This is a genomic window from Streptomyces wuyuanensis (assembly GCF_900103455.1).
GTDB lineage: Bacteria > Actinomycetota > Actinomycetes > Streptomycetales > Streptomycetaceae > Streptomyces > Streptomyces wuyuanensis.
On the sequence record NZ_FNHI01000008.1, the window covers coordinates 55,841 to 110,813 of the forward strand.

55 protein-coding genes, 3 pseudogenes and 1 riboswitch (1 of these 59 only partly in view) are annotated in these 54,973 nt (G+C 72.7%); of the genes and pseudogenes, 28 read left to right on the forward strand and 30 right to left on the reverse strand.

The features are described from left to right. The first annotated feature begins 131 nt into the window (after positions 1–131). Positions 132–293 carry a hypothetical protein gene (locus tag BLT82_RS37130; RefSeq protein WP_167746005.1) on the forward strand — a complete coding sequence of 54 codons (162 nt, stop codon included), beginning with the start codon at positions 132–134 and terminating at the stop codon, positions 291–293. 111 nt (positions 294–404) lie between these two features. Beyond that, positions 405–578, forward strand: a complete 174-nt coding sequence (locus tag BLT82_RS13635; protein WP_093654400.1) for a CsbD family protein — start codon at positions 405–407, stop codon at positions 576–578. Between the two features lie 110 nt (positions 579–688). Here the strand turns inward: BLT82_RS13635 and BLT82_RS13640 are convergent, their stop codons facing one another. Further along, a complete protein-coding gene (locus tag BLT82_RS13640; RefSeq protein WP_093654402.1) occupies positions 689–1,906 on the reverse strand; it encodes an FUSC family protein in 1,218 nt (405 codons plus the stop codon). A 161-nt stretch (positions 1,907–2,067) separates the two neighbouring features. On the opposite strand from BLT82_RS13640, the gene BLT82_RS13645 reads away from it, so the two are divergent. Then, complete coding sequence (locus tag BLT82_RS13645; RefSeq protein WP_244291954.1) at positions 2,068–2,889, forward strand: acyltransferase; 822 nt, start codon at positions 2,068–2,070, stop codon at positions 2,887–2,889. 104 nt (positions 2,890–2,993) lie between these two features. On the opposite strand, the gene BLT82_RS13650 is transcribed toward BLT82_RS13645, so the two are convergent. Continuing rightward, the gene (locus BLT82_RS13650) at positions 2,994–3,860 is read right to left on the reverse strand and encodes a DMT family transporter (protein WP_093654741.1); all 867 of its coding nucleotides are present in this window, start codon (positions 3,858–3,860) and stop codon (positions 2,994–2,996) included. Between the two features lie 92 nt (positions 3,861–3,952). Between BLT82_RS13650 and BLT82_RS13655 the strand changes: the two genes are divergently transcribed. Together BLT82_RS13655 and BLT82_RS13660 are read left to right on the forward strand one after the other, a co-directional pair. Then, positions 3,953–4,525: a helix-turn-helix domain-containing protein gene (locus BLT82_RS13655; RefSeq protein WP_093654404.1), complete on the forward strand. Its 573-nt coding sequence runs from the start codon at positions 3,953–3,955 to the stop codon at positions 4,523–4,525. Between the two features lie 43 nt (positions 4,526–4,568). After that, a complete protein-coding gene (locus BLT82_RS13660) occupies positions 4,569–5,126 on the forward strand; it encodes a YbaK/EbsC family protein (protein WP_093654406.1) in 558 nt (185 codons plus the stop codon). 39 nt (positions 5,127–5,165) lie between these two features. On the opposite strand, the gene BLT82_RS13665 is transcribed toward BLT82_RS13660, so the two are convergent. Next, positions 5,166–5,573, reverse strand: coding sequence for a CoA-binding protein (locus tag BLT82_RS13665; protein ID WP_093654408.1), 408 nt, complete (start codon positions 5,571–5,573; stop codon positions 5,166–5,168). Positions 5,574–5,652: 79 nt separating this feature from the next. On the opposite strand from BLT82_RS13665, the gene BLT82_RS13670 reads away from it, so the two are divergent. From BLT82_RS13670 to BLT82_RS13680, 3 genes are all read left to right on the forward strand, one after another. Continuing rightward, a complete protein-coding gene (locus BLT82_RS13670) occupies positions 5,653–6,297 on the forward strand; it encodes a YigZ family protein (protein WP_093654410.1) in 645 nt (214 codons plus the stop codon). A gap of 179 nt (positions 6,298–6,476) precedes the next feature. Beyond that, the gene (locus BLT82_RS13675) at positions 6,477–7,643 is read left to right on the forward strand and encodes an exonuclease SbcCD subunit D (RefSeq protein ID WP_093654413.1); all 1,167 of its coding nucleotides are present in this window, start codon (positions 6,477–6,479) and stop codon (positions 7,641–7,643) included. Further along, positions 7,640–10,966, forward strand: coding sequence for an AAA family ATPase (locus BLT82_RS13680; RefSeq protein ID WP_093654415.1), 3,327 nt, complete (start codon positions 7,640–7,642; stop codon positions 10,964–10,966). Before BLT82_RS13675 ends, BLT82_RS13680 begins: the two co-directional genes overlap by 4 nt. Here the strand turns inward: BLT82_RS13680 and BLT82_RS13685 are convergent. Then, positions 10,956–11,402 carry an Lrp/AsnC family transcriptional regulator gene (locus BLT82_RS13685; RefSeq protein WP_093654743.1) on the reverse strand — a complete coding sequence of 149 codons (447 nt, stop codon included), beginning with the start codon at positions 11,400–11,402 and terminating at the stop codon, positions 10,956–10,958. The two genes, BLT82_RS13680 and BLT82_RS13685, sit on opposite strands and share 11 nt — an antisense overlap. 94 nt (positions 11,403–11,496) lie before the next feature. Here BLT82_RS13685 and BLT82_RS13690 point away from each other — a divergent pair, with 94 nt between their 5' ends. Together BLT82_RS13690 and BLT82_RS13695 are read left to right on the forward strand one after the other, a co-directional pair. Beyond that, a complete protein-coding gene (locus BLT82_RS13690; RefSeq protein WP_208867888.1) occupies positions 11,497–11,979 on the forward strand; it encodes a rhodanese-like domain-containing protein in 483 nt (160 codons plus the stop codon). Between the two features lie 124 nt (positions 11,980–12,103). After that, entirely contained in the window at positions 12,104–12,958 is an 855-nt protein-coding gene (locus tag BLT82_RS13695) for an SDR family oxidoreductase (protein ID WP_093654419.1), read from the forward strand. Between the two features lie 101 nt (positions 12,959–13,059). Here the strand turns inward: BLT82_RS13695 and BLT82_RS13700 are convergent, their stop codons facing one another. Continuing rightward, positions 13,060–14,748, reverse strand: a complete 1,689-nt coding sequence (locus tag BLT82_RS13700) for a DUF885 domain-containing protein (RefSeq protein ID WP_093654421.1) — start codon at positions 14,746–14,748, stop codon at positions 13,060–13,062. A 4-nt stretch (positions 14,749–14,752) separates the two neighbouring features. Then, positions 14,753–15,316 carry an Lrp/AsnC family transcriptional regulator gene (locus BLT82_RS13705; RefSeq protein WP_093654423.1) on the reverse strand — a complete coding sequence of 188 codons (564 nt, stop codon included), beginning with the start codon at positions 15,314–15,316 and terminating at the stop codon, positions 14,753–14,755. A 60-nt stretch (positions 15,317–15,376) separates the two neighbouring features. Between BLT82_RS13705 and BLT82_RS13710 the strand changes: the two genes are divergently transcribed. Continuing rightward, the gene (locus BLT82_RS13710; protein WP_093654745.1) at positions 15,377–16,636 is read left to right on the forward strand and encodes a trans-sulfuration enzyme family protein; all 1,260 of its coding nucleotides are present in this window, start codon (positions 15,377–15,379) and stop codon (positions 16,634–16,636) included. Here the strand turns inward: BLT82_RS13710 and BLT82_RS13715 are convergent. After that, positions 16,623–17,984 (reverse strand): annotated as a pseudogene (locus BLT82_RS13715) (GNAT family N-acetyltransferase); the annotation flags it as partial. The gene BLT82_RS13710 and the pseudogene BLT82_RS13715 sit on opposite strands and share 14 nt — an antisense overlap. Positions 17,985–19,313: 1,329 nt before the next feature. Continuing rightward, positions 19,314–20,144, reverse strand: coding sequence for an alpha/beta fold hydrolase (locus BLT82_RS13725; protein ID WP_093654427.1), 831 nt, complete (start codon positions 20,142–20,144; stop codon positions 19,314–19,316). 256 nt (positions 20,145–20,400) lie between these two features. On the opposite strand from BLT82_RS13725, the gene BLT82_RS13730 reads away from it, so the two are divergent. Then, positions 20,401–21,282 carry an RNA polymerase sigma-70 factor gene (locus tag BLT82_RS13730; protein WP_093654747.1) on the forward strand — a complete coding sequence of 294 codons (882 nt, stop codon included), beginning with the start codon at positions 20,401–20,403 and terminating at the stop codon, positions 21,280–21,282. 300 nt (positions 21,283–21,582) lie between these two features. Beyond that, complete coding sequence (locus BLT82_RS13735) at positions 21,583–22,344, forward strand: GntR family transcriptional regulator (protein WP_093654429.1); 762 nt, start codon at positions 21,583–21,585, stop codon at positions 22,342–22,344. 31 nt (positions 22,345–22,375) lie between these two features. Here the strand turns inward: BLT82_RS13735 and BLT82_RS13740 are convergent, their stop codons facing one another. Continuing rightward, the gene (locus tag BLT82_RS13740; protein WP_093654431.1) at positions 22,376–23,533 is read right to left on the reverse strand and encodes an ROK family transcriptional regulator; all 1,158 of its coding nucleotides are present in this window, start codon (positions 23,531–23,533) and stop codon (positions 22,376–22,378) included. Positions 23,534–24,171: 638 nt separating this feature from the next. Between BLT82_RS13740 and BLT82_RS13745 the strand changes: the two genes are divergently transcribed. Then, positions 24,172–24,603, forward strand: a complete 432-nt coding sequence (locus BLT82_RS13745; protein ID WP_093654433.1) for a hypothetical protein — start codon at positions 24,172–24,174, stop codon at positions 24,601–24,603. A gap of 172 nt (positions 24,604–24,775) precedes the next feature. Here BLT82_RS13745 and mug read toward each other — a convergent pair whose 3' ends face one another. The 6 genes and pseudogenes from mug to BLT82_RS38815 all read right to left on the reverse strand — a co-directional run bounded on the left by mug (position 24,776) and on the right by BLT82_RS38815 (position 31,710). Next, entirely contained in the window at positions 24,776–25,414 is a 639-nt protein-coding gene (mug, locus tag BLT82_RS13750) for a G/U mismatch-specific DNA glycosylase (protein ID WP_244291955.1), read from the reverse strand. 13 nt (positions 25,415–25,427) lie between these two features. Next, complete coding sequence (gene purB / locus BLT82_RS13755) at positions 25,428–26,861, reverse strand: adenylosuccinate lyase (RefSeq protein ID WP_093654435.1); 1,434 nt, start codon at positions 26,859–26,861, stop codon at positions 25,428–25,430. 59 nt (positions 26,862–26,920) lie between these two features. After that, positions 26,921–27,730: an SGNH/GDSL hydrolase family protein gene (locus tag BLT82_RS13760; RefSeq protein ID WP_093654437.1), complete on the reverse strand. Its 810-nt coding sequence runs from the start codon at positions 27,728–27,730 to the stop codon at positions 26,921–26,923. A 70-nt stretch (positions 27,731–27,800) separates the two neighbouring features. Beyond that, positions 27,801–28,823 (reverse strand): hemolysin family protein, encoded by a 1,023-nt coding sequence (locus BLT82_RS13765; protein ID WP_093654440.1) that lies wholly within the window; start codon positions 28,821–28,823, stop codon positions 27,801–27,803. 398 nt (positions 28,824–29,221) lie between these two features. Continuing rightward, positions 29,222–30,550: pseudogene (locus BLT82_RS13770) on the reverse strand (hemolysin family protein); the annotation flags it as partial. Positions 30,551–30,813: 263 nt separating this feature from the next. Beyond that, complete coding sequence (locus tag BLT82_RS38815; RefSeq protein ID WP_404203982.1) at positions 30,814–31,710, reverse strand: GNAT family N-acetyltransferase; 897 nt, start codon at positions 31,708–31,710, stop codon at positions 30,814–30,816. A 356-nt stretch (positions 31,711–32,066) separates the two neighbouring features. Here BLT82_RS38815 and BLT82_RS13780 point away from each other — a divergent pair, with 356 nt between their 5' ends. Further along, positions 32,067–32,381: a hypothetical protein gene (locus tag BLT82_RS13780; protein WP_244291957.1), complete on the forward strand. Its 315-nt coding sequence runs from the start codon at positions 32,067–32,069 to the stop codon at positions 32,379–32,381. After that, positions 32,378–32,749, forward strand: a complete 372-nt coding sequence (locus tag BLT82_RS13785) for a fic family toxin-antitoxin system, toxin component (protein WP_093654443.1) — start codon at positions 32,378–32,380, stop codon at positions 32,747–32,749. The genes BLT82_RS13780 and BLT82_RS13785 overlap by 4 nt, the downstream gene beginning before the upstream one ends. A gap of 198 nt (positions 32,750–32,947) precedes the next feature. Here the strand turns inward: BLT82_RS13785 and BLT82_RS13790 are convergent, their stop codons facing one another. From BLT82_RS13790 to bioB, 5 genes are all read right to left on the reverse strand, one after another. Next, a complete protein-coding gene (locus BLT82_RS13790; RefSeq protein WP_093654445.1) occupies positions 32,948–33,628 on the reverse strand; it encodes a class I SAM-dependent methyltransferase in 681 nt (226 codons plus the stop codon). Positions 33,629–33,931: 303 nt separating this feature from the next. Then, a complete protein-coding gene (locus BLT82_RS13795) occupies positions 33,932–34,276 on the reverse strand; it encodes a VOC family protein (RefSeq protein WP_093654447.1) in 345 nt (114 codons plus the stop codon). A 5-nt stretch (positions 34,277–34,281) separates the two neighbouring features. Continuing rightward, entirely contained in the window at positions 34,282–35,007 is a 726-nt protein-coding gene (bioD, locus tag BLT82_RS13800) for a dethiobiotin synthase (protein WP_093654449.1), read from the reverse strand. 59 nt (positions 35,008–35,066) lie between these two features. Beyond that, positions 35,067–36,368 carry an adenosylmethionine--8-amino-7-oxononanoate transaminase gene (locus BLT82_RS13805; protein ID WP_167746006.1) on the reverse strand — a complete coding sequence of 434 codons (1,302 nt, stop codon included), beginning with the start codon at positions 36,366–36,368 and terminating at the stop codon, positions 35,067–35,069. Beyond that, positions 36,361–37,542, reverse strand: coding sequence for a biotin synthase BioB (bioB, locus tag BLT82_RS13810; RefSeq protein ID WP_093654451.1), 1,182 nt, complete (start codon positions 37,540–37,542; stop codon positions 36,361–36,363). Before bioB ends, BLT82_RS13805 begins: the two co-directional genes overlap by 8 nt. A gap of 142 nt (positions 37,543–37,684) precedes the next feature. Here bioB and BLT82_RS13815 point away from each other — a divergent pair, with 142 nt between their 5' ends. After that, a complete protein-coding gene (locus BLT82_RS13815) occupies positions 37,685–38,839 on the forward strand; it encodes an 8-amino-7-oxononanoate synthase (RefSeq protein WP_244291958.1) in 1,155 nt (384 codons plus the stop codon). 56 nt (positions 38,840–38,895) lie between these two features. Here the strand turns inward: BLT82_RS13815 and BLT82_RS13820 are convergent, their stop codons facing one another. Both BLT82_RS13820 and BLT82_RS13825 read right to left on the reverse strand, forming a co-directional pair. Continuing rightward, positions 38,896–39,111, reverse strand: a complete 216-nt coding sequence (locus tag BLT82_RS13820; protein WP_093654453.1) for a DUF397 domain-containing protein — start codon at positions 39,109–39,111, stop codon at positions 38,896–38,898. A gap of 15 nt (positions 39,112–39,126) precedes the next feature. Continuing rightward, positions 39,127–39,984 carry a helix-turn-helix domain-containing protein gene (locus BLT82_RS13825; RefSeq protein ID WP_093654455.1) on the reverse strand — a complete coding sequence of 286 codons (858 nt, stop codon included), beginning with the start codon at positions 39,982–39,984 and terminating at the stop codon, positions 39,127–39,129. A gap of 297 nt (positions 39,985–40,281) precedes the next feature. Between BLT82_RS13825 and BLT82_RS13830 the strand changes: the two genes are divergently transcribed. After that, positions 40,282–40,722: an ATP-binding protein gene (locus BLT82_RS13830; RefSeq protein WP_093654457.1), complete on the forward strand. Its 441-nt coding sequence runs from the start codon at positions 40,282–40,284 to the stop codon at positions 40,720–40,722. 84 nt (positions 40,723–40,806) lie between these two features. After that, positions 40,807–41,019 (forward strand): annotated as a pseudogene (locus BLT82_RS13835) (LysE family translocator); the annotation flags it as partial. Between the two features lie 77 nt (positions 41,020–41,096). Here the strand turns inward: BLT82_RS13835 and BLT82_RS13840 are convergent. The 3 genes from BLT82_RS13840 to BLT82_RS13850 form a co-directional block, all read right to left on the reverse strand. Then, on the reverse strand, positions 41,097–41,573 hold the full coding sequence (locus tag BLT82_RS13840; RefSeq protein WP_093654459.1) for a C40 family peptidase: 477 nt from the start codon (positions 41,571–41,573) through the stop codon (positions 41,097–41,099). Between the two features lie 3 nt (positions 41,574–41,576). Further along, a riboswitch (cyclic di-AMP (ydaO/yuaA leader) is annotated at positions 41,577–41,749 on the reverse strand. Between the two features lie 347 nt (positions 41,750–42,096). Further along, positions 42,097–42,405, reverse strand: a complete 309-nt coding sequence (locus BLT82_RS13845) for a hypothetical protein (protein ID WP_093654461.1) — start codon at positions 42,403–42,405, stop codon at positions 42,097–42,099. Positions 42,406–42,412: 7 nt separating this feature from the next. Continuing rightward, entirely contained in the window at positions 42,413–43,048 is a 636-nt protein-coding gene (locus BLT82_RS13850) for an ATP-dependent Clp protease proteolytic subunit (RefSeq protein ID WP_093654463.1), read from the reverse strand. Positions 43,049–43,142: 94 nt separating this feature from the next. On the opposite strand from BLT82_RS13850, the gene BLT82_RS13855 reads away from it, so the two are divergent. Then, positions 43,143–43,433 (forward strand): type II toxin-antitoxin system Phd/YefM family antitoxin, encoded by a 291-nt coding sequence (locus tag BLT82_RS13855; RefSeq protein WP_093654755.1) that lies wholly within the window; start codon positions 43,143–43,145, stop codon positions 43,431–43,433. Between the two features lie 237 nt (positions 43,434–43,670). Here BLT82_RS13855 and BLT82_RS13860 read toward each other — a convergent pair whose 3' ends face one another. After that, entirely contained in the window at positions 43,671–44,663 is a 993-nt protein-coding gene (locus BLT82_RS13860; protein ID WP_093654465.1) for an ABC transporter permease, read from the reverse strand. A gap of 126 nt (positions 44,664–44,789) precedes the next feature. Between BLT82_RS13860 and BLT82_RS13865 the strand changes: the two genes are divergently transcribed. The 7 genes from BLT82_RS13865 to BLT82_RS13895 all read left to right on the forward strand — a co-directional run bounded on the left by BLT82_RS13865 (position 44,790) and on the right by BLT82_RS13895 (position 50,362). After that, complete coding sequence (locus BLT82_RS13865; RefSeq protein ID WP_093654467.1) at positions 44,790–45,410, forward strand: TetR/AcrR family transcriptional regulator; 621 nt, start codon at positions 44,790–44,792, stop codon at positions 45,408–45,410. A gap of 136 nt (positions 45,411–45,546) precedes the next feature. Then, positions 45,547–45,849, forward strand: coding sequence for an urease subunit gamma (locus BLT82_RS13870; RefSeq protein ID WP_093654757.1), 303 nt, complete (start codon positions 45,547–45,549; stop codon positions 45,847–45,849). 13 nt (positions 45,850–45,862) lie between these two features. Further along, a complete protein-coding gene (locus tag BLT82_RS13875) occupies positions 45,863–46,210 on the forward strand; it encodes an urease subunit beta (RefSeq protein ID WP_093654469.1) in 348 nt (115 codons plus the stop codon). Then, positions 46,203–47,924 carry an urease subunit alpha gene (locus tag BLT82_RS13880; RefSeq protein ID WP_093654471.1) on the forward strand — a complete coding sequence of 574 codons (1,722 nt, stop codon included), beginning with the start codon at positions 46,203–46,205 and terminating at the stop codon, positions 47,922–47,924. The genes BLT82_RS13875 and BLT82_RS13880 overlap by 8 nt, the downstream gene beginning before the upstream one ends. A gap of 2 nt (positions 47,925–47,926) precedes the next feature. Continuing rightward, the gene (locus tag BLT82_RS13885; protein ID WP_093654473.1) at positions 47,927–48,757 is read left to right on the forward strand and encodes an urease accessory protein UreF; all 831 of its coding nucleotides are present in this window, start codon (positions 47,927–47,929) and stop codon (positions 48,755–48,757) included. Positions 48,758–48,927: 170 nt separating this feature from the next. Beyond that, entirely contained in the window at positions 48,928–49,614 is a 687-nt protein-coding gene (gene ureG / locus BLT82_RS13890; protein WP_093654475.1) for an urease accessory protein UreG, read from the forward strand. Between the two features lie 7 nt (positions 49,615–49,621). Continuing rightward, entirely contained in the window at positions 49,622–50,362 is a 741-nt protein-coding gene (locus BLT82_RS13895) for an urease accessory protein UreD (RefSeq protein ID WP_093654477.1), read from the forward strand. 107 nt (positions 50,363–50,469) lie between these two features. Here BLT82_RS13895 and BLT82_RS13900 read toward each other — a convergent pair whose 3' ends face one another. Then, positions 50,470–51,186: a lysophospholipid acyltransferase family protein gene (locus BLT82_RS13900; protein WP_093654479.1), complete on the reverse strand. Its 717-nt coding sequence runs from the start codon at positions 51,184–51,186 to the stop codon at positions 50,470–50,472. A 419-nt stretch (positions 51,187–51,605) separates the two neighbouring features. Here BLT82_RS13900 and BLT82_RS13905 point away from each other — a divergent pair, with 419 nt between their 5' ends. Then, a complete protein-coding gene (locus BLT82_RS13905) occupies positions 51,606–52,532 on the forward strand; it encodes a 2-dehydropantoate 2-reductase (RefSeq protein ID WP_093654481.1) in 927 nt (308 codons plus the stop codon). Between the two features lie 62 nt (positions 52,533–52,594). On the opposite strand, the gene BLT82_RS37135 is transcribed toward BLT82_RS13905, so the two are convergent. The 3 genes from BLT82_RS37135 to BLT82_RS13915 all read right to left on the reverse strand — a co-directional run. Then, positions 52,595–52,753 (reverse strand): hypothetical protein, encoded by a 159-nt coding sequence (locus BLT82_RS37135; protein WP_167746007.1) that lies wholly within the window; start codon positions 52,751–52,753, stop codon positions 52,595–52,597. A 164-nt stretch (positions 52,754–52,917) separates the two neighbouring features. After that, positions 52,918–53,877, reverse strand: coding sequence for a cytochrome c oxidase assembly protein (locus BLT82_RS13910; protein WP_093654482.1), 960 nt, complete (start codon positions 53,875–53,877; stop codon positions 52,918–52,920). A 107-nt stretch (positions 53,878–53,984) separates the two neighbouring features. Further along, positions 53,985–54,973: the 3' portion of a 6-phosphofructokinase gene (locus BLT82_RS13915; RefSeq protein ID WP_093654485.1), read on the reverse strand. 37 nt of this gene lie beyond the right edge of the window; the window shows 989 of its 1,026 coding nt (coding positions 38–1,026); its start codon lies beyond the right edge, outside the window — the gene reads right to left on this strand; the stop codon is at positions 53,985–53,987.

The following is a 54,973-nucleotide window of genomic DNA, read 5'->3' on the forward strand; positions in this document are numbered from 1 at the left end:
CCGGCGCCGGTGCCGGGTGTTCCCCGCCTGCGGGCGGGTACGCGCACCGGCGGAAGACCCGGAAGACCCCGGCAGCTTTCGTAAGACCCGGAAGCCCCCGGGGACCTGCGAACGACCCGGAAGGCGCAGTCATGACCACCCCGAAGGAACCGCCCCCGGACGGGCCCGAACCGGTGCCCAGCGGTCCCGACCCCGTACCGCGCGATCCCCAGCCGGCCCAGCCCTCACCGGACCCCGCCCCTCCCGCCGACCCCGAGCCGGGCAGCCGCCCGACGCCCGAGCCGCCGGACTGAAGTCCGGTCCACCCGTCTGCCCGCGTGCTCCCCGTCACCGATTGCGGACCCTGAGTGAGCGGCGCAAGGTGGACGTGCCAGTCCACCCCCCACGCTGAAGGGACAACCGACATGGGCAAGGCAAAGGCCAAGGCGAAGCAGGCCAAGGGCAAGATGAAGGAAACCGCCGGCAAGGCCATGGGCGACCGCGAGATGCAGGTCGAGGGCCGTGGCGAGCAGATGGCGGGCAAGGCCCAGGAGGCCGCGCACGACGCCGGTGAGCGGATGGGGAAGTCCGGCCGCTGAGCCGAGCCGACGCCGCTCATGCCCGGGGCGGCCGCACCGCACTCCGTGCCGGTGCGGCCGCCCCGGTGCGTCCGCGGGGCCTCGGCGCGGCGGCGCCCCCGCTCCCTGCCTCAGTCCCCGTTCCGTCCCACGCTTCGGCGGATGCGGACCTTCACGTCGTCGAGCCACTTGCGGCTCGACAGGCGCTCGCGGGCGTGGCGGTCGAGTTCCTCGATCAGACGTTCGGAGCGCTTCTCGACGTCCAGTTCGTCGAGGATCCGGTCCGCCTCCGCGAGCAGCGCCCCGTGCAACTGCCAGTTCCGCTGGTCCTTGCGGAGGTCTTCGAGCATCATCGCGGCGACCCGGTCCCGGCAGGCACGGCCCTGGGCGAGCTCCTCCGAGAGCCGGGTCTCGGCGTCCGCGCCGGTGACCGACATCTGGGTGGTGATCAGTGAGGTGAAGGCCCCGATGGCATCGGACAGATGACCGAACAGATCCTGGAGCCCCGTGGTCACGGCCGGCGGGAAGATGGTCCCGTCCGGCTGGGTCTTCGCCAGGTCGGTGAGCGTACGGCAGGACACGCGGAGGATCACCGCGCAGATCTCCAGCGCGTCCAGCCCGGTTCGGAGGACGACCCGCGAGAGCACCGGCTCCTTGACCCGCGGGTTGAGCCTCAGGCTGTCCTCCGCCTGCCGCAGCGCGGCGTCCACCTGCACGATGTCGTGGTCGAGGCGGCGTGCCTCGTGCAGTCTGGCCGCCGCCTGTGCCACCGGTGTGTGCTCGCCCAGTTCCTCGGCGATGTGCACCAGCAGCCCGCGCATCCGCCCCGACAGGTCGGTGATCGCCGCGCTGGCATCGCTCACCCAGACGGGCGGCACGAAGAGCACGTTGAAGAGCAGGCCCACCACGGCGCCGATCAAGGTCTCCAGTACCCGGTCCCAGCCCGTCTCGGTCACCTGCGTCACGCCGAGGACGAGCATGGCGCTGATCGCCACTTCGGGCACGAACTCGCCGACCTTCACGAACCGCCCGATCACGAGCGAGGCGAGGATCACCAGCCCCAGACTCCACCAGCTCAGCCCCACCAGGGCGCTGAAGCCGATCGCGATCAGCACGCCCGCCACGACCGAGTTCACCCTCCGGATGCCGGTGGTGAGCGTCGAGTAGAGGGTCACCTGGACGACGAGGAGCGCTGTGAGCGGCGCGGTCAGGGGCAGGGCCTCGCCGCTCAGCTGGAGGGCGATGACGTAGGAGACGACCGCGGCGGCGGTGGATCGCACCGTCTGGACGACCGCAGGTTCCCGATGACGCCGTACCAGATCACGGAGCGGTTCGCTGGTCGCTGCCACCCTTTTCCTTTCCCCTCGTCCCTCGGCGCGGACAGGCATGTCCTCCCACCCCAGACTGCCGTCTGCGTCGTTCCTCGCAATTCCGCGCTCCGCACGGCGTGGGGCGAAGATCACAGCGCACGTCCCGCGTTGCCCCCGCCATGGCCCACTAACGTGTTCTGGTGCCGAAAAACCGAAACACGTTCTCCTCGCCTGCTGTGTGGTGGCGGTGCCTGCTCTCGCGGGCCGTGCACTCCGGCTGGCGCTGGGCACGGGAAGCGGGCGCGGTGACGGCGGAGCGGCCCGGCCCGCTGCGTTTCCGCAGGATCGGCACCGGGACCCGGCTGGCGTTCCCGCAGGGAACGGTGTTCGGAGAGGCGTGGATCGAGCTCGGCGAACACTGCATCATCGCGGAGCAGGTGACGCTGACCGCGGGCATGATGCCCGGCCTCGACCTCGGGTCCGACCCGATCCTCACCCTCGGCAACGGCGTGGTGCTCGGCCGCGGCAGCCACGTCATCGCCGACTCGACGGTGACCATCGGCTCCGACACCTACTGCGGCCCGTACGTCTACATCACCTCGACCAACCACAGTTACGACGACCCGCACACCCCGGTCGGCAAGCAGTGGCCGCGCGCCGAGCCCGTGGAGATCGGGCCGGGCTGCTGGCTGGGCACGGGTGCGGTGATCCTGCCCGGCGCCCGTCTCGGCCGCAACGTCGTCGTCGCGGCCGGGGCCGTCGTCCGCGGCGAGGTGCCCGACCACGCGGTGGTCGCCGGGGCGCCCGCCAAGGTGGTTCGCAGCTGGGACCCGGTCGAGGGCTGGCAGCCGCCGCTCAGGACGCCCGCGCCCCTGCCGATCCCGGAGGGGGTGACACCGGAGCAGCTGGTTGCGCTCGCCGAGCTCGAGGAGGCCGAAGGGGCGCGTGGGCGTCGAAAGGGAGAGCGCGCGGAGGACCCGAGGTACGAGGGGCCGAGCACGTCGACCGTCGATGCGCGCTGAGGCGCCCCGGAGGCGAGCGAGCCCGGGAAAGCCGAACCGTCCCTCGCCGGGCGGGGCCCCGCCCGGCGGGACATTCCCCCGTGACCGTGCCGGAGGGCGCCGGATCAGCCGGTCGCCAGGAGGACGGTGCCGACGAGCGCCAGACCGGCGCCGGCGGCCTGCACCGCCCGCAGCCGCTCTTTGAGCACGCCGCGTGCCGCCAGGGCCGTGACCACGGGATACAGCGAGGCGAGCACCGCCGCGACCGCCACCGGCCCCTGCTGCGCGGCGATCGAGTACGTGCCGTTCGCGGCGACGTCCGCCAGGCCGACGAAGGCGAGGGCCGGCAGCGAGCGGACGATCAGGCCCGTCCCGCCGTCCTCCGGCAGCGCGCGGCCGCCCCGCCTCACCGACACGTACAGCGCCGCGCCGCCCACCAGTACGTTGGTGACGCGCTGGACGAACAGCGCCAGGAAGAGACCGGTGATCGTGGTCGACGCCTCCGCGATGAGTGCCATCACCGAGCCGAAGCCGAACGCGGCGAGCAGGGTCAGCAGGATCGCCTGGCGCTGAACGGGCGCGCCCCTCAGCTCCGGGCCGCCCGCGAGCAGCACGCCCACGACGGCCACGCCGATCCCGGCGAACTGCAGGAGCCCGGGCCGCTCGCCGAGGAGCAGGCCCACCGAGACGGGCACGACGACCCCGAGCGATCCCAGCGGGGAGACGACGCCCATGGGGCCGAGTGCCAGCGCCTTGTAGAAGCTCAGCATCGCCACCGGTCCGACCACGCCGGCCGCCACCGCGCACCAGAGCTGGGGGCCGGCCTCGGTCCAGGCGCCGGTCGCCACGACGATCGCGCCGAGAACGGCCACGGCGATCGTCTGCGAGACCACCACGACCGTCAGTGCGGGGACACGTCGCGTCAGCAGTCCGCCGCCGAAGTCGGCCAGCCCCCACAGGAGGCTGGTGGCCAGGGCGAACAGTGCTGTCATGGGTGCCTCGCAGTACAGTTCGGTGAACGATCGGGTGCACCACACCGTAGTGCAATGCATTGAACTAATCCATTTAATATATTGGACGGAACGTGTCGGACCTCGACCAGCTCACGCAGTCGCTCGCCCGCAACCTCAAGCGCTGGCGCGGCGAGCGGGGCTTCACGCTCGACGCTCTCGCCGCCCGCTCGGGGGTCAGCCGCGGCATGATCATCCAGATCGAGCAGGCGCGCACCAACCCGAGCGTGGGGACGACGGTCAAACTCGCCGACGCCCTCGGGGTCAGCATCACCACGCTCCTCGACTACGAGAAGGGCCCGCAGGTCCAGCTCGTACCGCGGGAGCAGGCCGTACGGATGTGGTCCACCCCCGGCGGCAGTTCGACCACGCTCCTCGTCGGCACCGAGGCCCGCGGACCACTGGAACTGTGGGCGTGGACGCTGATGCCGGGCGAGGAGAGCGCCTCGGATCCCCATCCGGACGGCACCGTCGAACTCCTGCACGTCACGTCCGGGGAGCTCACCCTCGTCGTCGACGGGCAGCCGTACTCCGTGCCCGCCGGAACCTCGGCCACCTACGAGGCGAACGTGCCGCACGTCTACCGCAACGCCGGCACCGGGACGGTCGAGATGACCATGGCCGTCTCCATCCCGCCCGTCCGCTGAGACGCCCGGCCGCGCGACCGCGGTCCGCTGTTAGCGTGCCGGTATGCGCGCACCCATCGGAGACTTCGACGACGCCAGGCCCGCCCCCGACTGCCTCGACCTGCTCGTCGCGCCGGTCGCCGACGCCGTGCGGGCCTGGGACGGCGACGTTCCGGCCGGTCGGCTGCTTTACGTCGACACCGACCCGGCCATCGCCGACACCGCGGTGTTCGTCGAGCACCACGGCGCCGACCTCCTCGACACCTCGGCCAACTGCGTGGTCGTGGCCGGCAAGCGCGGCGGCGACTCGACCCTCGCGGCGTGCCTGGTCCTGTCCCGCACCCGGGTCGACGTCAACGGAGTCGTGCGCAGGCAACTCGGCGCCCGCAAGGCGTCGTTCGCCTCCACCGAGACCGCGACGGGAGAGACGGGCATGGAGTACGGCGGGATCACCCCGATCGGCCTGCCCGCCGGCTGGCCGCTGCTCGTCGACTCCGCGGTCGTCGACACGGAGTGGGTGCTCATCGGCAGCGGCGGCCGCCGCGGCAAGCTGATCGTGCCCGGGAAGACCTTCGCCGGGCTCCCCGGCGCCGTGGTGCTGGACGGACTCGGCACCGCCTGACATCCCGGAGGGGCCCTCCCGGCTCCGGACCGGACGGCGTCAGCCGAGCAGCGGGATCTCGATCGCGGGGCAGCGGTCCATGACCATGTCGAGGCCGGCGGCGCGGGTCCGCCCGTACGCCTCCTCGTCGATGACGCCCAGCTGGAACCAGACGGCGCCGGCGCCCTTGGCGACGGCCTCGTCGGCGACCCCGCCCGCGAGATCGCTGTTCACGAAGACGTCCACGACATCGACGTCGAACGGAACGTCGGCCAGTGACGCGTACCCCCGCTCGCCGTGGACCGTCTCGGCCTTCGGGTGCACGGGCACGATGCGCTTGCCGTAGCGCTGGAGCACCGCGGCCACCCCGTAGGCGGCACGTGACGTGTTGTTCGACAGTCCCACCACGGCCCAGGTGTCGCCCGTCCGAGTGAGGATCTTCCGGATCGTCTCGTCGTCTGCGTACATGCCCGGGACAACCGGCCGCCCGCGCCCGCCATTCCCGGCCGCGGAGAGAGCGGGCGGGGGAGCGGCATAGGGTGGCGGGATGCAGGAGCAGTACCGGACGGTCGCCCGTGAGGGCGTGCACGAGACCGAGATCAACCGATCGCGCTTCATCTGCGCGCTCGCCCCGGCCGCGACCGAGCGGGAGGCGCAGGACTTCGTCGCACGCATCCGCAAGGAGCACCCGACCGCCACCCACAACTGCTTCGCCTACGTCATCGGCGCCGACGCGGCCGTCCAGAAGGCGAGCGACGACGGGGAGCCCGGCGGCACGGCAGGCGTGCCGATGCTGCAGATGCTGCTCCGTCGCGACATCCGCTACGCCGTGGCCGTGGTGACGCGCTACTACGGCGGAGTGAAGCTCGGCGCCGGCGGGCTCATCCGTGCCTACGGCGGAGCGGTCGGCGAGGCCCTGGACGCGCTCGGCACCGTGACCCGGCAGCGCTTCCGGCTCGCCACCGTCACCGTCGACCACCAGCGCGCGGGCAAGGTCGAGAACGATCTGCGCGCGACCGGCCGGGAGGTCCGGGACGTGCGGTACGGGGAGGCGGTCACGATCGAGATCGGCCTGCCGGACTCCGATGTGGACGCCTTCCGTGCCTGGCTCGCGGACGCGACCTCGGGGACGGCGGAACTGGAGCTCGGCGAAGAGGCGTACGGAGACGTCCGAACACAACGAGACGTCTGAAGCCGGGCAGCATAGCCCGGATCGAGGGGATCGCTCCCGGAAACGGGTGAAACCCGAGCCCAGCGGCGGAGCGGCCGACCACCGGCGCTAACGTGGTCGTTGCCGTCCGGCGGGCCTCGCCCCGCCGGGGGCCGGCTTCCGGGCCGGGGAGGGGACACGATCAGGTCGGAGCCGTTTTCTTGAGATTTCTGCACACGTCGGACTGGCATCTGGGGCGTTCGTTCCACCGGGTGAACCTGCTCGGCGCACAGGAGGCGTTCCTCGACCATCTGGTGACGACGGCGCGCGAACACGACGTGGACGCCGTGCTCGTGGCGGGGGACGTCTACGACAGGGCCGTACCGCCCCTGGCCGCCGTGCAGCTGTTCGACGACGTGCTGCACCGGCTCGCCGACGCGGGCGTACCCACCGTGATGATCTCCGGCAACCACGACTCGGCCCGCCGGCTCGGAGTCGCCTCCGGACTGATCGCGCGGGCCGGGATCCATCTGCGCACCGACCCGGCGGGCTGCGCCACCCCGGTGGTGCTGCGCGACCGGCACGGCGACGTCGCGTTCTACGGGCTGCCGTACCTTGAACCGGCCCTCGTGCGCGACGAGTTCCGCACGGCGACCGCAGGCCACGAAGCCGTCCTGGGCGCGGCCATGGAGCGGGTGCGGGCCGATCTCGCGGAACGGGCGCCGGGCACCCGCTCCGTCGTCCTCGCGCACGCCTTCGTCGCGGGTGGCGAACCGAGCGACAGCGAGCGCGACATCACCGTCGGAGGCGTCGCGGCCGTCCCCTCCGGACTCTTCGAGGGCGTCGACTACACGGCCCTCGGCCACCTGCACGGCTGCCAGACCGTCAACGAGCGGGTGCGGTACTCCGGTTCCCCGCTCGCCTACTCCTTCTCCGAGACCGACCACCGCAAGACCATGTGGCTCGTCGAACTCGGCCCGGCCGGGGAGATCGCCGCGGAGCGCCTGGACTGCCCGGTGCCGCGCCCCCTCGCACGCATCGAGGGCAGGCTCGAGCACCTGCTGGAGGATCCGGCGCTGGCACGCCACGAGGGGGCCTGGGTCGAAGCAACCCTCACGGACCCGGTGCGGCCCGCCGAACCCATGGCGCGGCTCGCCGAACGCTTCCCGCACACCCTGAGCCTCGTCTTCGCTCCCGAGCGCGGCGACGAGGACGAGGCCGCCTCCTACGCGGAGCGGCTGCGCGACCGTGACGACCACCAGATCGCGGAGGACTTCGTGACCCATGTCCGCGGGGGCAGCGGCCCCGACGACCGCGAACGGGCCGTGCTCCGCGGCGCCTTCGACGACGTACGGGTGGACTCGGCCGTCCGCGAGGTGGCCGGGTGAGACTGCACCGGCTGGAGATCACCGCCTTCGGGCCCTTCGGCGCACGGCAGCAGGTCGACTTCGACACGCTGTCCGCCGCCGGCCTCTTCCTGCTGCACGGACCGACCGGGGCGGGAAAGACGTCCGTCCTGGACGCCGTCTGCTACGCCCTGTACGGCGCGGCGCCCGGCGCCCGGCAGAACCCCCGTACCTCGCTGCGCAGCGACCACGCTCCCGTCGGCACCTACACCGAGGTGTGCCTGGACCTGACCGTCGGAGGCCGCCGGCTGGAGATCACCCGGCGGCCCGCGCAGCCCCGCCCCAAGAAGAAGGGCGCCGGCGTCACCACCGAGAAGGCCCAGAGCCGGCTGCGCGAGTACGACGCGGAGCGCGGCGAATGGAAGGCGCTCAGCCGCTCCCACCAGGAGATCGGCGAGGAGATCACCCAGCTCGTCGGCATGAGCCGCGACCAGTTCTGCCAGGTCGTCCTGCTGCCGCAGGGCGATTTCGCGCGTTTCCTGAGGTCGGACGCCGAAGCGCGCGGAAAGCTGCTCGGCAGGCTGTTCGACACCCGCCGCTTCGCTCTCGTCGAGGAGCGCCTCAGCGAACTAAGACGTGCCGCCGAGCAGCAGGTGAGGGACGGCGACGAACGGCTGCTGGCCCTCGTCCACCGGATGGGCCAGGCGGCCGGGAACACGGCCGGCGACTGGCCCGCCCCCGCGCACCGGCCGGGGGAGCCCGGTCTGGCCGACGCGGTGCTGCAGTGGGCGGCCGTGGCCCGGGCGGGCGCCCGGGAGTCCCTCGCGATCGCCGCTTCGTCCCGGTCCGCGGCCGAGGCCCGCCAGTCCGCCGCCCGGCGCTCCCTGGACGCCGAACGGGAGCTGGCCGCGCTTCAGCGGCGCCACGCCGACGCCGTGCGCCGGGCCGGGGAACTGGAGCTCCGGCGGCCCGGGCTGGACGGCGTGCGGGCGCGTCTCGAAAAGGCCCGCAGGGCCGAACTGGTCGCCCCCGCACTCCGGTTGCGCGAGGACGCCGAAAGGGAGCAGCGGACCGCGGACGCCGCCTGGCAAGGTGCCCGGACCGCCCTGCCCGCGTCCCTCGCGGACGCGGGCGCGGAACGGCTCTCCGAGCTGGAGCACGAACTCCGCCAGGAACTCGGCGGCCTGGACGCCGCGCGGCGCGCGGAACGGCGCAGCGCCGACATCGTCCGGGAACGCGAGGAACTCGACCGCCAGGCCCGGCACGACGACGGACTCCTCCAGGACGCCGAGGGATGGCTCGCCGACTGGGACACGGTGCGCCGCGCGCTCCAGGACCGGATCGAGGCCGCGCAGGAGGCCGCCACCCGCGCGGAGCACCTCGCGGGACGGCTGGAGCCGGCCCGCCGCCGGGTGACCGCCGCCCGCGACCGCGACCGGCTCGCCGCCCGGACCGAGGCCGTCGAGGACGACCTCCGCGGCGCGCGGGAGCGGGCCAACTCCGCCCACGAGACCTGGCTCGACCTCAAGGAGCGCCGGCTGCGCGGCATCGCCGCCGAACTCGCCGCCGGGCTCACCGCCGGCGAACCCTGCGCCGTCTGCGGCTCCGCCGAGCACCCGGAGCCGGCGGAGGCCGGGGAGGCCCATGTCGACCGCGCGGGCGAGGACGCGGCGTACGAGGCGTACGCCGCCGCCGACCGGGACCGTGCCGAGGCCGAGCGGCAACTGGCCGTGCTGCGGGGGGCGTTCACGGCCGCGAGGGACGCGGCGCGTGAGGCGGACCCCGGGGACGCGCGTGACGGCCAAGGTCTGCGCACGGCGCCGTCCTCCTCGGAGCCGGGGATTCCGTCACCGTCCGCGGCGCCCGACGATCTGGGCGACGGAGCCGCGCCGCACGGCTCCGGTGAGCGGCCCGGGTCCGGGGCGGCCGCGCAGGCGCCGGCCGGCCGCGCCGCGGAGGCCCGACGGGTCACCGCGGCCGCCCCGGACCGGGCCGCGGTGGACGGGCCCCTCCACGCCGTGGCCGTCGCCGAACACGAGAGCGGGGTCCGCGCGGACCCCGCTCGGGCCGCGGACGGCGCCGCGCCCGCCGACCCCGCCGTCGCGGACCTGGAGGCCGTCGTCGCCCGGCTGGAGCGCGAGCACCGGGACGCCCACGCGCTGGCGGCCGGTTTGCACGGCGCCCGAGAGGAACTGGACCGGGCCGGGCGGGAGTACGAGGAACGGCTCGCGGCGCGGCAGGAGGCCGAGCGGCGCGCGGTCGCGCGGACGTCGCGGCGCGAGGTGCTGGAGAGCGAACGGAGCGCGCTGGACGCGGAGGTGGCGCGTGCCGTCGGCGGCTCCGGGACCGTCGCCGACCGGACCGCGCTGCTGGAGCGCCGCATCGCCCTGCTCTCCGGGGCCGCCGAGGCCGTCCGCGCGGCGGACACGGCGGCCCGCCGCATGAAGGAGGCCGACGACCGGCTCTCCGACGCGGCGTTCCGGGCCGGCTACGACACCCCTGCCGACGCGGCCGCCGCGCTCCTGGACGAAGGGGAACGTCGCGATCTCCAGGAGCGGCTCGACGCCTGGCAGGCCGAGGAGGCCGCGGTGGCCGACCGCCTCGCAGAACCGGAGACCCGCTCCGCGGCAGCGCGGCCGCCGGCCGAACCGGAGGCCGCGCTGCGCGCGTCCGACGCCGCCGAGAGAGCACTGCGCGACGCCGTCTCGGCCCTCGACTCCGCCCGGGAACGCTGCACGGAACTCGACCGGCTCTCCCGCCTGGCCGCGGCGGAGGCGCGCAGGCTCGGCCCGCTGCGCGACGAGTACGAGCGCGTCGCCCGGCTCGCCGGCCTCGCCGCGGGCACGTCCGCCGACAACGAACGCAAGATGCGTTTGGAGTCCTACGTGCTGGCGGCCAGGCTGGAGCAGGTCGCGGCGGCGGCCACCGTACGGCTGCGGCGCATGTCCGCGGGCCGCTACACGCTGGTGCACTCGGACGCCAGGGCCGGCGGCAGGCGCTCCGGACTCGGCCTGCACGTCGTCGACGCGTGGACCGGCAGGGAGCGGGACACGGCGACGCTCTCCGGCGGCGAGACGTTCTTCGCCTCACTGGCCCTCGCCCTCGGCCTCGCCGACGTCGTCACGGAGGAGGCCGGAGGCGTGCGCCTGGACACGCTGTTCATCGACGAGGGCTTCGGCAGCCTCGACGACCAGACCCTCGACGAGGTCCTCGACGTCCTCGACTCGCTGCGCGAACGCGACCGCAGCGTGGGCATCGTCAGCCACGTCGGCGATCTGCGCCGCAGGATCCCCGCCCGGCTGGAGGTCGTCAAGGAGCGCGACGGGTCGGCGGTGCGGCTGCACTCGGCCCCGGTCAGCGGCTGAGCGGCCGCCGGGGGAGGGGCGAGGAGTAGACGACGCTCGTCGTCACCGAGCCGAGCGCGCCGATCCGGCCCGAGACCTCCTCGAGATGGGTCATGGAACGGGCGGCGACCTTCAGGACGAAACAGTCGTCCCCCGTGACATGGTGCGCCTCGACGATCTCGGGAGTGGTGCCGAGCAGATCGTGGAACGGCTTGTAGTTGCCGTTCGGGTAGCGGAGCCGGACGAAGGCGAGGATCGGCAGTCCGAGGCGCTCCTGGTCCACGACGGCCGTGTAGCCGGAGATCACCCCCGCCTCCTCGAGCCTGCGCACGCGCTCCGTCACCGCGCTCGGCGACATGGACACCGTCCTGGCGAGCTCCGCGAAACTGGCGCGTCCGTCGGTCTGCAGGGCGTCGAGGATGCGCCAGTCGGTGGCGTCCGGTGAATATCCCGTCATGCTCGACAGGTAGCAGGGCGATCCCCGGCCGATCAAGGGATCCGCCGGGGAATCCTCCTTCAGGCGCGGAGCCGATGACCATAGATTCGTGGCCATGACAACGACACGGTCCGTCTCGAACCCCGTCCTCCGTGTGCCGCCGGCCTCTCCGGCCGCGGCCGTCGCCCACTTCTCGGCGAGCCTCGCCTTCCACGCCGACGTCTCCGACGTGGCCGCCGCGCTGGCCGCGGACGGCGACCCCGGATTCGTCGTGCTCGACTCCCGCTCCACACAGGCCTGGGACCAGGGCCGAGTCCCGGGCGCCGTGCATCTGCCCACCGCCCTCGTGCACGACGGGGCCGAACGGCTCCTGGACAGATCGGTGCCCGTGGTCACCTACTGCTGGGGCCCGGGCTGCAACGGGGCCACGCGCGCCGCGCTGGCGCTCGCCGAACTCGGCTTCCGGGTCAAGGAGATGCTGGGCGGCTTCGAGTACTGGGTGCGCGAGGGCTTTCCGTACGAGACGCGGCAGGGTGCGGGGCGCCGCGACCCGGACCCGCTCACGGCACCCGTCGGTGCGGAGGACTGCGGCTGCTGAAACGGACGGACGGCACGGCAGCGGGGGACGGAGCCCCTCGACGGCCCACGGCACTGTCGCTGCGGCGGCATCCCGCCGGAAACACGGATGACAGCCCGGGCGGCCCCCTCCATGATGGGCTGCCATGCCCCGGTTTCCTCATCCCACCGCGGCGGCACTCCGCCGTGACCCCGTCCCGCTGCGCGGCCGAACGGTGCTGGTCACGGGTGCCAGCCGACGCGGCGGCATCGGATTCGCCGTCGCCCGCAGGCTCGCCGCACTCGGTGCGAGCGTCTATCTGCACCACCACGTCCCGCACGACGACACCCAGCCCTGGGGCGCCGAACCGGGCGGTCCGGAGGCGGTCGCCGACGCCGTGCGCGAGGCGCTCGCCGACCCCGCGGCACGGGTGTTCCACGGGCCCGGCGATCTCTCGGACCCGGCCGCACCCGCGCGACTGCTCGCGCGCGCGGCCGACGCGATGGGTGGCCGGGTCGACATCCTCGTCGCCAACCACGCGCTCAGCGGCCGTGACGGCACCCTCGACACCGTCGACGCGGCGATGCTCGACGCCCACTGGGCCGTCGACACCCGGTCGGTGGTCCTGCTGGTCCAGGCGTACGCCCGGCTGCGCGCGGCCCTTCCGTCCCGCACACCCGGTGGCCGCGTCGTGATGATGACCTCGGGCCAGGACATCGCCGACGGAATGCCGCACGAGGTGGCGTACGCCCTCGCCAAGGGAGCCCTCGCCTCCGTGACCAGGACCCTCGCAACGGCACTCGCGGAGCACTCCGTGACCGTGAACACCGTCAATCCCGGGCCCGTCGACACGGACTACCTCACCGGCGAGGCGTACGAGGCGGTCGCCGCGTGCTTCCCGGCCGGCCGCTGGGGCATGCCGGACGACCCCGCACGGCTCATCGCCTGGCTGGCGACGGACGAGGCCGAGTGGATCACGGGGCAGGTCATCGACTCGGAAGGCGGTTTCCGCCGCTCATGAGCGATGCGGCGGCGCCCGTCGGCCGCCGCCGCACCACGGAGTCCCGCTCGGTCCTGCCGTACGGGCGGACCGCCCGGCGGCCCGTACGGCAGGACCCGCCGTCAGAGCTTCGACAGCTCGTCCACCAGGTCGTCCAGCCCCAGCGGGCCCTGCGACAGCGCCGCCATGTGCCATGCCTTCGCGTCGAAGGCGTCCCCGTGCGCCGCCCGGGCGCGCTCCCTCCCGAGCAGCCAGGCCCGCTCTCCCAACTTGTAGCCGATGGCCTGCGCGGGCATCGAGAGATAGCGCGTCAGCTCGCTGGCGACGAAGTCGGCGGGCCGTCCGCTGTGACGGCCGAAGAACTCCTCGGCCAGCTCCGGCGTCCAGCGCTCACCGGGGTGGAACGGCGAATCCCCGGGGATCTCCAGCTCCAGGTGCATGCCGATGTCGACGATGACCCGGCAGGCCCGCATCATCTGGGCGTCCAGGTAGCCCAGTCTGCGTTCGGCGTCCGGCAGGAAGCCCAGTTCGTCCATGAGGCGCTCGGCGTACAGCGCCCAGCCCTCCGCGTTCGCGCTCACCCCGCCGATGGTCGCCTGGTAGCGGGACAGCCGGTCCGCGACGTGGACCCACTGCGCGATCTGCAGGTGATGACCCGGCACGCCCTCGTGGTACCAGGTGGAGACGAGGTCGTAGACGGGGAAGCGGGTTTCGCCCATGGTCGGCAGCCAGGTCCGGCCGGGGCGCGAGAAGTCCTCCGACGGTCCCGTGTAGTAGGGAGCGGCCGCGCTGCCCGGAGGCGCGATCCGGGACTCCACGACCCGTACCCGCTCGGCGAGTTCGAAGTGCGTGCCGTCCAGGGCCTCGATGGCCTCGTCCATGAGCTTCTGCAGCCACTCGCGGACTTCCTCGACACCCTCGATGTGGGTGCCGTGCACGTCGAGGTGGGCCAGCGCCTCCCAGGGGCCCGCGCCCGGGAGGATCTTGTCCGCCTCGGTCTTCATCTCGGCGAGCAGCCGGTGGTACTCGGACCAGCCGTACGCGTACGCCTCGTCGAGATCGAGTTCCGTGCCGTTGAAGAAGCGGACCCAGCGGGCGTAGCGCTCGCGGCCCACCGTGTCGGGTGCCCCCTCGATCCCGGGGGCGTACACGTCGCGCATCCAGTCGCGCAGCGACCGGAAGGCCGAGGTCGCGAGGGCCGCGGCGGCGTCGAGCTCGGCGCGCAGCTCGTCCGGACCGGCCGTGACGAAGTCCTCGAACCAGCCGCGCCCGTCCGATCCGCCCGTCCACTCGTCGAGCTGTGTCACGAAGGCGGCCGTGGGGCGCGGCCCGGCGGGGAGCTTGCGCTCCAGCCCGAGGGCCAGCGAGGCACGGTAGCCCTCGAGGGCGTCCGGGACGGCCCGCAGTCGCTCGGCGACCGCCGTCCAGTCCTCCTTCGACGCCGTCGGCATCACGGTGAACACATTGCGCACCCCGTGCGCGGGGGAGCGCAGATTGCTGACGGTGCGCAGGCCCTCCTCCGCATCGTGCACGGCGAGTTCGGCGGTCAGCCGTTCACGCAGCAGACGGCCGCAGCGCCGCTCCGCGTCCGAGTCGGCACCGGGAAGCTTCTCCGCCTCGTCGAGCCGGACGAGCGTCGCGCGGGCGAGTTCGGCCACGGCCTCCTGGCCGGCCGGCGAGAAGTCGGGGAGGCGGCCCGCGCTCTCCGGGACTCCCAGGTAGGTACCGGTGATCGGGTCGAGGGCGATGAGTGCGTCGACGTAGGCGTCGGCGACCTGGCGGGGCAGCGCGCTGCTCGGAGTCTCTGGCATGCGCTCATCCTGGTACGAGCGAGGGCCCGTCGTCATCACCGATTGATCTCGCGTGACCTCGGTCGGCTGACAAATGAGCATGCCTGGCGGGCTCTTGAGCGGGCGGGAGGAGTGGGCCGCAATCCCATTGCTGGAAGATCAGTCGGGTCTCCACACGGGCGACTTCACGCCGCGACGTGAACTCGTCGAGCACCAGCCGCTGCAGGTCCGCAGTGTCGGTCACGGCGACATGCACCAGATAGTCGTCGGGCCCGGTCAGATGGAAGAGCGCACGTGACTCCGGCAGGGCACGGATCCGTTCGACGAACGGACCGATCAGTTCCCTTCGGTGCGGGCGGACCTGGACCATCAGGAGCGCCTCGAGACCCCTTCCGAGTTTGGCTGGATCGAGTCGTAGCTGGTGCCCGAGGATGATCCCGCTGCGGCGCAGCCGGCTCACCCGGTCCAGGCATGTCGAGGGCGCGACGCCCACCTCCGCGGCCACCTCCCGGTAGGTGGTCCGGGCGTCGTTCTGCAGAATGCGAAGTATGTGCAGATCGACCGGGTCGAGAGCGACGGAATCGGCCATGGCCCGAACGTAACACGGAGCTATCGCCCTACTGCCCGGTAATTGTTCAGAGTGCGCGCCATGGAATTCGCCGCCTCGAACGCCCCCGCACCCACCCGGGCGCTCGCCACCGAAGCCGTGCACGCCGGCCGCGAGGATCTCGTGGAGCTCGGCCTGCACGCCGCACCGATCGATCTGTCCACCACCTACCCCTCCCACGACGTCGCGGCGGAGGCGGCACGCATCGACGCCTTCGCCTCCACCGGCGGGCGGCTGGACGGCCCGCCCGTCTACGCCCGGCTCGACAACCCGACGACGGCCCGTTTCGAGACGGCGCTCGCCCGGCTCGAGGGCACGGAGAGCGCGGTGGCCTTCGCCAGCGGCATGGCCGCCCTGACCGCGGTGCTGCTGGTCAGGGCCTCGATGGGGCTGCGCCATGTGGTGGCCGTCCGGCCGCTGTACGGCTGTAGCGACCATCTGCTGGAGGGCGGACTGCTCGGCACCGAGGTGACCTGGACCGACCCGGCGGGCGTCGCCGCCGCGATCCGGCCCGACACCGGGCTCGTCATGGTCGAGACCCCGGCCAACCCGACGCTGGCCGAGGCCGACATCGCCGCGCTCGCCCACTCCTGCGGCTCGGTTCCGCTGCTCGTCGACAACACCTTCGCCACGCCGGTGCTCCAGCGACCCGTGGAGCACGGCGCCAGGATCGTGCTCCACAGCGCGACCAAGTACCTCGGCGGCCACGGCGATGTGATGGGCGGCGTCGTCGCCTGCGACGAGGAGTTCGCCGCCGCGCTGCGGCAGGTGCGTTTCGCGACCGGCGGTGTGCTGCACCCGATGGCCGGCTATCTCCTGCTCCGGGGCCTGTCCACGCTGCCGGTGCGGGTCCGGGCCGCGTCGACGACCGCCGCCGACCTCGCGCGCCGGCTCGCGGCGGACCCGCGCGTCTCCCGTGTCCACTACCCCTCGGTCGGCGGCGCGATGGTCTCGTTCGAGGTGTACGGGGACCCGCGCGACGTGATCGCCGGCGTCCGGCTCATCACGCCCGCGGTCAGCCTCGGCAGCGTCGACTCGCTGATCCAGCACCCGGCCTCCATCAGCCACCGGATCGTGGCCGAGGGAGACCGGCGTGCGGCGGGAGTCAGCGACCGGCTGCTGCGCATGTCGGTCGGACTGGAGGACGTCGAGGACCTCTGGGCCGATCTGTGCGAGGCGCTCAGCGCTCGGCGCGACCCCGCTCGGACCGCTCCGGCGCGAACTCCCGCTCCTGAGGCAGTGCACGCGGCACCTCGTACGGAAGCGGCTGGCGCACCGGAGCCGCGTCCATCCGTGCGGTGATCACGAGAGTGCCCTCCTCTATCTGGTAGTCGAGCGGGAGGCCCAGCCCGCGCATGGCCGCGACCATGCCGGTGTTGGACGACTGCGTCACGGCGTACACGCTCTCGCAGCGTGCCTCGACGGCCATGGCCACCAGCCGGCCGAGCAGCTCGGTGCCGATGCCGCGGCGCTGCCACTCGTCCTCGACCAGGAGCGCGACCTCGGTCTCGTCGCCGTCCCAGAGCAGATGGCCGAGAGCGACGATGCGGCCCGACGCGGTCTCCACGGCGAGTGTCCGGCCGAACCGGGGGCTGAGGAGATGGTTCAGATAGCGGTCCGCGTCGCCGACCGGCCCGTGGTAGCGCAGCCCCAGGGTCCGGGCGGAGCAGCGGTCGTGCATCGCGCGGGCGGCGGCGACGTCCCCCTGGTCGGCGCGGCGGACGGTGATCTCGTTGCCCTCCGGGAGCGTCAGCACGTCCTGGCTGCGCGGGATGCGGGGGCCGAGCCGGGCGTCGAGCTCGACGAGGGCGCGGGCCCGCGCGAACTCGGTCGGGGTGAACGGCAGATAGGCGCGCTCGACGGTGATCGTGCCGCCGTTCGGGTCGCGCAGCCGGATCACCGTCTCGTCCAGGACGCCCTCCTCGGGGACCGGTTCGCCGTTCGGCCGGCCCCCGAGGGACTCGGCGGGCAGCGAGTGGATCGTGCAACGCCCGAGCAACTGCCTCAGTGCGAGGGGCAGTTCGGCGGCGTCGAGGGCGGTACGGGTGGCGAGTCCCAGGAGCCGGGTCGGGGTGTCGACCAGGTCGTGGGCGTCCGCGCGCTCGATCCAGGTGTGGCTGCCGCCCGCGGCCGCGACGGCCCGGGTGACCTCCTGGGCCTGGAGTGCGACGGGTGCCCGCAGGAGGAACTCGTCCACCGTGCCGTCCGCCAGGGGATGCGTCTGCAGTGTCAGGATGTCCACCCGGTGGCGCGCCAGTGCGGTGCACAGGGCGGCGAGGCTGCCCGGCTCGTCCCGGACGGTCGTCCGCATCCGCCACAGCGCGGTCTCCCGGGGAGCCGTTCCCCGCGCCGCGTCCGGTCCGGCGGCGCCGAACGTGCCGGCGGTCCCGGAGCCGTCCGCTCCGGGACCGCCGGTATCGGCGGTCGGAGGCGCATGGCTGTGGCGGTGTGCCCACCAGGTGTGGAACGCGGCCGTGGCGATGAGCGCGACGGCCGAGGCGACGAGCAGATACGGGCCGTCGGGGCCGTGAGCGATCATGTTCGCCACCGCGTCGGCCACGGCGACGGCGGTGAACAGTGCGGCCAGTTCGACGAGATCCCGCCGCCAGTGGTGGCGGCGGGGGCTCTTCGCGGAATTCACGTCAGTCATGCCATCACTGTGACCGAGTGGTGTTGCCTGATCACGAACGCTTTGTGACTGATGGGTTAAGGCCGGTTCTTGCATGTTATGGCCTGCTTTCTCCCGAATCTGTCGTTGAGGGATCACGGCGATGACGCAAGGCGGTCAGTGGCCGGCCCGCCTGGGCGACCAGCCGGGAGGAGCCGCCCCGCGCGGCCGGCTCGTGGAGGCCGGCGGGCGCCCCGGAGCGGGCCTGCCCCACGGCGGCCCCGCACCGCTCCAGGCAGTCGGCGCCCACGGAAGGAACCTCCCCCGCGCCCCGCGGTGGATCACCGCCGCCCAGCAGGCCGGGCAGTGCCGCCCAGCACCGACCACGTCGTCGCGTACGCCCCGGTCGCGGAGGCCGATCGGGCCGAGTCCGCCAGCCGGTTCGGCTTGACCGTACCAAGGCCGACGAGCTCCGCAACGTCGTGTCCCAGCCGACCTGCGTCGAGCCGGCCACGTGCCGCGAGCACGAGGAGCGCGTCGGCCGCCGCCGGCCGGTCCTCCGTGTGACGGGCCCCGAGGCCGCGGGCGAGCCATCAGGTCCGGGCCCCGGAGCCGGCCGGCCGGGACGGGGTCCCCCAGCCACCACCGGCCGGCGAGCGCCGGCCGCAGTGCCTCGACCAGTGCCGCGCGGTCCCGGTACGCCAGCCGGACGAGGCCGTCGAGAGCCCGCTCGAAGTCCGCCGAAGGCGCGGAGTGGGAGTTGACCAGCGCCGCGACGAGCTCCACCGTCCCCGCCACGGAGTCCGGCGCGGGCTCCGGAGCGCGGGCGGCCGGCACCGGGGCAGGACCTCTTCGCAGGGCGCGTTCACCGGTGTGGCCGGATCCAGGTGCTCGCCGAACGCCTCGGCCGCGTATGCCCGGTGCATGGGACTCGACAGGTCCGCGAAACCCGCCAGTTCCCTCCTCGGATCCTCGGCCCGGCCGTCACCGCCCGACCCGCCCGGACCGGTATGAGGGGCCACCAGCTTCAGCGCCCGCTCCTGAATCGCGGTGTCCTCGTGACCGAACGCCTCCGCCGCCACCGGAAGCAGTTCGCCCGCCCGTTCCGGATCACGTCGCACAGCCTTGCCGAGCAGCACCGGTTGGGCCCGGACCAGCTTCCTCTCGGCACGGAAGAGCACCGCTGCGGACTCCGTGGCGAGTTGAGCGGACGTCAGGCCGCCGGAGGAGGCGAGCCGGGCCAGGACCTTCTGTGCATGGCCCGCCAGGGACGACGGACCGTCGGCCGCCGTGGGACGGCCCCCCGCCGGTGGTGGAGCGGTGGTCGGTACGGGCGTGCCCGCACGGTGGGCGGCCGCCGATCCACGCCTGTCAGCGGCTGCCGTCGAGGATGACGCGTGCGACGAGGGCGGGATCGTCGTTCATCGGCACATGACCGCAGCCGGGCAGACGGACGAGCCGCGCACCGGGGATGGCCCTCTTGGCCCGGATGCCCTGCCGGCGCAGCAGCAGCCGGTCGCGGGTGCCCCACGCGACCGTGACGGGCACACCGGGCACGTCGGAGGTGAACTGCACCCCGCGGCCGGCGTCGAGGGTCTTCCGGAAGCCGGCGGCGTCCCGCAGGGCCAGGGTCTCGGCCACGACCGCCTGCGGTGAACGGCGTCCAGGGCGGGCGTAGATCGTGCTGGTCAGCGCCGCCCGTCCGGCGGCGGTCCGGGACAGGCGGCCGAGCACGGGCTCGGGCACCAAGCGGGCTCCGCGGCGCATGGCGAGCAAGGTCCCGAAGGCGTACCGGCGCTCTCCCTCGGTCCAGAACCCGGCGGGGGAGAGAGCGGTGACGGACCGGACGAGGTTCTCCCGGCCGAGCTCCAGCGCGAGCAGCCCGCCGAGCGAGTTGCCGGCGACATGGGGTCGGTCGACGCCGAGCGCCCCGCAGAGCGCACCCAGGGCGGGGACGACGGTGGACAGGTCGTACGACATGCCGTGCGGCAGGGCGGGGGACGTGCCGAAGCCGGGGAGGTCCACCGCGATCACGTCGCGTTCCGCTGCGAGCACCGGCAGGACCGGCTCCCACGCCTGCCAGTGGTGACCGATGCCGTGCAGCAGCAGGAGCGGTTCACCCGCGCCGAGGCGCTCGTACGACACCGACAGCTTGTGGGGCCCGCCGGGGGCGTCGATCGTGAAAGAGACCTTCGAGACCATGCTGCCGCTCCTGACAGAGACTCCATATACGCCTTGTCAGCAACAATTACCGTCCAGTAGCACCCGCGGACAAGAGGGGCGGGGGCCGGGATACGTCTCAACGTGACCGCCGGGCACCGATGTTGGACCCCGTGCGGCGCCTCCCCGCAGGCAGGCGGCAGGTGGCCGCCCCGATCGCCGTGCGGCGGTCGGGATGTGGTCGGCGACGCACCGGAATCGCCTGGACATCGCCGGCGCCGTGGGCTGGGATGAACATGTGGCAGGTGAAACCGCGACCGACGTCTTCGAGGCCCACCGCTCCGTGCTGACGGGGGTGGCCTACCGCATGCTCGGCCGCTTCACCGATGCCGAGGACGTGGTGCAGGAAGCCTGGCTGCGGTGGACGGCGGAGGACCGCGCCGACGTCCGCGAGCCCCGCGGTTACCTCGTGCGCGTCACCACCCGGCTCGCCATCGACCGGCTGCGGCAGGCGCAGTCGCGCCGCGAGTCCTATGTGGGGCCCTGGCTCCCCGAGCCCATCGCCACCGGTTCCGGACACACCGTCCCCGACTCCGCCGAGCGCGCCGAGCTGACGGAATCCGTGTCGTTCGCCGTGCTCGTGGTGCTGGAATCGCTGTCGCCCCTGGAGCGCGCGGTCTTCGTACTGCGGGAGGCCTTCGGCTTCCCCTACGGCGAGATCGCCACCACCCTCGACCGCAGCGAGGCGGCCGTACGGCAACTCGCCGGACGCGCCCGGCGCCATGTCGACGAGCGCAGACCGCGGTACGACGTCGACCCGGCCGAACGCCGCGACCTGACGGAACGGTTCCTCGCGGCCGCGTCCGGCGGCGACTTCGACGCGCTGATCGACATGCTCGCCCCCGACGTCCGGCTCGTCGGCGACAGCGGCGGGAAGGCGAAGGCACCGCTGCGCGTCATGGAATCCGCCGACAAGGTGGGCCGCTTCCTCTTCGCCGTGGCCCAGCAGCCCGTCCCGGGGGCCGAGTTCCGCATCCTCGAACTCAACGGTGCGCCCGGCCTGCTGGTGCTGGCCGACGGGAAGCCGGACACCGTCGTCCAGATCGAGGTCAGGGACGGACGCATTCAGTGCGTCTACATCGTCCGCAACCCCGACAAACTCGCCGCGTTCAAGGCGTAGTGCCACTGGTGCCGGCGGCGCACGGCGTGGCGGGTCCCGGACTCCTTCACGTGCGGCCCTTCGCGCCCTCGCTCCGTGCCCCGCACCGAACCGGCCGACGCCGTCTGCCGCGTGCGTGCCACCGCGGCAGGAACGTCGTGTGAACGCTCTGTGGCAACGGGCGATTCCCCTCCGTAGCGGGCGCAGGATTGGTCTTGACCAAGGGGGTGGGCCGCCCTATGGTCGCAGAGTTAGTGCAGGAACCTTTAATAAACAAGGGCGCGGAAAGCCGCCGGGGACACGGCGATTGCGGAGGACAGGGTGGGGACCACGCAGCTGGAATCGGTGCCGGAGCCGAAGTACTGGCACCTGAAGACCGTGATCGGCGAGGCGCTCGACTCCGACTTCGCGGTCGGGGAGATCCTGCCCAACGAACGTGAACTGGCCGCCCGTTTCGGCGTCGCACGGGCCACCCTCCGCCAGGCGCTCGAACAGCTGGAGCTGGAGGGCAGGCTGCAGCGCCGCCGCGGTGTCGGCACCACCGTCGCACCGCCCCGCATGGGTGTGGACGTCTCCACCTCCCCGAACGACTGGCCCGGTGCCGCCGGCGACGCCTGGCAGACCGTCGACTGCACCCTCGCGGCGCCGCCCGCGGCCCTCGCGCGGGTACTCGACACGGAGAGCGACGAGGCCGTGCACATCGTGCGCAGGCTCCTCGTCACGCACGGCCAGCCCGTGGCCGCCGAACTGCTCTACGTCCCGAGCGCCTCGGTGCCGGACCTCTCCGGGATCGACACCCCTTCCGCAGCGACCCGCGCCCGCGGGGTGTTGCGCGAGCTGCAGCGGCTGACCCTCGAGGGCCAGGACCGCGCCGTCGAGCTCGGATCTGCCCGCGCCGACGACGCCAAGGAGCTGGAACGCCTCCCCGGCGCGCCCGTTCTCGTCGTCACCACCCGGTACTTCTCGCAGGGCCGCACCGCCATCGCGTCGGTCGCGACCTACCGGGCCGACACCTGCCGGCTGACCTTCGGCGACTCGGGCGACCTGGAGATCCGGCACGACAGCCGGCGCCGCGCTTCCTGAGCGCTCCGAACGGGACCACGGCCCGACGCGCTCAGCGCCGGGCCGTCACCGTACCCTCGACGGCGAACAGCTGCTCCTCCACGTGGTCGAGCGCCAACCGCAACGCGCCCGTCGCCACCGCCGCTTCGCCGAGGAGTGAGAGCGCCACCCGGGGCGGACGCAGGCAGTAGCGGGAGAGTTCGTCCCGCAGGGGAGCGAGCACGCCGTCGAGCCCCGCGGCCCAGCCCCCGACCACCACCAGCTCGGGATCGAGCGCGAGCACCAGCGCCGCGACGTCGTGCACCAGCCGCTGGATGAACCGGTCGACCGCCGCCAGCGCCCGCTCGTCACCCTCGCGGGCCTCGGCGAACACCTTGGCCACCGCCGGCTCGTCCAGCGGAGGCAGTGGCTCCCCCGTCGTCGACAGCAGTGTCTCCGGCGTGGCCTCCCGGCCCAGCAGATGCAGCGCGCCGATCTCACCGGCCGCGCCGCCGTATCCCCGGTGCAGCCGCCCACCGATCAGCGACCCCGCCCCGGGGCTGAGCCCCGCGAGGACGAAGACGATGTCGTCGGAGTCCGTCCCGGCACCCTTCCAGTGCTCGGCCACAGCTGCCGCGTTGGCGTCGTTCTCCACGAGCACCGGACACCGGAACGAACGCCTCAGCCGCTCGCCCAGGGCCAGCCCCGTCCAGCCGGGCAGCGCCGTGCCGAGCCGAACCGTGCCGTCGGCCTCGACGATGCCCGGCGTGCCGACCCCGACCGCGCGCAGGGAACTCCTGGCCACCCCGGTCCGGCGCAGTACATCGGCGACGAGGGTGCGGGCCCGCTCCAGACGGTCGTCCGCGCAGGCCGTCTCGGACACCTCCCGGGAGCCGGCCCCGATGATCCGGCCGTCGAGACCCGACAGCAGCGCTGCGATCCGGTGCGGACCGATCTCCACACCCAGCAGATGTCCGGCCTCGGCGCGGAACCGGAACCGGCGCGCCGGCCGCCCTTGCCTGCGTGCCTCGCCCTCATCGGGTCCGGTCTCCATGACCAGCCCGGATGTGACGAGCCCTTCGAGGACACCCTCGACCGTCGGCCGGGACAGTCCCGTGATCCGGGTCAGATCGGTGAGCGTGGGGGAGTCGGATCCCCGCAGCGCATGGAGAACCACCGCGGAATTGATCCGCCGCAGCAGCGACGGGTCGCCGCCGGTCAGCCGCCCCACCGTGTCCTCCCAGCTCGTACGCGTGTCTGGCGGATCGTACTCAATGGCGGCGGGGCGCGGCGAGCACTCGGGGCCATGGACTTCCGCCCCGCAACGACGGCCCCCGGGACAGGTCGCTGCGACGAAGCCGGACCCGTGGCGGCGATCGCCGTCCGGGTGCGGCCCCGGGCGCGGGCTCTCGCCCGCGAAGGCCGCGGCGCCGAGCGGACCGCAGGGCGGAGACCCGCCGGGAAGCACCGCCGGACGACAGTGCCGCTTCGAGCAGAGGCGCCGCGGCGTGGGCCGGGGCACCGATACGGGCGACGTACCGGACGGCCGCGCGACAGGGCCCGTCGGCGTCGACCGGCCTCAGGGGTGCCGGCGCCTGCAGCAGTACCGGGACAGCCGCGTCCGTGTCGCCGGTGGTCGCCCACCGGACATGGGCGGCCCGGACAGGGGTCCAGGGGCCGGGGGACTCCGGCAACGGCCGGACCGCGGCGGCGTATCGCGTCGCCTGCGGCCCCGACTCCGCCAAGCGGCCGAGGTCGGCAGAGCCCGGGCCCCGGGACGCCGCGTTCTCCGGGAAGGCCAGGAACGCCCCTCCCGCAGGGACGCCTGACAGCCCGCCAAATGTCAGTGGGGAAAGGTTTACTGAAGCCATGACCATCGCAGGGCATCTGGCGACCATCGACCTGCTGCGCTCCCGGCCCTTTCCCGCGCAGTCGGTCCGGTCGGAGGTGGGCACCAGCGCCCCGGGCTACCACTCGGCCGAGCTGAGCACGAGCGAGGAGTTCTGGGACGAACGATCGCACATGGAGGTCGTGGGGGAGCAGTACGAAGCGGAGCGAGAGGCTCTCGCCACCGTGCTCAGCGCACGATGGGGCCCGCCTCAGGTCTTCAGCCTGAGCTCTGTGCTCATCAGATCCGAGGAGGAGCACATACCGGAGCCCTGGGGCCTGCTGAGTGCATCGGTGCCCGACGTACACCTGTGGCACGTCGACGGGCAGTGGGTCGTGCTGGGAGTCTCGAAGTGGGACACCGAGTTGCCCTACCAACTGCTCGCCGTCGTCACGGAGGTCGATCCGCCCTAAGGGCTGGCCCCGCAATCCCCAGCGGGCGCGCGACGTCAGCCACGGCACCTCGCTGCGTTGTCGGATGGCCCGAAACGCCCGGTATGAGGGCGACCCTCCGCCTTGCGATGCACCGCATCTGACGCCGTGAGCTGATCCACCGGTGATTACGGCCAGCCCTCAGGCGTTTGGATCACCCGCGTGGACAGCGCTCACTGCACCGGACCGTGCCGTCGGTACGCACCCCGGCCGGAAGCGCGGCACCCGGATCGCGGCCCGGCGGCCGCGGCGACATCGCGGCCGCTCGCAGGCGGCCGTACTCCTCCGCCATGGTCCGAAGTGTCCAGTGGGCATTGAGTCCACTGGGGTTGGGCAGGGCCCAGATCCGGGTCTCGCCGATCATCCGGTCCTGCGGTCCGATGCGCGCTCCGCGCTCACCGAAGGCGGTGCGGTAGGCCGTGACTCCCGCGACGGCCAGCCAGCGGGGCCGATGGCGCTCCACCTTCTCCCGCAGTATCCGGCCGCCCTCGCGGAACTCCTCCGCGGTGAGTTCGTCCGCCCGCGCGGTGGCCCGGGCCGCGACATTGGTGATGCCCAGGCCGTAGGACAGAAGTTCGTCCTGTTCGGACGGCTTCAGCTGCCGCGCGGTGAAGCCCGACGCATGGAGCACGGGCCAGAAGCGATTCCCGGGCCGGGCGAAGTGATGCCCGGTCGCGGCAGTCATGAGTCCGGGATTGATGCCGCAGAACAGGACGGACAGACCGTCCGCGATCACATCGGGGACGAGGCGATCGCGGGCGGCCTCCAGCTCGGCGGCGGTGATCCGGGGCATGACGGGAACCGGGTCAGAGGATGGAACCCGGCGTGTACCCGGCGGCCTCCGGGTGCTGCTTGGCGATCTCCTCGATACGGGAGACCACCGAGGCGACCTGGTCGCCCGCCGCACCGGTGAAGGACAGCTTGTCCGCCATCAGCGCGTCCAGCTGGGCACGGTCCAGCGGAATGCGGTCGTCGGCGGCGAGCTTGTCGAGCAGCTCGTTGCGCTCGGCGCCCTGCTCGCGCATGGCCAGGGCGGAGGCGACCGCGTTCTCCTTGATGGCCTCGTGCGCGACCTCGCGGCCGACGCCCGCCCGCACGGAGCCCATCAGCACCTTGGTGGTCGCGAGGAACGGCAGGTACCGATCGAGCTCGCGGGCCACGACCGCGGGGAAGGCGCCGAACTCGTCGAGCACGGTGAGGAAGGTCTCCAGCAGACCGTCGAACGCGAAGAACGCGTCGGGGAGGGCGACCCGGCGCACGACCGAGCAGGAGACGTCGCCCTCGTTCCACTGGTCGCCCGCCAGCTCGCCGGTCATCGAGGCGTAACCGCGCAGGATGACCATGAGGCCGTTGACGCGCTCGCAGGAGCGGGTGTTCATCTTGTGCGGCATCGCGGAGGAGCCGACCTGGCCCGGCTTGAAGCCCTCGGTGACGAGCTCGTGCCCGGCCATCAGCCGGATCGTCTTCGCCAGCGACGAGGGAGCGGCGGCGAGTTGCACCAGCGTGGTGACCACGTCGTAGTCCAGCGACCGCGGATAGACCTGACCCACGGAGGTGAATGCGTGAGCGAAGCCGAGGTGGCCCGCGATGCGCTGCTCCAGCTCCTCGAGCTTCGCGGCGTCACCGCCGAGGAGGTCCAGCATGTCCTGGGCGGTGCCGACCGGGCCCTTGATGCCACGCAGCGGGTAGCGGGCGAGGAGCTCCTCGACCCTGGCGTAGGCGACGAGCAGTTCGTCCGCCGCCGTCGCGAACCGCTTGCCCAGGGTCGTGGCCTGCGCCGCGACATTGTGGGAGCGGCCGGCCATCACGAGCTCGGCGTACTCGGCGGACAGCCTGCCGAGGCGTGCCAGAACGGCGACCGTACGGTCCCGCATCAGCTCGAGCGAGAGCCGGACCTGCAGCTGCTCGACGTTCTCGGTGAGGTCGCGGGAGGTCATGCCCTTGTGCACGTGCTCATGGCCGGCGAGGGCGTTGAACTCCTCGATCCGTGCCTTCACGTCGTGGCGGGTGACCTTCTCCCGCTCGGCGATCGAAGCCAGGTCGACCTCGTCGAGGACCCGCTCGTAGTCGGCGAGGGCGGTCTCCGGCACCTCGATCCCGAGGTCCTTCTGTGCACGCAGCACAGCCAGCCAGAGCTGACGCTCCAGCTTCACCTTGTGCTCGGGGGACCACAGCTCGGCGAGCTCCGCCGAGGCGTAGCGGCCGGCCAGGACGTTGGGGATGCGAGGCTTTGCAGTCACGTGTACGGATTCTACTGGCGGTTCACGCAGGCCAGCGCCCCGCCCCGATTTGTGGCTTGCTACGAGAGGTCCATGTGACTCCGGGGCCGGGGGCTGCCGTCCGCGTCCCACGCAAGCAGCTCCGGCCGCTTCGGGGGCAGGCCGTCGCCCGACGAGCGCCCGGTGAGGCGCCTGCCGATCCACGGAATCAGATGCTCCCGGGCGAACCGGAGATCGGCGTGCCGACGGGCCGCCCAGCCGAGGGGCGCATGCGGGGGCAGCGGGGACCGCCAGTCGTCCTCGGCGGCCAGACCGAGCGTCTGCCAGACGGCTTCGGTGACCCTGCGGTGTCCGTCGGCCGTGAGATGCAGCCGGTCCACGTCCCACAGGCGCTGGTCGCCGAGGACCTCGGCCCCGTACAGGTCGACCACCAGGGCTCCGTGCCTGGCCGCCAGGCCGTCTATGTGCTCGAAGAGTTCCTCCATGCGCGGGCGGAAGCGTTCCATGACCGGACCTTGCCGCCCCGGGCTGCGCATCAGCACGAGTCTGCGGCAGCTCGGAGCCAGGCGTTCCACCGCCTCTTCCAGCAGGGCGCGTACCCGCCCCATGTCGCACTTGGGGCGCAGCGTGTCGTTGAGGCCGCCGACCAGCGTCACCACGTCCGCCTGCATGGCGGCGGCGAGGCCCACCTGCTCCTCCACGATCTGGCCGATGAGCTTGCCCCGGACGGCCAGGTTCGCGTAACGGAAGCCGGGGGTGTGGGCGGCCAGCCGGGCGGCGAGGAGATCTGCCCAGCCCCGGTACGTGCCGTCGGGGAGCAGATCCGACATGCCCTCGGTGAACGAGTCACCGACCGCGACAAAACTGGTGTATGAGGCATTCATCTCCATGGCTGAGCGATCCTACCGCTCGGTATGTCGCGTCCTCGCCGCGGCCCGGGGCCACCGGCTCCGACGTCCGTCAGCGGCTCTGTCCGGGGGGCCCGACCAGGATGCGGAGCACGTCCTCCATCGTCACCAGGCCGGCGAGTTTCCCGTTCTCGTCCAGGACCGCCGCGAGGTGGGTCCGGCTGCGCCGCATGGCGGTCAGTACGTCGTCCAGCGGGGTCTCGGCCCGTACCCGGGCGATGGGCCGCAGTGCCGAGACGGGGAACGGACTGTTGCGGGGCGTCTGGTCCAGGGCGTCCTTCACATGCAGGTAGCCAAGGATCCTGCGGGTGCTGTCGACGACCGGGAAGCGGGAGAATCCGGACTCCGCGGCGAGCCGCTCCAGCTCCTCGGGAGCCGTGCCGACCTGCGCGTAGATCACGCGCTCCACGGGCGTCACCACATCGGCGACCGGGCGGCGACCCAGCTCCAGGGCGTCCTGCAGCCGTTCGGCGGCCCGGTCGTCGAGCAGCCCGGCGGCTCCGGAGTCGCTGACCATCCTGGCGAGCTCGTCGTCCGAGAAGGTCGCGGCGACCTCGTCCCTGGTCTCCACCCGCAGCAGTTTCAGCAGCGCGTTGGCGAAGGCGTTGATCGCGAAGATGACCGGCCGCAGTGCCCGGGTGAGCGCCACCAGCGGAGGGCCGAGGAGCAGGGCGGCTCGGGTGGGCTCCGCCAGGGCGATGTTCTTGGGGACCATCTCGCCGAGCAGCATGTGCAGATAGGTGGCGAGGGCGAGGGCGATCACGAACGAGATCGGGTGGATCAGCCCGTCCGGAACGCCGGCCGCGTCGAACACCGGCTCCAGCAGATGGGCGATCGCCGGCTCCGCGACCACGCCCAGTACCAGCGTGCAGAGGGTGATGCCGAGCTGGGCCGCGGCGAGCAGGGCCGAGACGTGCTCGAGACCCCACATGACGCTCCGGGCGCGACGGTTCCCGGCATCCGCCTCGGGTTCGATCTGGCTGCGGCGTACGGAGATCATGGCGAACTCGGCGCCGACGAAGAAGGCGTTGACCACCAGGGTCAGAAAGCCGATGAAGAGCTGAACGGCGGTCATCGTGCGTGCCTCCCCCTGCCGAACTCCGAGGATCCGTCGGTCCGGGCTGCGCCTCCGGCGTCTCCTGTGTCTCCCCTGTCCCGGGGACCTCCTGCGGCGTCCGGACCCGCTGTGCCGCCGGAGCGGCCCGCCCGGTCGGTGCGGCCGGCCCCAGGGCCATCCGGGGGCGCTTGGGAGCCGTTCCGCGCCGCCTCACCGGGCGGCCGACCGGAGGAGTGGTCGGACCCGCCCGACGCCTCGGGCCCGCCGGGCCCCTCGGACGCCACAGGTTCGCCGGGCCCGCCGGACCCCTCTGACCCGCACGGGCGGCCCGGCCCGTCGGGTCCGCCGGCAGCTCCGGGACCACCGGCCGCCGCGGCATCCTCGGTCCTGTCCCTCCGCTGGCCCCGGCGCAGGCCGTCGCGCGCCGGCCGCTCGTCCGCGACCCGCGGTTCGTGGAGCAGGACCCGCGCCGCCCGCCGCCCCGACGCGTCGACCACGTCGAGACGCCAACCGGACATCTCGATGGTGTCGCCGACGGTGGGGATCCGGCCCAGCCGCGTCGCGATCAGGCCGGCCAGCGTCTCGTACGGTCCTTCCGGCACCCGCAGTCCGATGACCTCGAGCTGGTCCATCCGGGCCGCCCCATCGGCCGACCACAGCGCGCGGCCGTCCGCGTCCTCGCCCGCCCGGGCGAGATCCGGCGTCTCGTGCGGATCGTGCTCGTCCCGAACCTCGCCGACGACCTCCTCGACGATGTCCTCCAGGGTCACGACCCCGGCCGTGCCGCCGTACTCGTCGATGACGACGGCCATGGTCCGTTTGCCCGACAGCAGGTCGAGCAGACGGTCGACGGTCAGGGTGGTCGGCACGAGCAGCGGTTCGCGCATGAGTTCGGAGACCGGATGGCGGAGGCGGCGCTCGGCCGGGACGGCCAGGACGTCCTTGATGTGGACCGCCCCGACGACGGTGTCCAGACTGCCCCGGAACACGGGGAAGCGGGACAGTCCCGTGGCGCGCGTGGCGTTGGCGACGTCCTCGGCGGTGGCCTGCGCGTCGAGCGCGGTGACCTGCACGCGCGGTGTCATGACGTTCTCCGCGGTCAGTTCGGCGAGCATGAGGGTCCGGACGAACATCTCCGCGGTGTCGGCCTCCAGCGCCCCCTCCTTGGCGGAGTGGCGGGCCAGGGCGACCAGCTCCTGCGGGCTGCGCGCCGACGCCAGCTCTTCCGTGGGCTCCAGACCGAGCCGGCACACGACGCGGTTGGCCGTGTTGTTCAGATGGCGGATCAGCGGCCGGAAGATCGCGGAGAAGATCCGCTGGGGAGTGGCGACGACCCTGGCGACCGCGAGCGGGCGGGAGATCGCCCAGTTCTTGGGCACCAGCTCTCCCACGACCATCAGGAACACGGTGGACAGTCCCGTGCCGATGACGAGCGCGAGCGACGATGCCACGGACGGCGCCGCGCCCAGGGCCCTGAGCGGGCCGCTGATCAGCTTGGCGACGGACGGCTCGGCGAGCATGCCGACGACCAGGTTGGTGACCGTGATGCCCAGCTGGGCGCCCGAGAGGTGGAAGGTGAGTTCCCGTACCGCCTTCAGCGCACTCGCGGCGCCGCGATCACCCCGTTCGACCGCCTTCTCAAGTTCGGCCCGCTCGACGGTGGTGAGGGAGAACTCGGCGGCGACGAATCCCCCGCAGGCGAGCGCGAGCAGCACCGCCACGAGAAGCAGGAGCACTTCGGTCATCGGTTCACCTCCGTCCCATGGTCGGCCAGGGCGCGGAGGATCGCGCGATGTCCGGCACCTGAGGCTCGCGCATGGGCGGACGCTCACACCTTTCGTTCACACGGAGGGGCAGCGGCCCCTCCTGGTCATGGGCCGGTACGGCGGTCCGGCTTTCGGCGGGCCCGGCCCGGGGTGCGCCTGCCGATCGCGGGGCGGCGCGTTCGTCCGGCCGTCGGCCGGACAGGGAGGCCGCCCGCTCCGCCGCGGGGCCCGACGCCCATCGCCTAGGCGAGCGGCTTGACCCAGCGGCTCCACTGCGGCTCGGGCGCGTAACCGGCCGCCCGCCACGCGGGGTGCGCGGACTCGTTCCGGTCGAGCACCATCGCGTCGCCCCGCCGTCCGCCCAGCCGTAGGAACCGCTCCTCCGCCGCCCTGAGCAGCGCACCGGCGATCCCCTGCCGCCGGTGATCGGGACGGACCGCGAGCCGGTAGAGATGACAGCGCCAGCCGTCGAAACCCGCGATGACCGTTCCGACCAGTGCTCCGTCGCGCTCGGCCAGGATCAGCGCCGCCGGGTCCCTGGCCACCAACCGCTCGACCCCGTCCCGGTCGTCGCTGATGCTCGTGCCCTCCGCGGCCGTCTTCCAGAAGGCGAGCACGGCGTCGAGATCTGCCGGCCCGGCGGCCCTTGTCCGAAGATCGCTCATGGCGGCCATCCCATCACCGGCCGGGGCGCGCCGTCGAAGGGATTCCCGCGCGCGTCCCGCCGGTCGTGCGTGCCGTGCCCTCGCGCGGTGCGCGCTCCGCCGTCGGCCGCGCGTGCCCGTGCCCGGGTGCGCGGCCTCGCTCCGGCGTGCAGACGGACGCCCGCACCACGGTGCGCCCCGTGGCCGCTGCCCGCTTCGCCGCTCATCGCCTGCCCCGCACATGTCCCTTCCTCCCCGCACCCGCTCCGGTGGCACGTACGCACGCGCCCGGCTCCGACACGCGCTTTCCCGCAACCGCTCGGGCCATGCGTCCTCGGGCGGGCGGGCGGGCGGGCGGTTCGGTCGGTTCGGAGTTCCCCGTTCGCCCGGCCGAGCGCCTCCAGCCGGGCGGAGTTCGGCCCCGGTCCCCGTCCTCCGTGCGGGCGCGCCTGCGACTTCTGCTTGCCCGTCGCGGCAGCCGGTCGCCGTCCCCATCGAGCGGCAGCGGGGGCAGGGGCACACGGGGCCTTCGTCCGCGAGCCGCCGCTCGAACCGTCGACGCTGCGCGGCGGCCCGTCCACGCCCCAGCCCGGCGAAGGGAACTCGCGCCCCGCCCGGTCGTGTTCGTCCCTCGCGCGGCCGGGTTCATCGGCACACCGAGGCTCCGTGCGCCGCTCCTCGCCCCCGCGGGCGCCGCATTCTGACGACCACGAACCGAAACGTCCGCGTCAACTGTCCTCCTCCGAAGCTTCGTTCAGGGGCAGCGGCGGCGCGGGGTGACGGAAGACGCGTCCCCGTTCGGGGCTTCATTTCTCTTGCCGGTGCTAGCGCAGTGGCGCTAGCTTGAAGGGGTGGCCAAGACACAGTTGAACGTACGGGTGGACGAGAGCACCGCCGCAGCGGCACGCCGCAGGGCGCACCAGCGCGGGCTCAGCGTGAACCGGTACATCGAGGAGCTCGTCAAGCAGGACGCGGGTGAGGCGGGGCGCGCCTTCGTGGATGCCGCGGCCGACTTCATGAAGCAGTACGAATCCGTGTTCGCCGAGGAGTTCGGAGCTCCGGCTCCGGCCGCACCCGCCGGCCCGTCGGGCGGCGCGGGCGCAGGCGCCGCGGGAAGCGAGAGCCGGTCCCGGCGCGCCAAGCCGACCGCGCAAGGCAAGCGTTGAGCCTGTCGATCGATCTCGCCTGGCTGCTCATGGTCGCCGAGCAGAAGGTGCCCGGCGATCCGCAGGTCACCGACTGGGGCGCGCTGATCGCCGCGGTGAGCCGTCACGAGGCCGAGATCTTCGGCATGGCCGTCTACGGCGACCCATACACCCGCGCGGCGGCCTTGATGCAGGTGCTTCTGCACGTGCCGGCCCTGGAGCACTCCAACGCGATGTTCGCCACGGCCGTCGCCTACGGCTATCTCGTCGCGAGCGGACTGCCGGTGGCGACGTCCCCCGAACGCGTGCGCGATCTCGCGCGGCTGGTGAAGGAGGGCAAGACCGGAGTCCACGGCATCGCGCGCGAGCTGCGGGGCTGGATCCAGTGACACTCTGGGCCGCCGGTCTTCCCGGCCGGCGGCACACGGCCGGTCGGCGGTACAGGGCCGGTCGGCCGGGCTCGGTGACCGTCACACCGGTCCGCGGCCCTGATGACGGACGGCAGGCTGCCCGGTGCCGGCGGCTCCTGAACGCGCCGTCGCGGACGAACCGGCCGCCGGTTCGGCGAGCGTCTCCTCCGGGCGGGTTCAGCGAGCGTCCTCGTGCGGCCGGCGCGCAACCCCCAGTACACAGAAGGACGTCGGCAGCTGCGGCCCCTTCCCCGGCACGCGCAGTCTGCGGTACGTCCCCAGTTCGAACCCGGCGGACTCGATCGCGCCGAGCGGATCCCGGGCGGTGTGACAGCCTCCGAAGATCCGTGGCCACACCGTACGGTCGAGCCCGCGCTGCACCGCGGCCATCGGCCGGCCCGGAGCGGCCCCGTGCTCGAAGAAGCGCAGTTCACCGCCGGGACGCAGGACGCGCTTGATCTCCGCGAGCGCGCGTGGCAGGTCCCGCACGCTGCACAGGACCAGTGAGGCGACCGCCGCGTCGAACGCCTCGCTCTTCACGGGCAGCGCCTCCGCGGCGCCCGGCACCACGTCGACCGGTACCTCCGCGTGCATCGCGGCCGTGACCGCCAGCTGCCGCAGGGTGCGCTCCGGTTCCAGGGCGACGACCTCGGACACGGCCGCGGGGTAGTGGGCGAAGTTCAGCCCGTTCCCCGCACCGATCTCGATCACCCGGCCCGAGAGGCCGGTCAGGAGCTCCTCGCGGTGCTCGGCGACGCCGGCCTTGAGGTCGGCCGCCACGCTGAACCTGGCGTAGAAACGGGCGAACAGCGGATGGTGTACGGCGTCCCGGGGGACCCTGGGGCTGCGCGACGGCATGGCTGGCCTCCTCCGGAGTACGACTCGAGCGACCGCCGCACGAACCGCCTCGGACGGAGGCACGGCGAACACGGTGATTCTCCCCCCGGGCGCCCCCACTCACTCAGGCGTCGTCCGACGGCGGCGCGCCGTGCCCCTGGGAGGGAGGCCGCCACCACCGAATCGAGCCGGGAGCATCGGCCGATCCGCTCGTCGGCAGGCACCTCGGGCACCCGCGTGGACCTGGCCGACGGCCGGACAGGGCGCGGCCCGCCCTTTGCGCTCATTCGCGTGGCGAAGCGCCCCGCGGAGGCGGGTACGCCGTCAGCCGTCGACGAAGCAGAACTCGTTGCCCTCCGGGTCCAGCATCACCTGGAACCGGCCGTGGTCGTCCGCGACGACCGCCCCCACCGGAGACGCGCCGAGCCGGACCGCTTCGGCGGCCGCCGTGTCCACGTCGCCGGCGCTCACGTCCAGATGCAGCCGGTTCTTGGCGCCCTTGCCCTCGGGCACCCGCTGGAAGGCGACGCGCACGAAGCCGGGCGGGTCCACGTACGCCCAGTCGGCGCTCCGTTCGACGGCCTCCCCGCCGAGGAGCCCGGCCCAGAACCGTGCGAGGGCCAACGGCTCCGCACAGTCGAAAACGATCTCCTCAACCCGCGCTCGCATGGTGCTCAGCCTACGGGCGCGAAGTCCGCCGCGAACGCGTCCACGTCCCAGGACCCGCCCAGCGCCGGCGCCAGCCAACCGGGGGCCGCGGCCCGGAACGCCTCGGGAGCCAGCGAGCCGGAGCCGTCCGGGACAGCACCGAGCAGCGCCGCTCCGGCCGACTCCGGAAGGTCGGCCACGTTGCAGCGGGCGGCGAGGTCCGGCGTCGCGGGCCAGCTGCCGACCACGACTCCCAGCGCCTCCAGGGAGCGGGCGCGCAGCGCCTCGGTGGTGAGCGCGGTCGCGTTGAGCGTCCCGAGCCCGGCCGGTGCCACGACGAGCACCGGTGCGCCCAGCAGACGGGCGGCGTCCGCGAGCGTGCCGCCTGCTCCGTCGAAGCGTACGAGCAGTCCGCCCGCACCCTCGACCAGCACCAGGTCGTGCTCTCCCGCCAGCTTCGCGGCCGCGTCGGCGACCTCGTGCGGTCCGACCGGCGCCATGACGGCCCGGCGGGCGGCCGTCGCCGGGGCGAGCGGCTCGGGGAACCGGGCGAGTTCGACGGCGGTCACCCCCGGGCCGGCGAGCCGTGCCGCCTCCTGGGCGTCGCCCGGCTCGCCCTGCGAGAGACCCGTCTGAGCGGGTTTCAGCACCGCCACCGTCCGCCCCTGCGCGGCGGCCACCGCGGCGACGGCCGCGGTGACGACGGTCTTCCCGATCTCGGTACCGGTCCCGCTGACGACGACGACACCCATGGTGCTCCTGGCTGGTGATGGACGAACGGGTGAGGGAGGCCGCCTGGACCGTACCCGGCTCAGGCGGCCGCCGCGGCGGCGCGGACCGCCCGGGTGATCAGCGCGAGATCCTCGTCGCTCGTGACGTACGGCGGCATGGTGTAGATCAGATCGCGGAAGGGCCGCAGCCACACACCCTCGCGCACGGCCGCCTCGGTCGCGGCCGCCATGTCCACGGGGCGGTCGAGCTGGACGACGCCGATTCCGCCCAGCACGCGGACGTCCCGGACTCCGTCGATGCCGGCCGCCTCCGCGAGCCCTTCGCGCAGCCCGGTCTCCAGGCGCTTGACCTCCTGCTCCCAGTCCTGGGAGAGCAGCAGGTCGATCGACGCGCACGCGACCGCCGCCGCGAGCGGATTGCCCATGAAGGTCGGCCCGTGTGCCAGTACGGGCACCTCGCCCCGCGAGATGCCGTCGGCGACCCCTTCCGTGCACAGCGTCGCCGCCATGGACAGATAACCGCCGGTCAGCGCCTTGCCGAGGCACATGACATCGGGCGAGACCCCCGCGTGCTCCGCCGCGAAGAGCCGGCCGGTGCGCCCGAAACCGGTGGCGATCTCGTCGAGGACCAGCAGCACGTCGTGCTCGTCGCACGCCTCCCGCAGCACCCGCAGGTAGTCGGGGGAGTGGAACCGCATCCCGCCCGCGCCCTGCACCACCGGTTCCACGATCACCGCTGCCAGTTCGTCGGCGTGCCGTGCGACGAGCTCGCGCAGATGGTCCGCGTACGCGGGGTCGAAGGGCGCGTCGTGGCCGGCCGGGGGCGCGTCCGCGAAGACCTGCCGCTGGAGGACCCCCGCCCACAACTCGTGCATCCCGCCCTCGGGATCGCACACCGACATGGGCTGCCAGGTGTCGCCGTGGTAGCCGCCGCGCCAGGTCAGCAGCCGGCGCTTGTCGGGACGTCCCATCGAACGCCAGTACTGGAGACACATCTTCACCGCGACCTCGACGGACACGGAGCCCGAGTCGCAGAGGAAGACGTGCCGCAGGGGTTCCGGAGTGATCTCGACGAGCCGGGTGGCGAGCCGGACGGCGGGCTCGTGGGTGAGCCCGCCGAACATCACGTGGCTCATCCGCTCCAGCTGGCCGCGCGCGGCCTCGTTGAGCACGGGGTGGTTGTAGCCGTGCACCGCCGACCACCACGAGGACATGCCGTCGACCAACTCGACCTGCCCATGGGCCGGTTCGGCGAGCCGGAGGCGCACCCCGGACGCGGACTCCACGACCAGCGGGTCCGTACGGCCCGGCATGGGGCCGTACGGGTGCCAGACATGGGCCCGGTCCAGGGCCACCAGCTCGCGTGCGCCGGAGCTACGCATTGGGAGCGAGGTCGGTACCCGCGCCGCGACGGCGGACGGCCACCAGGTCGGGGCGCGCCCCCGAGGCCGCGGGCTCCGGCTCGTTCTCCGGCGCGGTCTCCCCGGTGGTGTCGCCGCAGGGCGCGCAGGCCCCGCCGCCGTGTGAACCGCAGCCGCCCGCGACGGCGTCCGCACGGTGCTTCGGCAGCGTGGTGGTGTCCGTGCCCTCCACCTCGAAGCCCGCGTCCGCGATCATGTCGAGGTCCGCCTTCCCGGCCTGACCCTCACTGGTCAGGTAGTCGCCGAGGAAGATGGAGTTGGCCAGGTGCAGCGCCAGCGGCTGCAGCGTGCGCAGATGGACCTCGCGGCCGCCCGCGAGACGCACCTCCACGTCCGGGCACACGAACCGCACCATGGCGAGGATGCGCAGTGCCCGCTGGGGCGTCAGATTCCATTCCTTGGCGAGCGGCGTGCCCTCGAAGGGGATCAGGAAGTTCACCGGAACCGAGTCCGGGTCCAGCTCGCGCAGTGCGAACACCACGTCGACCAGATCCTCGTCGCTCTCGCCCATGCCCGCGATCAGACCCGAGCAGGCGGAGAGACCGGCGTCGTGCGCCTTCTGGACGGTGTCCACGCGGTCCGCGTAGGTGTGGGTGGTCGTGATGTCCCCGTACGTCCCCTCGGACGTGTTGAGGTTGTGGTTGTACGCATCCGCACCGGCCTCGCGCAGCCGCTCCGCCTGCCCTTCGGAGAGCAGCCCGAGGCACGCGCACACCTCGACGCCCTCGTTCTGCTCCTTGATGGCCGCGATGGTCTTCGAGACGCGGTCGACGTCACGGTCCGTCGGGCCGCGGCCGCTGGCGACCAGGCAGACCCGCTTCGCGCCGCCCGCGACGCCGGCGGCGGCCGCCTCGGACGCCTCGTCCGGCTTCAGCCAGGTGTACTTGAGGATCTCCGCCTTGGAACCGAGCCGCTGGGAACAGTACGAGCAGTCCTCGGGACAGAGCCCTGACTTGAGGTTGACGAGATAGTTCAGTTTCACCCGCCGCCCGAACCACTGGCGGCGCACCTTGCCGGCCGCGGCCACCACATCGAGCAGGTCGTCGTCGGAGGTCGCCAGCACGGCGAGGGCTTCTGCGCGGGTCGGCAGCTCGCGTCGCAGGCCCTTGTCCACCAGCGTGTTCAGGAGGTCCATGGCGCAGATCCTCGCGTACCGGGCACCCCCCGGCCAAGGAGGAACTCCACAACAGCCCCCGTTTGAGGTGTGTGTATGGCCACACTCTGACCTCTGGCGTCCCCCGCTAGGGTCTGTTCGCTGCCTACAAAAGGACCGGACCATGCCCACAGTGCCTCAGGATCCTTTCGACTGGACGGACGACGCGGCGCGCCTTCGGGCGGAGGCGGGCCTCGTCCGCGTGCTCCGCCCACGGCCTGCCGATACGGCGCTCCTCGACCTGGCGGGCAACGACTACCTCGGCCTCACCCGCAGGCCCGAGGTCACCGAGGCGGCGGCCTCGGCCGCCCGGCGCTGGGGAGCGGGGGCGACCGGGTCCCGATTGGTGACGGGCAGCACCGAACTGCACGCGGAACTTGAGCGCGAACTGGCCGGGTTCTGCGGCTTCGAGGCCGCTCTGGTGTTCTCCTCCGGGTACGCGGCGAACCTCGCGGCGCTCACGGCGCTCAGCGCGCACGGGTCCCTCATCGTCTCGGACGCCGGCAACCACGCCTCCATCGTCGACGGCTGCCGGCTGTCCCGGGCGGAGACCGCGGTGGTGGCGCACGCCGATCCGGAAGCCGTGGCCAAGACGCTCGACGCCCACCCGGGCAGGCGTGCCCTGCTCGTGTCCGACTCGGTCTTCTCGGTGGACGGCGACGCCGCGCCGCTGGCCGACTTCGCCGATGTGTGCCGCGCGCACGGTGCGGCCCTGGTCGTGGACGACGCACACGGCTTCGGCGTCCTCGGCGAGGGCGGCCGGGGAGCCCTGCACGCGGCGGGCCTCGCGGGGGCCGCGGGTGTCGTCGCCACGCTCACCCTGTCGAAGTCGCTGGGGAGCCAGGGCGGAGCGGTCCTCGGCCCGGCGCGGGTGATCGAGCATCTCGTCAACGCCGCCCGGACGTTCATCTTCGACACCGGACTCGCCCCGGCCGCGGTGGGCGCCGCCCTGGCGAGCCTGCGTGTGCTGCGCCGTGAGCCCGGTCTCGCGGACCGGGTCCGGATCGTGGCACGCACGCTGCACGGGCGGTTGACGGAGGCCGGGCTGACCTCCGCCCGGCCGGACGCGGCCGTCGTCTCCGTGCAGGCGCCGGCGCCGGAGGCGGCGGTGCGCTGGGCGGCGGACTGCCGCGCCGCGGGTCTCGCGGTGGGCTGCTTCCGGCCGCCCTCCGTACCGGACGGGATCTCAAGGATCAGGCTCACCGCGCGCGCCGACCTCACCGATCAGCAGATCCGGACGGCGGTCGCCACCATCCTGGAGACGGCGCCGAAGGGCTGAGGCGATTCCGGGGAACCGGTCGGGGCCGGGTCCGCGCGCATCCGTGCGCGGACCGGTCACCGCGGTGGCGCGGCCAGTCCGCTGACGAACCCGGTCCAGGCGGCCGGCGAGAACAGCAGGAGCGGCAGTCCGGGGTTCTTGGAGTCGCGCACGGCCAGGGCGCCGTCGGCGCACCGTGCGGTCTCCACGCAGTTGTTCATTCCGACACTGCGGCTGCTGCGCTGCCAGGAGGTGCCGGGCAGAGGGCGTACACGTGCGTCGTGAGCAGACATTGGGGGGTGCCTTCCCTACGCGCCTTCACGGATCCCCGCGACGAGATCCAACGAGTCAGTCGGCGAGAGCGCATGCGCCTGCATCGTGCGGAAGGCGGCGCCGTACGTCTCGAGGTCTTCCTTCCGTTCGAGGTAGAGACTACTCGTCAAGTGGTCGAGAACAACCACGTCTAGATCAGAAGTGTTCGGAAAGGAGAAGATAACGAAAGATCCGGTCAGTCCTACGTAGCCACCCGTGGAGAAGGGCAGCACCTGCAGCCGCACATGCGGGAGTTGGGCCATCTCCAGCACCCGGCGCAGCTGACCCCGCATCACCTCCCGGCCGCCCACCTGGCGGCGGAGTACCGCCTCGTCCAGTACTGCACTGAAGGTCAGCGGGCGTTCGGCCCGCAGTACGCGCTGACGCGCGATGCGCACCTCGACCAGTGAGTCGACCGTGGCCGTCGGCACGCCCTCCAGCGCGGAACGGGTCACCGCCCGCGCGTAGTCGGGCGTCTGCAGCAGCCCGGGCACCACCGAGGTCTCCAGCGTGCTCGCCGCGCTCGCCTGGGATTCCAGGCTGATGAAGTCCCGGTACTGCGGGGGGATCACCCCGCGATACGCGTGCCACCAGCCCTTTCCCCCGCCGTCCGCCGTGCCCGCCAGCGTCCCCAGCAGTTCGCGCAACCGCTGGTCGGCGACTCCGTAGGCATCCAGCAGGCGGGCCACATCGGCCGGTTTCACACCGCTCGTTCCGGTCTCTATGCGGCTCACCTTCGACTGGTTCCAGCCCACCAGGAGCGCCGCCTCCCGGCTCGTGAGGCCCACGCCCAGCCGCAGACCGCGCAACTCCTCCCCGAGCTTGCGCCGGCGTACCGCGGGACCCTGCCGCATGCCGTGTCTCCTCCTGTCTCCTCCGCCGGCTCCCCCGGCCGGACCGCGGCCGGCACCGGTGACCGGCCGCGGGCACCGGAGGGCACAGCGCCAAGCGCCAAGTGTGCGCCCAAATACGCTCTCGCGTAGCAGAGTTCACCGCTTTGAGCGACAGATATATGCATATCCGGGTGGATCCCCTGCCATGGGGGCGACAACAGTGGCAGTCTGGCGCGAAGCGCAGTCCGAGGCTGTTCCGGCATCCAATCCGCTACGTGCCGCGCTCCGGCAGCCCCGGTGGGAAAGGGACAGCTCGCCATGGCAGACCATCAGGAAGCCTCCGTCACTCTGCCGAGCGATCCCGCCTCGGTATCCGCCGCGCGCAGATACGTCTCCGAGGTACTGACCGACTGGGGACTGCCGGGGGAGACCGAGACCGCCGACACGATCCGCCTCATCGTCTCCGAACTCGCCACGAACGCCGTCCAGCACACCTTCGGGCTGTCCCCGACCTTCACGGTCGACGTCCGCCTCGAGCGGGACGAGTGGCTGTGCATCGGTGTGACGGACAGCCATCCGCGCCGGCCCCAGCGCCTGCCCGCGGCGGTGCAGCAGGACAACGGCCGCGGCATGGTGATCATCCGATGGCTCATCGGGGAGTGCGGGGGCAGGCTGCACGTCGACCCCACGCCGGAGGGCGGCAAGACCGTCTGGATCGCCATGCCCTGGAGCGCGGCCGAGACCGAGCCTTCGCAGTGAGCACCGGGGCCGGTCGCCGCCCGTCGGGCCACCGGGCCGTGCTTGCGGCCGGGCCGGGTACGCGGAGCGGGCACCCGCGCCGGCCCGCACGGGGCGGCCGTGCTGCCGCGGACCACCCTGCTCGCGGCGATCGTGGTCCTGCTCGGGCTGGTCTGGTTCCCGGCGGTCGCGCTGCTGGTGGACCGGCTCGGCCGCACACTGCGGCGGCCGCGTACCGGGCGCGCCGTGGAGGGATCGAGCGGCGGGGCCCTCGCCGCTCTGGGTCTCACGCTCGTGACCGCCCCGATGCTCCGTTGACGTTCCGGGCGGCCGGCGGGTCGCCGCCACCGCCCGGTGCGCGCCACCGGAGCACCGGGCGGACGGTGGACGCGGAACTAGCGCACGCGTCCGTAGCGGACGCTCTTGGACCAGATCTTCGTCAGCTTCACGACGGAACCGGTCTTCGGCGAGTGCCAGATCTTCCCGGACCCGGCGTAGATGCCGACGTGGTACACGTGTCCACGCGAATGGAAGAACACCAGGTCACCGCGCTCGCGCTGGGAGGCGGAGATGTGACGGGTGCGGTTGTACTGCTGCTGGGCCGTGCGCGGCAGTTGCTTGCCCGCCTTCTTGTAGGCGTAGAGCGTGAGCCCCGAGCAGTCGAACCGGCTCGGACCGGTGGCTCCGTACCTGTACGGAGCTCCCTTCTTCGACGCGGCGACCTTGAGAGCCTTCGTCGCGTACGCCGAGGCGGCTTGGGCCTCCGGCGCGCCACCCGGCACGATCAGCGAGCCGCCGACGGCGGCGATCGTGAGTGCCGAGACGGCACCCGTCCGGGACAGCAGGGACGGGAGATGTGTCTGCGCAGTCATGCGCAACCCTTCGTCAGCCGCCTGTGAAGGATGACCTGTCGGGTTCGGACTGGCGAAGATGCCCGGCCGCGCAAACGGCTTCACCCCAAGGGCCGCCACCGTTCCGGCGGTCGGCCCGCACTGCTGGGTCCTCCACTCCTGCCGAAGCCCTCATGTCGACCAGGCATCCGGTGCGGCGGCAGGACTCGGCGTCCGCCCGGACCGCCCCGCCGCGGTGGCGGGGGCTTGTCGTCCCAGGGATCTTGACCCACGAACTGCCGGATTTCCGAGTCGAAACGGCGATTTGTGAGGCTACTCACCACTGATCTGTTCGAGTGGACAGGGCCGTTCGGGGGACGGGGTGTCGCCGGGCGACGAGCCTCGTACCTGCGGCGGAGCCGGTCATTGGGCCAATCGGGCCATGCCTTTGCGCAACTTGCGCGGGACGAAAGTCGAAGCCCTTACTGGTCCGGATGGGCGACACCCAGTCGTACGCTTCACGGGCGCGTCGGACACCCCAGGAGACGTGTTTCGCGGTCGAGCGTCAACTCGGCCGTTCCGGCGGCACGGTGATCCGGGAGGCTCGGCGCTCCCCGTCCAACACCCGCAGCGCCCGGGCCAATGTGACGGTGTGCAGCTCACTCTCGCCGCGCATGTGCATGACCGTCAGGGCGTCGCGGAGAGCCGTGGCCCGGGCGACCAGGGCCTGTGCGGCACGAAGGGCTCCATACGTGTGTGTCCCGCGTGCCGGGTTGATCCTTCCCACCTGGTCGATCACTTCGAGATAGCTGTCGATGAACTCGCTCTCGGCGCGCGTCAGCGCGGGCAGCGGCGGCGGCTCCGGTGGCAGCACCGTCCGCTCACCCGATGCCGGCGGAAGTCAGGGACGCCTTCCGGTTCTTGACGATGTGGTCGATCAGCCCGTACTCCCTGGCGCCCGCGGCATCGAACACGGTTTCGCGATCGAGGTCGGCGGCGACACGGTCCGCGCTCCGGCCGGAATGGCGCACGAGCATGGCGGTGAGCTGCTCCCGCAGCCGCAGCAACTCCCTCGCCTGGATGTCCAGATCGGTGGGCTGCCCCTGCACCGGCTCGGGCAGGGAGGGCTGCTGGACGACCACGCGGGCGCCGGGCAGGGCCATGCGCTTGCCCGGGGTTCCGGCCGCGAGCAGCACGGCCGCGGTCGACACGGCCTGCCCCAGACAGGTGGTGACGATGTCGCAGGTCACCGTCTGCATGGTGTCGTAGATGGCGGACATGGCGCTGATCGGGCCGCCGGGCGAGTTGACGTAGAGCGAGATGTCCTGGTCCGGTGCGGCGTACTCCAGGTACAGGAGCTGTGCGATGACGTCGTTGGCGGAGGTGTCGTCCACGGGGGCGCCGAGGAAGACGATCCGCTCGCCGAGCAGTTTGGCGTACGGGTCGAGCGTGCGCTGCCCGCCGCTCGTACGTTCGGTGAACTCGGGCAGGACGTGACGGGCGGACGGACGGTTCACGGCAACCACTCCTCAAGCGGCCGCCCCCGCGGCCACGTCTGCTGCGGCCTCTGTAAAAAATGTACAGGACGTACAGGCCGTTATGATGGGGAGCATGGCCTACGAGATTCCGGTGACGCAAGCCCGAGCTGAACTCGCCGAGCTGATCAACCGCGTCGTCTACGGTGGCGAGCGGGTCGTCGTGACCCGCCACGGGAAGCCGCTCGTGGCCCTGGTGTCCGCCGCTGACCTGGAGCGACTGGAGGCCGCGGAGCAGGCGGCCGAGGAATCCGTGATCCCCTCCGTGTCGTCCCTGCGCTCCGCCGAACCGTCCGCTCCCGGCGAACGCGGCCGCTTCGGCATCGCGGCGGAGCACCGGCCGCCGGGCACGCGCGGCGGGGCCTGACCCGGCCCCCGGGAGTGCGGACGGAGCGCACGAGTGGCGGAGGCCGACCCCGCCGGCTCCGTCGCGCACCCGCACCGGCCGCCGGTGGTGGACGCCGCGCCGGTGCGCCCCGTGCGAGCGGCGAGGCCGCACGCTCCCGTCCGCCACAGCGGGAAACGCGCGGCCGTCCAGGGGCCGGGAGGCCGGGGCCCGTTCGTTCGAACCGCCTGCGCAGGGCGGGGCCGGCCGCCCGGGCGGTCAGCCGGCCGGTGCCGGCTCCACGGGGCGAGTCGCCGCGACGGCAGGGGCGGCGGTGCGGCGGCGTCCGCCGATCAGCACGGCGGCCATGCCCAGGGCCGCCCACAGCGACAGGGTCAGCGTGGCCGCGCCGGCCTCGCGACCGTCGAAGTACGCCACCGACCGCAGCAGTGAGCCGCCGGCGCCCGGCGGCAGCCATTGCCCGATCAGCCCGGCCGGTTCCGGCAGCATTTCCGGCGCGGTCGCCACACCCGAGAACGGGTTGCCCAGGAGCACGATCAGCAGCGCGCCCAGGCCGAATCCGGGAGGCCCCAGCAGGGCGGCGAGACCGGCGACGGTGGCGCCCACCGCCAGGGTGGCCAGCGTGAACGCTCCCGCTTCGGCCCACCAGTTCCCCGCGAGGACCCCGAGCCAGCTGTGCGTGAGCGCGGTGGCGGTGATGCCCACGAGTACCGCGGCACCCGTGAGTGCCAGCGCCGACCTGGCCCCGCGCAGCCCGAGTCCGGTCACCATCGCTCCGGCCGTCACTCCCGCCAGGGCGAGCGGCAGCACGCTGGAGGCCAGCGCGCTGCCTCGGGCGTCGCCGGCGGGGGTCGCGACCACGTCCTCGACGGCCACCCGGGTGCCGGGCGGAGCCCCCGCCGTCAGCGACTCCTTGAGCAACTGGGCGACGACGGAGCTCGCGGCCGACGCCGTCAGCACCTTCGGCCCCGCCGGCGTCATGGCCACCGCTCCGTATACGGCGCGGTCCTCGATCGCCTCACGGGCCGCGGCCTCGTCGTCGTAGCGGTGCACCTCGAACGCGCCCTGCCGGTGTTCGAAGCGCTCCTCCAGTGGTGCGGCGGCCGCGGCGGGACCCGCGATGCCGATGGGCAGGTCGTGCGGTGCCGTACGGGCCGCGGGCCAGGCGAAGGCCCACAGGGCGAGGGCCGCGACGGCCGGTATCAGAAGCATCACCGCGATCGCGCGGCGCGCCGGGGAGGCGGTGGGCATGGGTACCTCGTTTCGGGGTGGGGCGTACGGATCGATCAAAAAGAAGGATCGTTCGTTTTATGTTGTTCCACTGTTCTGACGTGGGCGTCAGTTGTCAAGAAGGAATGTTCGTTTTAGTTTTGGACCATGGCTCGCGTATCCCAGGAGCACCTCGAGGCCCGCCGGCGGCAGATCCTCGACGGAGCCGCCCGCTGCTTCGCCCGCAACGGCTTCCACGCCACGTCGATGCAGGACGTCCTCGGCGAGGTGGGGCTGTCGGCCGGCGCCGTCTACCGCTACTTCAAGGGCAAGGACGAACTGATCTCGGCCATCGCGCGCGAGGCGTTCGCCGGCATACGAGGAGCCTTCGAGGACGCGGCCGCGATGGCGGTGCCGCCCACTCCGGACGTGCTGCTCGGACGCGTGCTGCGGACCTTTCTGGAGGAGCAGGTCCCCGGCGGCGACCGGCAGGCCTTCGCCCGCCTCATCGTCCAGGTCTGGACGGAGACGCTCCGGAACGACCAGCTGGCCGCGATCCTGAACGAGGGCTACCACGGCATGCGGCAGGCCTGGTCGCAGGTGGTCGAGGCGTACCGGGCGAGCGGCATCCTGCCCGCCGACGTGCCCGCCGACCACGTCGCCCGGACGATGATCGCCACGGCGCAGGGATTCATCGCCCAGCAGGCGCTGTTCGGCGACGTGCGTGTCGAGGTGCTCGAGGACGGGTTGCGCGCGCTGATGTCCATGCAAGTGCCCAAGGCCAGTTAACGCGCCGGAAAAACTTCCGCCTTAACGTTCAAACCTTGGCAGCGGAAAGGCCGTGGAGAGTCAACAGACTGTTGACGTCCACTACCGTCCGCCGCACCCGGTTGGGTCCGGGCAGGCCGACTGTGAGGTGGAGAACGTGCAACTGACGCCGCATGAGCAGGAACGGCTGCTCATCCATGTCGCCGCGGACGTCGCGGAGAAGCGCAGGGCACGAGGGGTGAAGCTCAACCACCCCGAGGCCGTGGCCCTCATCACCACGCACATCCTGGAGGGCGCCCGCGACGGCCGCACCGTCGCCGAACTCATGGCCTCCGGGCGGAAGGTCCTCACCCGCGACGACGTCATGGACGGCATCCCCGCGATGATCCACGACGTCCAGGTCGAGGCGACCTTTCCCGACGGCACCAAACTCGTCACCGTCCACGACCCGATCGTCTGACGGGAGCGAGCCGATGATCCCCGGAGAGATCCTGCACGCCGACGGGCCGGTCCGGCTGAACGAGGGCCGCGAGGTCACCCGGCTGACCGTGCTCAACGCCGCCGACCGGCCTGTACAGGTCGGCTCCCACTACCACTTCGCCGAGGCCAACCCCGGCCTCGACTTCGACCGGGCCGCCGCGCGCGGCCTGCGGCTGAACATCGCGGCGGGCACCGCCGTCCGGTTCGAGCCGGGAATCCCCGTCGAGGTCGCACTCGTGCCGATCGCCGGGCTGCGCGTCGTGCCGGGACTGCGCGGCGAGACCGCGGGGCCGCTCGACTCGCGCGACGCCCGTGCGGAGAACGGAGCCTCCCGTGCTTGAGCTGCCGCGCGCTGTGTACGCCGATCTCTTCGGCCCCACGACAGGCGACCGGATCCGACTCGCCGACACCGATCTCCTCGTGGAGATCGAGGAGGACCGCTCGGGCGGCCCCGGACGCGCGGGCGACGAGGCGGTCTTCGGCGGGGGCAAGGTGATCCGGGAGTCCATGGGCCAGTCCCGTACGACACGGGCGGAAGGCGCCCCGGACACGGTGGTCACGGGGGCGGTGGTCATCGACCACTGGGGAGTCGTGAAGGCGGACGTCGGCATCCGCGACGGCCGGATCACCGGGATCGGCAAAGCGGGTAACCCGGACACCATGGACGGCGTCCATCCCGACCTCGTCATCGGGCCGGAGACCGAGATCATCGCGGGCAACGGGAAGATCGTCACGGCGGGCGCCGTGGACGCACACGTCCACTTCATCTCGCCCACCGTCGTCGAGCAGGCCCTGACGTCCGGGATCACCACGCTCGTCGGCGGGGGCACGGGGCCTGCGGAGGGGACGAAGGCGACCACGATCACGCCCGGACCCTGGCATCTCGCCCGGATGTTCGAGGCGCTCGAGTCGTTCCCCGTCAACATCGGGCTGCTGGGCAAGGGCAACACGACATCCCGCGAGGGCATGTACTCCCAACTGCGCGGCGGAGCGCTCGGCTTCAAGATCCATGAGGACTGGGGCGCCACCCCGGCCGCCATCGACGCCTGCCTCGGCGTGTGCGAGGAGACCGGCGCGCAGCTGGCCATCCACACCGACACGCTCAACGAGGCCGGATTCGTGGGCGACACGCTCGCCGCGATCGCGGGCCGTACGATCCACGCCTACCACACCGAGGGAGCGGGCGGCGGGCACGCGCCGGACATCATCACCGTCGTCTCGGAGCCGTATGTCCTCCCCAGCTCCACCAACCCGACCCGGCCGCACACCGTCAACACCATCGAGGAGCACCTCGACATGCTGATGGTCTGCCACCACCTCAACCCGGCCGTGCCGGAGGACCTCGCCTTCGCCGAGTCCAGGATCAGGCCGTCGACGATCGCCGCCGAGGACGTCCTCCACGACATCGGCGCCATCTCCATCATCTCGTCCGACTCACAGGCCATGGGGCGGGTCGGCGAGGTCGTCCTGCGGACCTGGCAGACCGCGCACGCAATGAAGCGGCGCCGCGGCGCCCTGCCGGGTGACGGCCGCGCGGACAACCAGAGGGTCCGCCGGTACGTCGCCAAGTACACGATCAATCCGGCCGTGGCCCAGGGCCTCGACCACGAGATCGGCTCGGTCGAGCCCGGCAAGCTCGCCGACCTGGTGCTGTGGGAGCCCGCGTTCTTCGGGGTGAAGCCCCAACTCGTGCTGAAGGGCGGACAGATCGCCTACGCGCAGATGGGCGACGCCAACGCCTCCATCCCCACTCCGCAGCCCGTGCTCCCGCGTCCCATGTTCGGCGCAATGGGCAGGGCACCGGCGGCCAACTCGTTCAACTTCGTCGCCGAGGCGGCGATCGGGGACGGGCTCCCCGAACGCCTCGGCCTGGGCAAGCGTTTCGTCCCGATCCGCAGTACCCGTGGCGTCACCAAGGCGGACATGAAGGAGAACGACGCCCTGCCCCGCGTCGAGGTCGATGCGGACACCTTCACGGTGACCATCGACGGCGACGCGGTCGAGCCCGCACCCGCCGGTGAACTGCCGATGGCCCAGCGCTACTTCCTGTTCTGATCATGGAGCATGTCATCGACCCGCACACGGAGGCCGTGGTCAACGGCCTCCGTCCGCTCCGGTCGCCCGGTCGGGACCAGGGCACCGGACCCGCAGGGGACGGGCACGCGGCCGCGGGATCGCGCCGGGCGGAGGAGGCCGGACCACGGTCCGGTGCCCCGGCGCGAGCCGCGCTGCTCGTCCTCGCCGACGGGCGGTTCCCCGCCGGAGGACACGCACATTCCGGCGGGGCCGAGGCGGCGGTGAGGGCGGGCCGCCTGGGCGATGCCCGGGACCTCGCGGAGTTCTGCCGGGGACGGCTGCACACCACGGGCCTGACCGCCGCCGGGCTGGCCGCCGCGGCGGCCGCCGGGCTGGACCCGCTCGCTCTCGACGCGGCCGCCGACGCCCGCACCCCCTCGCCCACCCTGCGCGCGTCCGCGCGCAGACTCGGCCGGCAGCTGATGCGAGCCGCCCGTGCCACCTGGCCGTCACCGGAACTCGACGCCCTCGCCCGCGCCCTTCCGAAGGGGGCTCACCAGCCGGTCGTCCTGGGGCTCACCGCCCGTGCCGCGGGCCTCGGACCCGAGGACGCCGCGCACTGTGCCGTGTACGAGTCGGTCGGCGGTCCGGCCACCGCCGCGGTGCGGCTGCTGAGCCTGGACCCCTTCGAGGCCACCGCCGTCCTCGCCAGGCTGGCTCCCGACATGGACCGGGTCGCCGCGCGGGCCGTGACCGCGGCCCGGGAGGCCGCCGAACGGGGCACGGACGCACTCCCCGCCGCCTCGGCCCCGCTGCTGGACATCACCGCCGAGCAGCACGCCGCCTGGCCCGTACGGCTCTTCGCCTCCTGACGCCGCATGCCCGCAACCCCGGCCCGCAGCCCCGGCCCGCAGCCCCGGCCCGCAGGCCGGAGCCCGCAGCGCCGCGAACATTCGGCCGGGTGAACCCACGACGAGCCCTCACGCACCAGCACACCGACCCGGAGCAGCACACGCTCCGCAGCACACCAGGGAGCCGCCACATGCATCTCGACCACACGCACGAGCATCCCGGCCCGGCCGCCGTGAGCGCCGACGCGGTACGCCCCGACGGCACCCGGCGCGCCCTGCGCGTCGGCCTCGGCGGACCGGTCGGCTCAGGCAAGACGGCCACCGTCGCAGCGCTCTGCCGGACCCTGCGAGACCAGCTCTCCATCGCCGTCGTCACCAACGACATCTACACCCGCGAGGACGCCGAGTTCCTGCTGCGCAGCGCCGTCCTGCCGCCCGAGCGGATCCAGGCCGTCGAGACCGGTGCCTGCCCGCACACGGCGATCCGCGACGACATCTCCGCCAACCTCGAAGCGGTCGAGGACCTCGAGGACGCGGTCGGACCGCTCGACCTGATCCTGGTCGAGTCCGGTGGCGACAACCTCACCGCCACCTTCTCCAAGGGCCTCGTGGACGCGCAGATCTTCGTCATCGACGTCGCCGGCGGCGACGACATCCCCCGCAAGGGCGGACCCGGCGTCACCACCGCCGACCTCCTCGTCGTGAACAAGACCGACCTCGCCCCCTACGTCGGCTCCGACCTGGAGCGCATGGCCCGCGACGCCAAGGAGCAGCGGGGCGAACTCCCCGTGGTCCTCACCTCGCTGACCGGTGCGGACGGCGTGCGTCCGGTTGCCGAGTGGGTGTGCGACCGGCTCCGCGCCTGGACCGCCGAATGAGGGCCGGATGAGCGTCCGGGCCACCGCACGGGTCGTCGCCGAGCGCGACGGGCTCCCCGTGCTGGAGAGCGACGGTCCGCTGGCCCTGCGCCGCACCCGCGCTGCGGGACCGTACACGCGCGTCACCCTGGTCGGTGCCATGAGCGCCCCGCTCGGCGGGGACCGGCTCGCGATCGAGGCCGACGTGCGCGCGGGCGCCCGCCTGCTCATGGACTCCGCCGCGGCCACCGTGGCGCTGCCCGGGCGCACGCCGGGAGCCGCCGGCTACGACGTCTCGCTGGAGGTGGGGGAGGACGCCGAACTGCGCTGGCTGCCCGAGCAGCTGATCTCGGCGCGCGGCAGCGAGCTGCGGATGCACACGCGGGTGGCACTCGCCGCGACGGCGCGCTTCGTGCTGCGCGAGGAACAGATCCTCGGCCGGCACGGCGAGGAGACCGGCACGCTCACCACCCGCCTCACCGTCCACCGCGCGGGCCGCCCCCTGCTGGACCAGGAACTCGCCTTCGGCCCCGGCGCGCCCGGCGGATGGGACGGCGGGGCGCTGCTCGGCGGCCATCGGGCGGTCGGTCAACTCCTCGTGGTGGATCCCGATTTCGCCGACAAGCCCCCACAGGCCCGGCAGCTCGGGGAGACCGCCGTGCTCACCCCGCTCGCGGGCCCGGCACTCGTGGTCACCGCGGTCGCGACCGATGCGTTGCGCCTGCGCCGGATTCTCGACACCGCCCTGGACGACGTCGCCGGAGGCTGAGCCGCGAGCCGCGAAGTGGGGACTGGGAATGCGTGCCCGGCGTGACCGTCGACGGGCGGCGCGGTCCCTGCCCTGCCCGCACCGCACGTCGATCCGCCCGTCATGGGTCAGCGTCTCAGCCGGGGGAAGCGCCGTCCCTTCGACCCGTCGGCCTGGGCCGCCTTGACCTTGACCGCGTACTCGTCGACGTACTGCTGTCCGGACAGGGCGAGGATCTCGTACATGATCTCGTCCGTCACGGCGCGCAGCACCGCCTTCTCGTGCTCCATCCCCTCGTAACGGGAGAAGTCCAGCGGCTCGCCGAAGCGGATCGTCACCCGTTTGATCTTCGGCAGGACCTGCCCCGGCGGCTGGATCTCGAAGGTGCCGACCATCGCGCAGGGCACGACGGGCACCCGCGCGGTCAGCGCCATGACGGCGACGCCGACCTTGCCCTTGTAGAGCCGGCCGTCGTGCGACCGCGTGCCCTCCGGGTAGATGCCGAGCAACTCGCCCTTGCCCAGCACTCCGAGGCCCTCGCGGATCGCCGCCTGGCCCGCTTCCTTGCCGGAGCGGTCCACCGGGATCTGTCCGGCGCTGCGGAAGAAGGCGGCCGTCAGCCGGCCCTTGAGACCCGGACCGGTGAAGTACTCGGCCTTGGCGAGGAACGTGATGCGCCGCTTCAGGATGGCCGGCATCAGGAAGTGGTCGGAGAACGACAGATGGTTGCCGGCGACGATCGCCGCACCGTCCGCGGGGACGTGCTCGAGGCCCTCGATCCTGGGGCGGAACAGCAGCCGCAGCAGCGGTCCCAGGATGACGTATTTGAGCACGTAGTAGAACACGGTGTCGCTCCCAACTCTACCGATTCGGCTTGGGGGCCGCGTGGTGCCGGATCACGGCGCGAATGCACCCGGCAATTCGGTCCGCATGCCCGATCGTCCACCGTCGTGTCCGACCGGACTCATGCCGACTCCTTGCCCAGTTGTATGACAGCCTTTCAGGCGCCGCCATGGGTGGTGGGGACACCTGTGGGTGTGGTGACCGATCGTAGTCGGGCCGGTCCGCGGGGCGGAGTGCCAGGTGGGTGGAGCGGCAAGGTTCCCGGGTCCACGGGTGGTTCGACCGGATCGTGACCGACGGGGCGCCGGCGGCGTCCCGTCGGGAGATCGGGCCGTCGTCCGGAACGGGAACAAAGCCGGTGCCCGCGGAGTCGTTCCTGGAGAGGGAGCGACCCCGTGCTCCCCGTGGCGAAGGGGATTCCGTGAAGGCAGTGGTGATCGGTGCGGGCGGTATCGGCGGCTACTTCGGGGGCAGGCTCGCGGCCGCCGGGCACGACGTCCGTTTCGTCGCGCGGGGTGCCCGGCTCGAAGCCCTGCGGCGTGACGGACTGACGGTGCAGAGCCCCGCCGGGGATCTCTCGCTGCCGGTACGGGCGACCGACGACCCCGGGGAGATCGGCGAGGCCGACTACGTGCTCGTGTGCGTCAAGACCCGGCAGCTGCCCTCCGTGCTCGGCACCCTCGCCCCGCTGATCGGCCCGGACACGGCGGTGCTTCCCCTCCAGAACGGTGTGGAGGCCCCGGCCGAGGTCGCCGCCGCCGTCGGACAGGAGGCGGTCGTACCGGGCATCGCGAAGATCATCGCGTTCCTCGACGGCCCCGGGCGGATCCGTCACGTGGGCGGGGCGGGCTCACTCACCTTCGGCGAGTGGGACAACAAGGAGACCCCGCGCGTCAAGCGCCTCAAGGACGCCCTCGACGAGGCCGGGGTGACCGCCGTCGTGCCCGACGACATCTGGCGGGAGCTGTGGGCGAAGTTCCTGTTCGTCGTCCCGCTCGGCGGCCTGGGTGCCGTCACCGACGCGACCATCGGCGAGTTCCGCTCCCGTCCCGGCACCCGGCGGCTGCTGGAGGAGGCGATGACGGAGATCCACCGGCTCGCGCAGGCGCGCGGCGTCGCACTTCCCGCCGACATCGTCCCGGCCACGCTGGCCTTCGTCGACCAGCAGCCTGCCGAGGGCACCTCCTCGCTGCACCGTGACATCGCGTCCGGCAGGCCGTCCGAGCTGGAGGCATGGACCGGCGCGGTCGTCCGGCTCGGCGAGCGGAGCGGGACACCCACGCCCGTGAACGGGTTCCTCTACGAGGTGCTGGGCCTGCGCGAGTCCCGGGCGGCGCAGGCCCGCTGACTGCCCGGCCGCCGATCACCGATCCGCGTCCCGCCGCTGACGGCCCGGCCCGGCCACCGCGGTCACGTGGGCTTGGACACGAGCAGCCCCACCGTGACGAGCCCGAGCACGACCCAGCCGAACCACAGCCAGCCGTTGCTGCCGAGCGCCACGGTGTAGGCCGTCACGACCACCAGGGACGCCACGGTGAGCACACCCATCGTCTTCGTGGAACCGGACATCGCGCCCTCCTCCGGGCCGGTGCCGCGGCTGCGAGCCGCGGTCAGGGCCGTGGAGCCATCGTCACCCCTGACGACGGGAGCGCGCTACTCCCGGGCGCCCGTCACCGCGCGCCGGACCGGGAGCCCGCGCGCTCCGGGGCGCCGCCCTGCCGGGCCCGCGCCGGTCAGCGGCTGCGCGCCTGGAGCGAGGCCAGATACGCGTTGTAGGCCTCCAGCTCCTTGTCGCCGTCCCGGTCCGCGGCCCGGTCCTTGCGGACGGCCTGGCGCTGCTCGGAGCGGTACCACTGGAACACCAGGGCGATCAGTACCAGCACCGACGGGATCTCGCTGAACGCCCAGGCGATGCCGCCCGCGGCGTTCTGGTCGGAGAGCGCGGTGATCCCGAGCGACGCCGGGGGATCGGCGTACGCCCGCACCATCGGCTCGGACGCCATCATCAGCGCGATGCCGAAGAACGCGTGGAAGGGCATGCCCGCGAAGAGCTCCAGCATCCGCATCACGTAGCCGGGGCGGTGCGGGCCCGGGTCCACGCCCATGATCGGCCAGAAGAAGATCAGTCCGACGGCGAGGAAGTGCACCATCATCCCGATGTGACCGGGCTTGGAGCCCATGAGGAAGTCGAAGAGCGGGGTGAAGTAGAGGCCGTACAGGCTCGCGATGAACATCGGGATCGTGAACGCGGGGTGCGTGATGATCTTCATGTAGCGGCTGTGCAGCACGGCGAGCAGCAGCTCGCGAGGGCCCTTGCGGCCGCGGCCCGCCGGCGGCAGCGCGCGCAGCGCCAGGGTCACCGGAGCGCCGAGCAGCAGCAGGATCGGCGACAGCATGCTGATCACCATGTGCTGGACCATGTGGACGCTGAACATGACCATGCCGTAGTCGTTCAGCTTGGTGCACATCACCAGCGCGATGCTCAGCACGCCGGCGGTGAAGAAGACCGTCCGGCCCACCGGCCAGGCGTCACCGCGCCGGCGCAGCCGTGCCACCCCCCAGCCGTAGAGCGCCAGCCCCACGAGACAGCCGGCCAGGAAGAACGGATCCGCGGAGAACTCGAGCCCCCTGCCCAGCGTGAACGGCGGCAGGTCCATCGGCATCCCGTGCTCGCCGTGCCCGCTGTGATCCATCTGCGTACTCCTGGAGCGTCCTGATTCGCGCTTGTTGTCCGGACAAGACTAGAACCGCCCCCGGTCGCCGCTGCGACCGGGGGCGGTTCCACGCTCGGGAGCCTGCCTCAGAGGACCGTCTCGGCCTCTTCGTACCGGTCCTCCGGGACCGTCTTCAGCGTCTCCACCGCCTGTGCCAGCGGAACCATCGTGATGTCCGTACCGCGCAGCGCGGTCATCATGCCGAACTCACCGCGGTGCGCCGCCTCGACGGCGTGCCAGCCGAACCGGGTGGCGAGGACGCGGTCGTACGCGGTCGGCGTACCGCCGCGCTGGACGTGGCCGAGGATCACCGGCCGGGCCTCCTTGCCGAGCCGCTCCTCCAGCTCGACGGAGAGCTGCCGGGCGACACCGGCGAAGCGCTCGTGCCCGTACATGTCCTTGCCGCCCTCGTCGAAGTCCATGGAACCCTCGCGCGGCTTGGCGCCTTCGGCGACGACGACGATCGCGAACCGCTTGCCGGCCTCGAACCTGGCGCCGACCCGCTTGGTCAGCTCCTCGATGTCGAAGGGACGCTCGGGCACGACGATGGCGTGCGCGCCGGCCGCCATGCCGGAGTGCAGGGCGATCCAGCCGGTGTGCCGCCCCATGACCTCGACGATCAGCACCCGCTGGTGGGACTCGGCGGTGGTCTTCAGCCGGTCCAGGGCCTCGGTCGCGACGCCGACGGCGGTGTCGAAGCCGAAGGTGACGTCGGTCGAGGCGATGTCGTTGTCGATGGTCTTCGGCACGCCCACGATCGGCAGACCGGCCTGGGCCAGCAGGTTCGCCGCCTTCAGCGTGCCCTCGCCGCCGATCGGGATGATCGCGTCGAGGCCCAGCTCGGCGACGTGTCCCTTGGCCCGCTCGACGCCGTCGACGAGATGGGCGGGCTGCACCCGCGAGGAACCGAGGATCGTGCCGCCGCGGGCGAGGATGCCCGCCACGGCGTCGAGGTCGAGCTTGCGGTAGTCGGCCTCCAGCAGGCCCTTCCAGCCGTCGTGGAAACCGATCACCTCGTCGCCGTGGTCGACGACGGCGCGGTGCACGACGGAGCGGATGACCGCGTTGAGCCCGG

Excerpts from the sequence above, each read along its gene's own strand:
- BLT82_RS37130 (WP_167746005.1), top strand. The coding sequence starts at position 132 with ATGACCACCCCGAAGGAACCGCCCCCGGACGGGCCCGAACCGGTGCCC.
- BLT82_RS13635 (WP_093654400.1), top strand. The coding sequence starts at position 405 with ATGGGCAAGGCAAAGGCCAAGGCGAAGCAGGCCAAGGGCAAGATGAAG.
- BLT82_RS13650 (WP_093654741.1), bottom strand. The coding sequence starts at position 3,860 with ATGACAGCACTGTTCGCCCTGGCCACCAGCCTCCTGTGGGGGCTGGCC.
- BLT82_RS13660 (WP_093654406.1), top strand. The coding sequence starts at position 4,569 with ATGCGCGCACCCATCGGAGACTTCGACGACGCCAGGCCCGCCCCCGAC.
- BLT82_RS13665 (WP_093654408.1), bottom strand. The coding sequence starts at position 5,573 with ATGTACGCAGACGACGAGACGATCCGGAAGATCCTCACTCGGACGGGC.
- BLT82_RS13670 (WP_093654410.1), top strand. The coding sequence starts at position 5,653 with ATGCAGGAGCAGTACCGGACGGTCGCCCGTGAGGGCGTGCACGAGACC.
- BLT82_RS13685 (WP_093654743.1), bottom strand. The coding sequence starts at position 11,402 with ATGACGGGATATTCACCGGACGCCACCGACTGGCGCATCCTCGACGCC.
- BLT82_RS13690 (WP_208867888.1), top strand. The coding sequence starts at position 11,497 with ATGACAACGACACGGTCCGTCTCGAACCCCGTCCTCCGTGTGCCGCCG.
- BLT82_RS13695 (WP_093654419.1), top strand. The coding sequence starts at position 12,104 with ATGCCCCGGTTTCCTCATCCCACCGCGGCGGCACTCCGCCGTGACCCC.
- BLT82_RS13700 (WP_093654421.1), bottom strand. The coding sequence starts at position 14,748 with ATGCCAGAGACTCCGAGCAGCGCGCTGCCCCGCCAGGTCGCCGACGCC.
- BLT82_RS13705 (WP_093654423.1), bottom strand. The coding sequence starts at position 15,316 with ATGGCCGATTCCGTCGCTCTCGACCCGGTCGATCTGCACATACTTCGC.
- BLT82_RS13710 (WP_093654745.1), top strand. The coding sequence starts at position 15,377 with ATGGAATTCGCCGCCTCGAACGCCCCCGCACCCACCCGGGCGCTCGCC.
- BLT82_RS13725 (WP_093654427.1), bottom strand. The coding sequence starts at position 20,144 with ATGGTCTCGAAGGTCTCTTTCACGATCGACGCCCCCGGCGGGCCCCAC.
- BLT82_RS13745 (WP_093654433.1), top strand. The coding sequence starts at position 24,172 with ATGACCATCGCAGGGCATCTGGCGACCATCGACCTGCTGCGCTCCCGG.
- mug (WP_244291955.1), bottom strand. The coding sequence starts at position 25,414 with ATGCCCCGGATCACCGCCGCCGAGCTGGAGGCCGCCCGCGATCGCCTC.
- BLT82_RS13760 (WP_093654437.1), bottom strand. The coding sequence starts at position 27,730 with ATGGAGATGAATGCCTCATACACCAGTTTTGTCGCGGTCGGTGACTCG.
- BLT82_RS13765 (WP_093654440.1), bottom strand. The coding sequence starts at position 28,823 with ATGACCGCCGTTCAGCTCTTCATCGGCTTTCTGACCCTGGTGGTCAAC.
- BLT82_RS38815 (WP_404203982.1), bottom strand. The coding sequence starts at position 31,710 with ATGGGGACGGCGACCGGCTGCCGCGACGGGCAAGCAGAAGTCGCAGGC.
- BLT82_RS13790 (WP_093654445.1), bottom strand. The coding sequence starts at position 33,628 with ATGCCGTCGCGCAGCCCCAGGGTCCCCCGGGACGCCGTACACCATCCG.
- BLT82_RS13795 (WP_093654447.1), bottom strand. The coding sequence starts at position 34,276 with ATGCGAGCGCGGGTTGAGGAGATCGTTTTCGACTGTGCGGAGCCGTTG.
- bioD (WP_093654449.1), bottom strand. The coding sequence starts at position 35,007 with ATGGGTGTCGTCGTCGTCAGCGGGACCGGTACCGAGATCGGGAAGACC.
- BLT82_RS13805 (WP_167746006.1), bottom strand. The coding sequence starts at position 36,368 with ATGCGTAGCTCCGGCGCACGCGAGCTGGTGGCCCTGGACCGGGCCCAT.
- bioB (WP_093654451.1), bottom strand. The coding sequence starts at position 37,542 with ATGGACCTCCTGAACACGCTGGTGGACAAGGGCCTGCGACGCGAGCTG.
- BLT82_RS13815 (WP_244291958.1), top strand. The coding sequence starts at position 37,685 with ATGCCCACAGTGCCTCAGGATCCTTTCGACTGGACGGACGACGCGGCG.
- BLT82_RS13820 (WP_093654453.1), bottom strand. The coding sequence starts at position 39,111 with ATGTCTGCTCACGACGCACGTGTACGCCCTCTGCCCGGCACCTCCTGG.
- BLT82_RS13825 (WP_093654455.1), bottom strand. The coding sequence starts at position 39,984 with ATGCGGCAGGGTCCCGCGGTACGCCGGCGCAAGCTCGGGGAGGAGTTG.
- BLT82_RS13830 (WP_093654457.1), top strand. The coding sequence starts at position 40,282 with ATGGCAGACCATCAGGAAGCCTCCGTCACTCTGCCGAGCGATCCCGCC.
- BLT82_RS13840 (WP_093654459.1), bottom strand. The coding sequence starts at position 41,573 with ATGACTGCGCAGACACATCTCCCGTCCCTGCTGTCCCGGACGGGTGCC.
- BLT82_RS13855 (WP_093654755.1), top strand. The coding sequence starts at position 43,143 with ATGGCCTACGAGATTCCGGTGACGCAAGCCCGAGCTGAACTCGCCGAG.
- BLT82_RS13860 (WP_093654465.1), bottom strand. The coding sequence starts at position 44,663 with ATGCCCACCGCCTCCCCGGCGCGCCGCGCGATCGCGGTGATGCTTCTG.
- BLT82_RS13865 (WP_093654467.1), top strand. The coding sequence starts at position 44,790 with ATGGCTCGCGTATCCCAGGAGCACCTCGAGGCCCGCCGGCGGCAGATC.
- BLT82_RS13875 (WP_093654469.1), top strand. The coding sequence starts at position 45,863 with ATGATCCCCGGAGAGATCCTGCACGCCGACGGGCCGGTCCGGCTGAAC.
- BLT82_RS13885 (WP_093654473.1), top strand. The coding sequence starts at position 47,927 with ATGGAGCATGTCATCGACCCGCACACGGAGGCCGTGGTCAACGGCCTC.
- ureG (WP_093654475.1), top strand. The coding sequence starts at position 48,928 with ATGCATCTCGACCACACGCACGAGCATCCCGGCCCGGCCGCCGTGAGC.
- BLT82_RS13895 (WP_093654477.1), top strand. The coding sequence starts at position 49,622 with ATGAGCGTCCGGGCCACCGCACGGGTCGTCGCCGAGCGCGACGGGCTC.
- BLT82_RS37135 (WP_167746007.1), bottom strand. The coding sequence starts at position 52,753 with ATGTCCGGTTCCACGAAGACGATGGGTGTGCTCACCGTGGCGTCCCTG.
- BLT82_RS13910 (WP_093654482.1), bottom strand. The coding sequence starts at position 53,877 with ATGGATCACAGCGGGCACGGCGAGCACGGGATGCCGATGGACCTGCCG.